This is a genomic window from Pseudomonas sp. 8209 (assembly GCF_028682105.1).
Taxonomy (GTDB): Bacteria; Pseudomonadota; Gammaproteobacteria; order Pseudomonadales; family Pseudomonadaceae; genus Aquipseudomonas; species Aquipseudomonas palmensis.
Genome location: NZ_JANIAH010000009.1, coordinates 227681 through 284160 on the forward strand (window position 1 = coordinate 227681; position 56480 = coordinate 284160).

51 protein-coding genes, 2 tRNA genes and 1 riboswitch are annotated in these 56480 nt (G+C 65.5%); of the genes, 21 read left to right on the forward strand and 32 right to left on the reverse strand.

The genetic code is table 11. The features are described 5' to 3' along the window. Positions 1–382: 382 nt before the first annotated feature. The gene (locus NP552_RS20580; RefSeq protein WP_043860023.1) at positions 383–1075 is read left to right on the forward strand and encodes a DUF1266 domain-containing protein; all 693 of its coding nucleotides are present in this window, start codon (positions 383–385) and stop codon (positions 1073–1075) included. Continuing rightward, on the forward strand, positions 1072–3786 hold the full coding sequence (locus NP552_RS20585; RefSeq protein ID WP_274097096.1) for a molecular chaperone DnaJ: 2715 nt from the start codon (positions 1072–1074) through the stop codon (positions 3784–3786). The genes NP552_RS20580 and NP552_RS20585 overlap by 4 nt, the downstream gene beginning before the upstream one ends. Here the strand turns inward: NP552_RS20585 and NP552_RS20590 are convergent. After that, complete coding sequence (locus NP552_RS20590; RefSeq protein WP_054914674.1) at positions 3783–5474, reverse strand: molecular chaperone HscC; 1692 nt, start codon at positions 5472–5474, stop codon at positions 3783–3785. The two genes, NP552_RS20585 and NP552_RS20590, sit on opposite strands and share 4 nt — an antisense overlap. Positions 5475–5680: 206 nt before the next feature. On the opposite strand from NP552_RS20590, the gene NP552_RS20595 reads away from it, so the two are divergent. From NP552_RS20595 to NP552_RS20605, 3 genes are all read left to right on the forward strand, one after another. Next, positions 5681–6205 carry a sigma-70 family RNA polymerase sigma factor gene (locus NP552_RS20595; RefSeq protein WP_043860021.1) on the forward strand — a complete coding sequence of 175 codons (525 nt, stop codon included), beginning with the start codon at positions 5681–5683 and terminating at the stop codon, positions 6203–6205. A 44-nt stretch (positions 6206–6249) separates the two neighbouring features. Beyond that, positions 6250–7212, forward strand: coding sequence for a FecR family protein (locus NP552_RS20600; RefSeq protein ID WP_082405706.1), 963 nt, complete (start codon positions 6250–6252; stop codon positions 7210–7212). Between the two features lie 108 nt (positions 7213–7320). Next, complete coding sequence (locus NP552_RS20605) at positions 7321–9786, forward strand: TonB-dependent siderophore receptor (protein ID WP_054914676.1); 2466 nt, start codon at positions 7321–7323, stop codon at positions 9784–9786. Between the two features lie 163 nt (positions 9787–9949). Here the strand turns inward: NP552_RS20605 and NP552_RS20610 are convergent. Both NP552_RS20610 and NP552_RS20615 read right to left on the reverse strand, forming a co-directional pair. After that, a tRNA-Asp gene (locus NP552_RS20610) sits at positions 9950–10026 on the reverse strand. A gap of 16 nt (positions 10027–10042) precedes the next feature. Beyond that, a tRNA-Val gene (locus NP552_RS20615) sits at positions 10043–10118 on the reverse strand. Positions 10119–10277: 159 nt separating this feature from the next. Here NP552_RS20615 and rdgC point away from each other — a divergent pair. The 3 genes from rdgC to sugE all read left to right on the forward strand — a co-directional run bounded on the left by rdgC (position 10278) and on the right by sugE (position 12737). Further along, the gene (gene rdgC, locus NP552_RS20620; protein ID WP_043860018.1) at positions 10278–11198 is read left to right on the forward strand and encodes a recombination-associated protein RdgC; all 921 of its coding nucleotides are present in this window, start codon (positions 10278–10280) and stop codon (positions 11196–11198) included. Between the two features lie 141 nt (positions 11199–11339). Next, entirely contained in the window at positions 11340–12302 is a 963-nt protein-coding gene (locus NP552_RS20625) for a bile acid:sodium symporter family protein (protein WP_043860017.1), read from the forward strand. A 117-nt stretch (positions 12303–12419) separates the two neighbouring features. Beyond that, the gene (gene sugE / locus NP552_RS20630; protein WP_043860016.1) at positions 12420–12737 is read left to right on the forward strand and encodes a quaternary ammonium compound efflux SMR transporter SugE; all 318 of its coding nucleotides are present in this window, start codon (positions 12420–12422) and stop codon (positions 12735–12737) included. A gap of 15 nt (positions 12738–12752) precedes the next feature. Here the strand turns inward: sugE and NP552_RS20635 are convergent, their stop codons facing one another. Continuing rightward, on the reverse strand, positions 12753–14627 hold the full coding sequence (locus tag NP552_RS20635; protein WP_043860015.1) for an MFS transporter: 1875 nt from the start codon (positions 14625–14627) through the stop codon (positions 12753–12755). Between the two features lie 168 nt (positions 14628–14795). Continuing rightward, on the reverse strand, positions 14796–15938 hold the full coding sequence (locus NP552_RS20640) for a TDT family transporter (protein ID WP_058541019.1): 1143 nt from the start codon (positions 15936–15938) through the stop codon (positions 14796–14798). 174 nt (positions 15939–16112) lie between these two features. Between NP552_RS20640 and NP552_RS20645 the strand changes: the two genes are divergently transcribed. Further along, positions 16113–17291, forward strand: coding sequence for an MFS transporter (locus tag NP552_RS20645; RefSeq protein ID WP_043860013.1), 1179 nt, complete (start codon positions 16113–16115; stop codon positions 17289–17291). A 58-nt stretch (positions 17292–17349) separates the two neighbouring features. On the opposite strand, the gene NP552_RS20650 is transcribed toward NP552_RS20645, so the two are convergent. After that, the gene (locus tag NP552_RS20650) at positions 17350–18543 is read right to left on the reverse strand and encodes an MFS transporter (RefSeq protein WP_274097097.1); all 1194 of its coding nucleotides are present in this window, start codon (positions 18541–18543) and stop codon (positions 17350–17352) included. Between the two features lie 90 nt (positions 18544–18633). Between NP552_RS20650 and NP552_RS20655 the strand changes: the two genes are divergently transcribed. Together NP552_RS20655 and NP552_RS20660 are read left to right on the forward strand one after the other, a co-directional pair. After that, on the forward strand, positions 18634–19179 hold the full coding sequence (locus tag NP552_RS20655; protein ID WP_054914679.1) for a TetR/AcrR family transcriptional regulator: 546 nt from the start codon (positions 18634–18636) through the stop codon (positions 19177–19179). Positions 19180–19290: 111 nt separating this feature from the next. Further along, positions 19291–22767: a PAS domain-containing hybrid sensor histidine kinase/response regulator gene (locus NP552_RS20660; protein WP_043860010.1), complete on the forward strand. Its 3477-nt coding sequence runs from the start codon at positions 19291–19293 to the stop codon at positions 22765–22767. Here the strand turns inward: NP552_RS20660 and rmuC are convergent. After that, a complete protein-coding gene (rmuC, locus tag NP552_RS20665) occupies positions 22739–24124 on the reverse strand; it encodes a DNA recombination protein RmuC (RefSeq protein ID WP_162484864.1) in 1386 nt (461 codons plus the stop codon). The two genes, NP552_RS20660 and rmuC, sit on opposite strands and share 29 nt — an antisense overlap. 175 nt (positions 24125–24299) lie before the next feature. Then, the gene (locus tag NP552_RS20670) at positions 24300–24725 is read right to left on the reverse strand and encodes a tetratricopeptide repeat protein (protein WP_078479791.1); all 426 of its coding nucleotides are present in this window, start codon (positions 24723–24725) and stop codon (positions 24300–24302) included. Between the two features lie 957 nt (positions 24726–25682). Between NP552_RS20670 and NP552_RS20675 the strand changes: the two genes are divergently transcribed. The 3 genes from NP552_RS20675 (at position 25683) to NP552_RS20685 (ending at position 28144) form a co-directional block, all read left to right on the forward strand. Then, positions 25683–25907: a hypothetical protein gene (locus NP552_RS20675; RefSeq protein ID WP_043862639.1), complete on the forward strand. Its 225-nt coding sequence runs from the start codon at positions 25683–25685 to the stop codon at positions 25905–25907. 335 nt (positions 25908–26242) lie between these two features. Beyond that, positions 26243–26725, forward strand: a complete 483-nt coding sequence (locus NP552_RS20680; RefSeq protein ID WP_054914682.1) for a hypothetical protein — start codon at positions 26243–26245, stop codon at positions 26723–26725. Between the two features lie 144 nt (positions 26726–26869). After that, a complete protein-coding gene (locus tag NP552_RS20685; protein ID WP_043862525.1) occupies positions 26870–28144 on the forward strand; it encodes an OmpP1/FadL family transporter in 1275 nt (424 codons plus the stop codon). A 40-nt stretch (positions 28145–28184) separates the two neighbouring features. On the opposite strand, the gene NP552_RS20690 is transcribed toward NP552_RS20685, so the two are convergent. Then, positions 28185–29120 carry a LysR family transcriptional regulator gene (locus NP552_RS20690; protein ID WP_054914683.1) on the reverse strand — a complete coding sequence of 312 codons (936 nt, stop codon included), beginning with the start codon at positions 29118–29120 and terminating at the stop codon, positions 28185–28187. Between the two features lie 113 nt (positions 29121–29233). Between NP552_RS20690 and NP552_RS20695 the strand changes: the two genes are divergently transcribed. Then, the gene (locus NP552_RS20695; RefSeq protein ID WP_043862527.1) at positions 29234–29500 is read left to right on the forward strand and encodes a DUF2798 domain-containing protein; all 267 of its coding nucleotides are present in this window, start codon (positions 29234–29236) and stop codon (positions 29498–29500) included. A gap of 7 nt (positions 29501–29507) precedes the next feature. Here the strand turns inward: NP552_RS20695 and NP552_RS20700 are convergent, their stop codons facing one another. The 14 genes from NP552_RS20700 to cobO form a co-directional block, all read right to left on the reverse strand. Beyond that, on the reverse strand, positions 29508–30059 hold the full coding sequence (locus tag NP552_RS20700; protein ID WP_274097098.1) for a glutathione peroxidase: 552 nt from the start codon (positions 30057–30059) through the stop codon (positions 29508–29510). Between the two features lie 151 nt (positions 30060–30210). Continuing rightward, entirely contained in the window at positions 30211–31419 is a 1209-nt protein-coding gene (locus NP552_RS20705) for an MFS transporter (RefSeq protein WP_043862529.1), read from the reverse strand. Positions 31420–31482: 63 nt separating this feature from the next. Next, the gene (locus NP552_RS20710) at positions 31483–31887 is read right to left on the reverse strand and encodes a MarR family winged helix-turn-helix transcriptional regulator (RefSeq protein ID WP_043862530.1); all 405 of its coding nucleotides are present in this window, start codon (positions 31885–31887) and stop codon (positions 31483–31485) included. A gap of 40 nt (positions 31888–31927) precedes the next feature. After that, entirely contained in the window at positions 31928–33121 is a 1194-nt protein-coding gene (locus NP552_RS20715) for a glycoside hydrolase family 5 protein (RefSeq protein ID WP_274097099.1), read from the reverse strand. A gap of 122 nt (positions 33122–33243) precedes the next feature. Further along, positions 33244–33972: an adenosylcobinamide-GDP ribazoletransferase gene (locus NP552_RS20720; protein WP_274097100.1), complete on the reverse strand. Its 729-nt coding sequence runs from the start codon at positions 33970–33972 to the stop codon at positions 33244–33246. Continuing rightward, positions 33972–34541, reverse strand: a complete 570-nt coding sequence (cobC, locus tag NP552_RS20725; RefSeq protein WP_274097101.1) for an alpha-ribazole phosphatase family protein — start codon at positions 34539–34541, stop codon at positions 33972–33974. The genes NP552_RS20720 and cobC overlap by 1 nt, the downstream gene beginning before the upstream one ends. Beyond that, positions 34538–35593 (reverse strand): nicotinate-nucleotide--dimethylbenzimidazole phosphoribosyltransferase, encoded by a 1056-nt coding sequence (cobT, locus tag NP552_RS20730; protein WP_274097102.1) that lies wholly within the window; start codon positions 35591–35593, stop codon positions 34538–34540. The genes cobC and cobT overlap by 4 nt, the downstream gene beginning before the upstream one ends. Before the next feature lie 2 nt (positions 35594–35595). Further along, the gene (cobU, locus tag NP552_RS20735) at positions 35596–36111 is read right to left on the reverse strand and encodes a bifunctional adenosylcobinamide kinase/adenosylcobinamide-phosphate guanylyltransferase (RefSeq protein ID WP_054914690.1); all 516 of its coding nucleotides are present in this window, start codon (positions 36109–36111) and stop codon (positions 35596–35598) included. A gap of 1 nt (position 36112) precedes the next feature. Then, positions 36113–37567, reverse strand: a complete 1455-nt coding sequence (locus NP552_RS20740; RefSeq protein WP_274097103.1) for a cobyric acid synthase — start codon at positions 37565–37567, stop codon at positions 36113–36115. Further along, entirely contained in the window at positions 37564–38556 is a 993-nt protein-coding gene (gene cobD / locus NP552_RS20745; protein WP_100635019.1) for a threonine-phosphate decarboxylase CobD, read from the reverse strand. Before cobD ends, NP552_RS20740 begins: the two co-directional genes overlap by 4 nt. After that, the gene (gene cbiB, locus NP552_RS20750; protein ID WP_043862538.1) at positions 38549–39457 is read right to left on the reverse strand and encodes an adenosylcobinamide-phosphate synthase CbiB; all 909 of its coding nucleotides are present in this window, start codon (positions 39455–39457) and stop codon (positions 38549–38551) included. Before cbiB ends, cobD begins: the two co-directional genes overlap by 8 nt. Continuing rightward, positions 39457–40104: a 5,6-dimethylbenzimidazole synthase gene (bluB, locus tag NP552_RS20755; protein WP_043862539.1), complete on the reverse strand. Its 648-nt coding sequence runs from the start codon at positions 40102–40104 to the stop codon at positions 39457–39459. Before bluB ends, cbiB begins: the two co-directional genes overlap by 1 nt. Beyond that, entirely contained in the window at positions 40101–41396 is a 1296-nt protein-coding gene (locus tag NP552_RS20760; RefSeq protein ID WP_274097104.1) for a cobyrinate a,c-diamide synthase, read from the reverse strand. The genes bluB and NP552_RS20760 overlap by 4 nt, the downstream gene beginning before the upstream one ends. Then, complete coding sequence (gene cobO, locus NP552_RS20765; RefSeq protein ID WP_054914693.1) at positions 41393–42004, reverse strand: cob(I)yrinic acid a,c-diamide adenosyltransferase; 612 nt, start codon at positions 42002–42004, stop codon at positions 41393–41395. Before cobO ends, NP552_RS20760 begins: the two co-directional genes overlap by 4 nt. Positions 42005–42139: 135 nt before the next feature. Next, positions 42140–42361, reverse strand: a riboswitch (cobalamin riboswitch). A gap of 150 nt (positions 42362–42511) precedes the next feature. Here cobO and NP552_RS20770 point away from each other — a divergent pair. Together NP552_RS20770 and NP552_RS20775 are read left to right on the forward strand one after the other, a co-directional pair. Then, the gene (locus tag NP552_RS20770; RefSeq protein WP_058541005.1) at positions 42512–43090 is read left to right on the forward strand and encodes a hypothetical protein; all 579 of its coding nucleotides are present in this window, start codon (positions 42512–42514) and stop codon (positions 43088–43090) included. A 78-nt stretch (positions 43091–43168) separates the two neighbouring features. Then, positions 43169–44485 carry a PQQ-dependent sugar dehydrogenase gene (locus NP552_RS20775; protein ID WP_274097105.1) on the forward strand — a complete coding sequence of 439 codons (1317 nt, stop codon included), beginning with the start codon at positions 43169–43171 and terminating at the stop codon, positions 44483–44485. Positions 44486–44550: 65 nt separating this feature from the next. On the opposite strand, the gene NP552_RS20780 is transcribed toward NP552_RS20775, so the two are convergent. The 6 genes from NP552_RS20780 to NP552_RS20805 form a co-directional block, all read right to left on the reverse strand. Then, positions 44551–45084 carry a C40 family peptidase gene (locus NP552_RS20780; RefSeq protein ID WP_274097106.1) on the reverse strand — a complete coding sequence of 178 codons (534 nt, stop codon included), beginning with the start codon at positions 45082–45084 and terminating at the stop codon, positions 44551–44553. 134 nt (positions 45085–45218) lie between these two features. Next, positions 45219–45851, reverse strand: a complete 633-nt coding sequence (locus NP552_RS20785; RefSeq protein WP_043862545.1) for a C40 family peptidase — start codon at positions 45849–45851, stop codon at positions 45219–45221. A 114-nt stretch (positions 45852–45965) separates the two neighbouring features. Next, on the reverse strand, positions 45966–46670 hold the full coding sequence (hda, locus tag NP552_RS20790; protein ID WP_043862546.1) for a DnaA regulatory inactivator Hda: 705 nt from the start codon (positions 46668–46670) through the stop codon (positions 45966–45968). 131 nt (positions 46671–46801) lie between these two features. Then, a complete protein-coding gene (locus tag NP552_RS20795) occupies positions 46802–47284 on the reverse strand; it encodes a hypothetical protein (RefSeq protein WP_043862547.1) in 483 nt (160 codons plus the stop codon). Between the two features lie 15 nt (positions 47285–47299). Beyond that, positions 47300–48373 (reverse strand): AI-2E family transporter, encoded by a 1074-nt coding sequence (locus NP552_RS20800; protein WP_043862548.1) that lies wholly within the window; start codon positions 48371–48373, stop codon positions 47300–47302. A 4-nt stretch (positions 48374–48377) separates the two neighbouring features. Next, a complete protein-coding gene (locus NP552_RS20805) occupies positions 48378–49433 on the reverse strand; it encodes a DUF2066 domain-containing protein (protein ID WP_274097107.1) in 1056 nt (351 codons plus the stop codon). 330 nt (positions 49434–49763) lie between these two features. Here NP552_RS20805 and purM point away from each other — a divergent pair, with 330 nt between their 5' ends. The 4 genes from purM to NP552_RS20825 all read left to right on the forward strand — a co-directional run bounded on the left by purM (position 49764) and on the right by NP552_RS20825 (position 52598). After that, the gene (gene purM, locus NP552_RS20810; protein WP_043862550.1) at positions 49764–50822 is read left to right on the forward strand and encodes a phosphoribosylformylglycinamidine cyclo-ligase; all 1059 of its coding nucleotides are present in this window, start codon (positions 49764–49766) and stop codon (positions 50820–50822) included. Continuing rightward, positions 50822–51475: a phosphoribosylglycinamide formyltransferase gene (purN, locus tag NP552_RS20815; protein ID WP_043862551.1), complete on the forward strand. Its 654-nt coding sequence runs from the start codon at positions 50822–50824 to the stop codon at positions 51473–51475. Before purM ends, purN begins: the two co-directional genes overlap by 1 nt. A gap of 8 nt (positions 51476–51483) precedes the next feature. Beyond that, positions 51484–52194 carry a DUF3108 domain-containing protein gene (locus NP552_RS20820; RefSeq protein WP_043862552.1) on the forward strand — a complete coding sequence of 237 codons (711 nt, stop codon included), beginning with the start codon at positions 51484–51486 and terminating at the stop codon, positions 52192–52194. Between the two features lie 221 nt (positions 52195–52415). Then, a complete protein-coding gene (locus tag NP552_RS20825) occupies positions 52416–52598 on the forward strand; it encodes a hypothetical protein (RefSeq protein ID WP_043862553.1) in 183 nt (60 codons plus the stop codon). A 64-nt stretch (positions 52599–52662) separates the two neighbouring features. Here NP552_RS20825 and NP552_RS20830 read toward each other — a convergent pair whose 3' ends face one another. The 3 genes from NP552_RS20830 to relA all read right to left on the reverse strand — a co-directional run bounded on the left by NP552_RS20830 (position 52663) and on the right by relA (position 56394). Next, a complete protein-coding gene (locus NP552_RS20830) occupies positions 52663–53202 on the reverse strand; it encodes a DUF2058 domain-containing protein (protein WP_043862554.1) in 540 nt (179 codons plus the stop codon). A gap of 26 nt (positions 53203–53228) precedes the next feature. After that, the gene (gene mazG, locus NP552_RS20835) at positions 53229–54059 is read right to left on the reverse strand and encodes a nucleoside triphosphate pyrophosphohydrolase (protein ID WP_043862555.1); all 831 of its coding nucleotides are present in this window, start codon (positions 54057–54059) and stop codon (positions 53229–53231) included. 94 nt (positions 54060–54153) lie between these two features. Next, on the reverse strand, positions 54154–56394 hold the full coding sequence (gene relA / locus NP552_RS20840; protein WP_054914700.1) for a GTP diphosphokinase: 2241 nt from the start codon (positions 56392–56394) through the stop codon (positions 54154–54156). Positions 56395–56480 lie beyond the last annotated feature (86 nt).

Consider the following 56480-nt stretch of genomic DNA (forward strand, 5'->3'; position numbering starts at 1 on the left):
TACAGCGGCTTACTTTTTTCTTGGAAAAAGTAAGCAAAACCGCTCCGTCCAGCATCCGGCCCTACGCTTCGCTACGGGTCCCCTCATTCCACCCACGCTCCGTGGGGCAGCACCGTACGGGCATCCCTGCCCGTCGGCACTTTCCGGGCCATCCATGGCCCTACACCCCACTACACGCAGGCTCCATTCGGCCTCCTGAAGGACGGAAAGATCAAAAGCAAAGCAACAGCAACCGCAAGAGCAAGAGCAAGAAAACCAGCACCGGTAGACACCACTGCCGAAAAAATCTGGATCCAATTGCCCCACCCGCCCCGCCTCTCTACAATCCGCGCCATTACGGTCGACCCCGCCCATTCCCCGTCGACCCCGGAGCCTTCTATTCATGGAAGAGATTGAACAGCACTGGCTGTACGCCCTTTCTGCCCCCATGGCCGCCCTCAACGGCGCCAGCCTCACCTCCCCCCGTTATTTCGAAGCCGAAGGGGACCTGGACCTGAAAAAATGGTGGGGCATCAACAACCGCCGCGAGCTGCTCGACATGCTGCGCATGGCCGACACCGGCCACGCCGAAAAACTCAACGATGCCTACTGGCAATACCCTCGCCGCCAACCCAGCCAATGGCAGGCACTGCTTGACGAGCTGGGCCCGCGCGAGCGCGCCAACTATGAATTTGCCGCACGCACCTATGCCGATTGCGGCTTCGGCGGCACCCGCGCCTGGGACCTGGGCCGCATGGGCTACCTGCTGCGCGCCGGGGTGTTCGAGAACCTGATCACCGAGCCCGAAAGCCTCTGGCTGCACAGCCGCCTGGCACTGCGCGCACGCCACTTCTACAACAGCTGGGACACCTACATCGCCGGCTACATGTTCGGCAAATCGCTATGGAACTGCTCCAGCCATGACGACGACGTCTACCCCTACCGTATCGATCGCCAGGGCGCCGAGCACTGGAACCGCTGCATCATCATGAACATGCTCAAGCGCGGCAAGGCACTGTTCGCCAGCCTGCCCTGGGACCTGCCGCTGGACTACCCGCCCCGGCCCGATTCGCTCGAGGAGGGCACCTGGTCATGAGTTGCTGGATAAAGCTGGGCATCGAGCCCACCAAGGACCAGGACGTCATCCGCGGGGCCTACCGCGCCCGCCTGCCGGAGTTTCACCCCGAAACCGACCCGCAGGGCTTCCAACTGCTGCGCCAGGCCTACGAGCACGCGCTCAAGCTCGCCACCCGCACGGATGACGATGACGAAGACGAAGACGAGGACGCCGGCGAAGAACAGGCCTATGCAGAACGCCCGCCGCGCCCGCCCCGCGTGCACCCGGTCATCGCCACCTTCGCCCGCATGCTCGCCGACCCGGCCCGGCGCTACAACGTCGATGCCTGGCAGGACTACTTGCGTGAGCTCGACCAGTTGCCCCTCGAAGAACTCGAGGACGTCAGCTGGGAGCTGCTGTGGCGCCTGGAAGAAGCCGGCCAGCTGTCCAATGCCTGCGTGCAGGTGCTGGCCAAGCGCCTGGCCTGGGACAAGCAGTTGCTGCGCCTGGGCTTCGAAGAGGCGCAGGAAGTCGAGACGCTGCTGGCTCGCTTCGCCGCCCCCGACCCGTTCGACATGCGCCTGATGAACGACTGGTCTACGGCCGCGCAGTTGGAAACCCTGTGGTACCTGCGCAGCCTGGACCACCTCTACAACAACCGCCCGCTGTTCGAACTGGCCGCCTTCGCCCGGGAACACACCGTGGTCGCCCTGCCCCCGGACGCCGCACTGGTCGAACGCCTGCTGCTGCAGATCGGCCAGGCCGGGGTGGCCAGCCCGAGCCTGTACGCGCTGTGCGTCGAACGCCAGGCGCTACAACCCGACGATGTCGACGCGCTGTACCAGCTGGCCTGCCAGGCCAGCCTGCTGGGCAAGGAAGAAGAAGCGCTGTCGTGCTGGAGCCGCCTGTGGCTGGAATTCCGCCACCCGGTGGCCGCCCGCGAGCTGCTGGACCTGTGCACCGTGCACCAGCCGCAACGCCTGCCGCTGATGATCCAGGCCTTCGACCGCCTGGCGCCGGTGCGCACCTGGCCCGACGACCTGAGCGAAGACGAACAGACCCTGGGCAGCCCGGCGCAGCGCCCGGAAACCCTGACGCGCTGGTTCCAGGCCGCGCGCCTGGAACTGGACGGCATCGCGGGGCAGTTCGTCGACTGGCGGGCCACCGATGAGCGTGAGCTGGAACTGCTCGCCAGCCTGATCGACGAACACCCGGACCCGGCCCTGCAGCGTCTGTACCGTCACGCCTGGGCCCTGCACTGCGGTGACGCCGCGCTGTTGCAACAGGTGCTCGACGAACCGAAAAGCAGCCACCTGATCGATGAACTGATCCTCGACGGCTTGCGCTACCAGGCCCAACAGCAACTGGCCTGGCTGCAACAGGCGCCGATCCCGCTGGCGATCCAGGCGTTCCTGAACAGCAACTCGCCGCACCCACAACTGCCCGACGTGCTCAAGGACGGCGCCACCACCCTGTGCCGCGACTGGCTGCGCCGCCTGCGCGCCTACGACGGGCGCACCCTGGCCCGCCTGCACGAGACCTTCAGCCCGCGCGCCATGATGCCGGTACCGTTCGGCCTGGAGATGCAATGCGAGTTGGGCGCCGCAGGCGTGGTGCTGCCTCCCGCCCCGGCCGGCGCCGAGTTGTGGCACTGGCACCGCCAGGCACTGTTCATGCTGGCCCTGGCCCAGGCGCCACAACGCTGGCTGGCGCTGGTGACGCCGAGCATGCTCGACACCCTGCAGTGCCCACCCGGCCATCCGTTGGCAAAGGTCCATACCCTGCTGCTGAACCTGCTGCAGGAACAAGGCAACCTCGATGGGCTGTTGGGCTGGCTGGACAGCCGCGACCCGCTGCAAAAAGCCATTGCCGACAGCCTGCCCGCGCCGGACCAGGCCCTGAGCAGTGCGCGCCTGCCCAGCACGCTGGCGTTGCTGGCCAGCTACCAGAAGGACGAAGAGGCCTTTGCCGACGACCTGCTGGGCATGATGCTGTTCTGGGCGGTGCTCTACCACGACCCGGCACTGGATGCCGAACAGCACCGCGTGCTGCTGCGCACCATGGCCGACATCTCCAGTGAAGAGCCGTGGTTCGAAGCCTTTCGCAGCGGCCTGATCAAGGGCGAGCCGAACCGGCCGCCGCGCGAGAAACTCGATGCCTACGGCATGGACAGCGCGGTGTTCTACCAGGTCATGGATACGCTCAAGGGCCTGATCCGCTACGGCCGTGTCGGCGTACCGCGCCTCAAGGTGCTCAAGCAGCTGCAAAAGGCCAAGGATGACCCCAGCACCGGTATCGGCCTGCGCTTTGCGCTGACCGCGGTGTTGTCCTGGTGCGAGCGCCTGCTGCTGGCCCAGGCCGATCTTCAGCCAGTATCGCCCTGGGCCTTCTGGCGCTGGAACACGCGCCTGGGCCGTGGCGCATTCGTCGGCCAGCTGATGTTGTGGTTCTTCGTCACCCTGGTGCTTGCCATCACCTCCAGCGATGCGCCCGAGGCCATGGTCAAGATCGGCCTGGGCCTGGCCCTGCTGTTCGGCACCTGCCTGCGCCGGCTGCACGACATCGGCCACGGGATCGTGGTGATGGTGCTGCTGGCTGCACTGTCGGTAGCGCTGCCGTTCCTGCCGCTGGTGCTGGTGGTGATGCCCGGCGACGTGCTGCCCAACCGCTGGGGCGTGTCGCCGGAGCATCATGACCCCGACGCCCTCAGCGGCGGGCTGCAGGCTGTGCTGCGGCGCCTGATCGGCTAGAGGTTGAGTGCGTCCAGCGCCTCGTTCAACTGCTGGCGCTGGCTGGCGATCAGGCTGGACTGCTGGGTGGCCAGCACCTGGCTGAAGTCGCTCAGCCAGGTGCCGATCTGCTCGCGCTCATCGCCCAGGCACTGCATCCAGGCGCGCTCCAGGCGCGCCGTCAGGGTTCGGTTGGGCAATGCATCGCGCGGGTGGATCTTCAGCCCGGCCAGGCGCTGATGGCTGTTCTGGCGCGCCTCTTCATCCAGCCCGGTGGGGCTGCGGTCGATGCTGTGGCTGTGGCGCTTGCCGGTGTCCACCAGGGTCACGTCGACTTCGAGCAGGCCGTTGATGTCGTAGCTGAAGCGGATGTCCAGTGACTGGATCTTGTCCATCGGGGTCAGCTCGACGACGAAGCTGTCGATGAAGATGTTGTCACGCACCCACGGCCGCTCGCCCTGGTAGACCTCGACGTTGATGGTCTTCTGCTGCTCGTGGGAGGTGTAGAAGCGCTGCACCCGCGAGGTCGGTATCACCGTGTTGCGCTCGATGATCGGCGAGAATACCCCGCTGATGTTGGCGCCGCGGGTGGTCTCGATGCCCAGGGTGTAGGGGCATACGTCGGTCAGGATCAGCTCTTCGATGGCCGAGTCGCGCGCCTTGCAGGCCGCCTGGCTGGCAGCGCCCAGGGCGACGATGGTGTCGGGGTCGAGGTGGCGGTACGGCAGGCGGCCGAACAGCTTGGCCACCATCTGCTGCACCACCGGCATGCGCGTGGCACCGCCCACCAGCACCAGGCTGTCGAGGTCGCGCGGGCTCAGCCGCGCGTCGCGCAGGGCCTGCTCGATGGGCGCGCGCACCCGGCCCAGCAGCGGCTCCCAGATCGTCTGCGCGCCCAGCTCGTCCAGGGTCCACTCGCGGGGCTCGCCGGCCCCCTTCCAGTAGACCGTCTGCGGGCCTTCGCCCAGCTTGCACTTGAGCAGTTCGATGCTGTCGTACAGGCTCGCCAGCGCCTGCGGTTCGACGCTGGACAGGGTCATGCCCCAGTCCTTCAGGCAGGCCTGCAGCAGCGCTTCGGTGAAGTCTTCGCCGCCAAGAAAGTTGTCGCCGGTGGAAGCATGCACCTCGATCAGCGGCAGGGCGTATTCGAGCACAGTGACGTCGAAGGTACCGCCCCCCAGGTCGAAGATCAGGGTGCGCTCGAATTTCTGCTCGTGCAGGCCGTAGGCCATGGCGGCGGCGGTCGGTTCGTTGATCAGGCGCTGCACCTTGAGGCCCGCCAGCTCGGCGGCGAACACGGTGCGCTTGCGCTGTTCATCGCTGAAATAGGCCGGCACCGAAATCACCGCCTCGTGCACCGCGCAGCCCAGAAAGGCCTCGGCGTCGTGCTTCAGCGAGCCCAGCACCAGGGCCGAGAGCTCTTCGGGGCTGAATGCCTGCCCGCCCAGCTCCAGGCGCTTTTCGCTGCCCATGAAGCGCTTGAATGCCGCGACGCTGCGATCGGGGTGGGTGGTCAATCGCGAACGGGCGGCGCGCCCCACCAGGATGCTGCCGTCGTCATCGATACTGACCACCGAGGGGGTGAGCACCTCGCCAAGGGCATTCGGGATCAGTTGGGCACGGCCTTGCTGCCATACGGCGATCAGGCTGTTGGTGGTGCCCAGGTCAATGCCCAGCAAGGGCGCGGCGGCGGGGGTTGCATCCTGCATATGAGGTCTCTGGCAGTGGTCGTCATCGGCCAGCGGCCGGAGCTCGCCCGGCCTGCTGAAAGGCGCCCTACTTTAACTGAACCCCCCACCTCGACAAACAACGAATGCACACACGGCGAAAAAGGCCTGACCTGTAAAAAAACATATCTATGATAGTCATTCTCATTTGAGATAAGCTTGCGCATTACGTCGCACGAGCACAATGGATGTCCACCCCAACCTCCGCCGTCAACCCGCTGGTCAGCGCCTTCCAGGAGCATTACGCCGACCTTCTGGCGTTTCTTGCACGGCGCATGGGCAATGTGGAAAAGGCCGCGGACGTGGCCCAGGACACCTACCTGCGACTGGCCAGCCTGTCCGATACGGCGCAGATTCTCGAACCGCGTGCCTTTGTCTTTCGCGTTGCCAGCAACCTTGCCATCGACCGCCTGCGCCAGGAACAGCGACGCTCGGCGCTGCATGACGACGTCAGTGACAACCTGGACGTCTGCGACCCCCTCGCCTCCCCCGAGAAGCAGTTCCTGGCTGCCGAAGCAATCGAACAACTGGACCGCAGCCTGGCCCAGTTGCCCAGCAAGGCGCGCCTGGCACTGCTGCTCAATCGCCTCGAAGGCTTGACCCATGCACAGATCGCCGTGCGCCTGGACGTGTCCGAAAGCACGGTGGGCAAGTACATTGTGCAAGCCATGCGGCACTGCCGCGATTGGCTACGTCAGTCGGAATCTATTTAGAATGCCCGGTACGCCCCCTCTGAAGGTTTCAGCAGCCCCTCATCATGACTAGACCCAACCCTTCCCAACCATCCCCTGTCGAGCTGGAGGATCAGGCCATCGAGCAGTGGGTGATGCTGATGTCGGGGAATGCCAGCGAGTCGGATCATGCCGCGTTTCGCCAGTGGCGCCAGCGCAGCCCGGCGCACGAAGCAGCGGCGCGGCTGGCCGAGCAGATGTGGCACGGGGTAGCGCAGACGGCCACCGCGCAATCCTTCGTGCCGCCAGCGCCCCAACGCCGTGCAAAACCCTTGCGATGGGCTGCGCTGGCCGCCGGGCTGGCGGTGCTGGCCGTGACCCAGTTGGGGCAGCCAATGAAGGTGTACATGGCCGACCAGTCGACCGCCGTCGGCGAACGCAGGCACCTGGTGCTGGAGGATGGCAGCGAGGTCTGGCTCAACAGCGCCAGCGCACTGTCGGTGCGCTATTCGTCCACGCGTCGCGATATCGACCTGATCAAGGGCGAGGCGCTTTTCCAGGTCAGCAAGAACCCGGCGCGTCCATTCGTGGTGCATGCCGCCGCAGGCACGGCCCAGGCACTGGGCACCCGGTTCGACGTGAACCTGCTCGAACAGCAGGTGCGGGTCGGCGTCAGCGAGGGCGTGGTGCAGGTAACGTCCGGTGGCCAGAGCGCGCGCCTGGAACCGGCCCAGCAACTGGACTATGCCCAGGGCCTGCCACCGTCCTCCACGCGCCCGCTGGACCTGACCAGTGATGCGGCATGGCAGCGCGGCAAGCTGATCTTCAATCGACGCCCACTCGACGAGGTGGTCAGCGAAATCGGGCGCTATGTACCCGGCGCACTGGTGGTGACGGGGCAATTGCCGAGCACGGCGGTGAGCGGGGTGTTCAACCTGGACGACGGTGCGCAGATGTTCAGTACCCTGGCGCGCACCCAACCGCTGCGGGTCGTGCAACTGCCGTGGCTGACCCTGGTGATGAACCGCGAGAGCGTCGAAGAAAAATAAATCCGGATTTTGTTGGCAAGGTTGACGGCAATGAATCGTCGTTGGTTTGAACGCGAATACTTCTCATAAATATCGCTTCTTACCAACATTTGATGACGGACGATTTCAATGCAGGCGCTTTCCAACGCTTTTCCGTTCAGTGGCCGCACCCTGACGCTGGCCATCGCTCTGACCCTGGGTGGCGGAGTGCCGCTGACCCTGCCGCTGGCCCACGCAGCCGAAACCACCACGCGCCTGACCCTGAACCTGGCGCCCCAGGCGCTGGACCGGATGCTCACTCAACTGGCCGACCAGGCCAACGTACGTCTGGTGTTCAACTCCAGCGACCTGGCTGGCCGGTCCGGTCCGGCCCTGCAGGGTGCCTTTACCCTGGCCCAGGCCCTGGACCGGTTGCTGCAGGGCAGCGGCCATACCTGGCAGTTGCTGGACGGTCAGACCCTGTTGCTGGAAAAACTGCCTGCCGCCGATGCGTCCGTGGTGCTGGGCGCCACCAACATCGACAGCCGCGCAACCGAATCGGCCTACGGCCCGGTCGACGGGATCGTGGCCAAGCGCAGCGCCACCGGCTCCAAGACCGACACGGCCCTGAGCGAGATCCCGCAGACGATCAACGTCATCACCCAGGACGAAGTGAAGATGCGCGGCGCCCAGTCGGTCACCGAGGCCCTGCGCTACACCGCCGGCATGACCGGTGGCGGCTTCGCCGACCGGGTGAAGGTGTTCGATGAACCCACCTCCCGCGGCTTCTCCCCCACCCCGCTGTACCTGGACGGCCTGCACCTGCCCTACAGCGGCGGCAGCACGGGTGGCTCGCTGCAGATCGACCCCTACACCCTGGAGCGCATCGAAGTGCTCAAGGGCCCGGCGTCGGTGCTGTATGGCCAGAACCAGCCGGGCGGCATCGTCAACATGGTGAGCAAGCGCCCCACCGCCACGCCGCTGCATGAAGTGGTCATCGGTGGCGGCAGCTACGACCGCAAGTACGGGGCCTTCGACCTCGGTGGCCCGATCGACGATCAGGGTCAGTTCCTCTATCGCCTGACCGGCGTGGTCAACGACAGCAACTCGCAGATCGACTACGCCGACCAGAACCGCATGCTGCTGGCGCCCAGCCTGACCTGGCTGGCCAACGAGCGCACCACCGTCACGGTGTTCGGCCAGTACCAGAAAGACCGCGACACCCCGGAAGCCCAGGGCCTGCCGGCCAAGGGCACGGTGTACAGCACCGCCAACGGGCGCATCAGCCGCAGCCTGTTCATCGGCGAGCCGGGCCTGAACAAATATGACCGCGAGCAGTTCGTGGTCGGCTACGAGATCGCCCACGAGCTCAACGACACCTGGACCCTCAAGCAGAACGCACGCTACGCCGACCTCGACGACCGCTACGTCGCGCCACTGCACGGCTATTCATTCGGCCCCAACCCGGTCACCGGCGCCAACGACTTCAGCTACCAGGCAGACCGCTTCGGGGTGGACTGGGCGCAGCACAACCGGGTCTACGGCATCGATAGCACCGCCCAGGCCAAGTTCAAGACCGGCGAGCTGGACCACACCCTGCTGCTGGGGGTGGACTACTACCACTTCAACTCCGAGTTCCTCGGCCGATACGACCGTCGCGGCCCGGGCATCGACCTGTACAAGCCGGTCTACGGCAGCAAGTTCACTTTCACCCAGCCTTACCGCTGGGACAACACCATTACCCAGACCGGCCTGTATGCCCAGGATCAACTGCTGTGGAACAAATGGTTCCTGACCGTGGGCGGCCGCTATGACTTTGCCGAAACCGACAACAAGACGCCGCTCAACGGCGGCCACACCAACCAGAAGGATGAAAAGTTCACCGCGCGTGCGGGGCTGGGCTACTCGTTCGACAACGGTGTGACGCCCTACGTGAGTTACGCCGAGTCGTTTTTGCCGCTGTCCGGTGTCGACGCCAACGGTTCGGGTTTCGACCCCACCAACGGCAAGCAGTATGAAGTGGGCATCAAGTACGAGCCCAGGTCGATCGACGGTTTCATCCAGCTGTCCGCCTACCAGATCGACCAGGACAACATGCTGACCAACGACCGCGACGACCCGAGCCTGAGCGTGCAGAGCGGCTCGGTGCGTTCGCGTGGTGTCGAGCTGGAAGGCAAGGTCAATGTCACCGACAACCTGAGCGTGCTGGCTGCGGTATCACGCAACCAGATCAAGTGGCGCAGCATCAACGACGGCCGCGAAGGCCGTACCCTGGCCATGCAGCCACCGCTGACCGCTTCGGCGTGGGTCAACTACGACTTCGACGTTTCCACCGTACTGGCCGGGTTCGGTGTGGGCCTGGGCGCGCGCTATGTGCGCAGCAGCTACGGTTCGGACTACGTGGGCGACTCTTTCCAGATTCCGTCCTACACCGTGTATGACGCCATGGTGTCCTATGACCTGGAAAAATCGCCGCTGCACGTCAAGGGCGTGAAGCTCAAGGCCAACCTGCAGAACCTCACGGACGAGAAGTACGTGGCGGCCTGCAATGGCGGGCTGGACTGCTATTACGGCGAAGGCCGCACCCTGAGTGCAGATGTGACCTACAACTGGTAAGACGGCGCGAGGCTGTCTGGAAAAGGCGCCCTCAGCGGCGCCTTTTTCGTTGTTGGAGGGGGATGCGTGGCAGGCGCGGCCAAACGCCAGGCACAAAAAAAGCGACCCTAAGGTCGCTTCGTTTGTGGCTTCAGGGAGTTCAGTGGGCCCTGAAGCTAATATATGGCGCAGCGGACGGGACTCGAACCCGCGACCCCCGGCGTGACAGGCCGGTATTCTAACCGACTGAACTACCGCTGCGCGATACACTGAGAAGTGGTGGGTGATGACGGGATCGAACCGCCGACCCTCTGCTTGTAAGGCAGATGCTCTCCCGGCTGAGCTAATCACCCTTCGTCTCGGTGTGGCGCGCATTCTACGGAGCACCTCACACTCTGGCAAGCACTTTTTTAAAATTATTTTTCAGGCCTTCCAATGACTTAGCGGGCTTGGCCTGAACACGCCGCTCGGAGAATAATGCCCTCCTTATGTACCGAGGAGAGATGCACCCCATGTGGTTCAAAAACCTGCTGCCCTACCGCCTTACCCAGGACATCCAGTTCGACGCCGAGGCGTTGGAAACCGCACTGGCCAGCAAGCCGGCGCGCCCCTGTGCCAGCCAGGAGTTGACCACCTACGGTTTCGTCGCGCCCTTCGGCAAAGGCGAAGATGCGCCCCTGGTGCATGTCAGTGGCGACTTCATGCTGATCGCGGCACGCAAGGAAGAACGCATCCTGCCCGGCAGCGTGGTGCGTGATGCGGTCAAGGAGAAGATCGACGAGATCGAAGCCGAGCAGATGCGCAAGGTCTACAAGAAGGAGCGCGACCAGATCAAGGACGAGATCATCCAGGCCTTCCTGCCCCGCGCCTTCATCCGTCGTTCGATGATCTTCGCCGCCATCGCGCCCAAGCAGGGCCTGATCCTGGTCAACTCGGCCAGCGCCAAGCGTGCCGAGGACCTGCTGTCGACCCTGCGTGAAGTGATGGGCTCGTTGCCGGTGCGCCCGGTGACCGTGAAGATCGCCCCAAGCGCGACCCTGACCGACTGGGTCAAGTCGCAGAAGGCTGCGCCCGACTTCTATGTGCTGGACGAGTGCGAGCTGCGCGACACCCACGAAGACGGCGGCATCGTACGCTGCAAGCGCCAGGACCTGACCAGCGACGAGATCCAGCTGCACCTGGGTACCGGCAAGGTGGTGACGCAGCTGTCGCTGGCCTGGCAGGACAAGCTGTCGTTCGTGCTGGACGACAAGATGGTGATCAAGCGCCTGAAGTTCGAAGAGCTGCTGCAGGACCAGGCCGAGGAAGACGGCGGCGAAGAGGCCCTTGGCCAGCTCGATGCCAGCTTCACCCTGATGATGCTGACCTTCGGCGACTTCCTGCCGGCGCTGTTCGAAGCGCTGGGTGGAGAGGAGATCCCGCAGGGGGTCTGATCGTCTGCTCTCTACATAGCTATATAGAGGCCTTGCGGGCCTCATCGCGGGTCAAGCCCGCTCCTACAGGGTCGCTGCAATCCTTGTGGGAGCGGGCTTGACCCGCGATGGGGCCGCCGATAATAAAAAAGGAGCACCCCCATGCGCGCCCTCGCCGCCCTCAGCCGATTCGTCGGCAATACATTCGCCTGGTGGGTGCTGCTGTTTGCCCTCCTGGCCTTCTTCCAACCCGCCTGGTTCATCGGCCTCAAGGTCGCCATCGTGCCGCTGCTGGGCCTGGTGATGTTCGGCATGGGCCTGACCCTCAAGGTCGAAGACTTCGCCGCCGTGTTCCGCCAGCCCTGGCGCGTGGCCCTGGGCGTGGTCGCCCACTTCGTGATCATGCCGGGCGTGGCCTGGCTGCTGTGCCAGCTGTTCCACCTGCCCGCCGAAATCGCCGTGGGCGTGATCCTGGTCGGCTGCTGCCCAAGCGGTACCTCCTCCAATGTGATGGCGTGGCTGGCCAAGGGCGACCTGGCCCTGGCCGTGGCAATAGCCGCCGTCACCACCCTGCTCGCCCCGCTGCTGACCCCCGCGCTCATCTGGCTGCTGGCCTCGGCCTGGCTGCCGGTCTCGTTCATGGAGATGTTCTGGTCGATCCTGCAACTGGTGATGCTGCCGATCGTGCTCGGCGTGCTCGCCCAGCGCCTGCTCGGCCCGCGCGTACACCTGGCGGTGCAGGTGCTGCCGCTGGTGTCGGTGGTGAGCATCGTGCTGATCGTGTGCGCGGTGGTGGCGGCCAGCCAGGCCAAGATCGCCGAATCGGGCCTGCTGATCATGGCGGTGGTGATCCTGCACAACACCTTCGGGTTCGCCCTGGGCTACGTCACCGGCAAGCTGTTCAAGCTGCCGCTGGCCCAGCGCAAATCCCTGGCGCTGGAAGTCGGCATGCAGAACTCCGGGCTGGGCGCGGCACTGGCCAGTGCGCACTTCTCGCCCCTGGCGGCGGTGCCCAGCGCGCTGTTCAGCGTGTGGCACAACATCTCCGGTGCGCTACTCTCGACCTGGTTCCGGCGCATGGAAGAACCCGTCGCCGAAACGGCAGCGGTCGACGCCACGCGTTGACCGCCACTTGCCCCCCGGCAAGGAAATGTGCACTATAGTGCGCACTGTGAGGACGACCTCACGACGCACCGCGTGACCGATCCGGGGACGGCCCCATCAACAGATGGAGTACTGCGCATGTCCTGGATCATCCTGTTTTTCGCCGGCCTGTTCGAAGTTGGCTGGGCCATCGGCCTCAAATACACCGACGGCTTCACCCGCCCCCTGCCCACTGTGCTCACGGTTGCCGCCATGGCGGTCAGCCTCGGCCTGCTCGGCCTTGCCATGAAGGAACTGCCGCTGGGCACCGCCTATGCGATCTGGACCGGTGTGGGCGCAGTGGGTACGGTGATCGCCGGGATCATCCTGTTTGGCGAATCCATGGCGTTGATGCGCCTGGCCAGCGTGGCACTGATCATCATCGGCCTGGTGGGGCTCAAGGTCAGCGCCAGCTGACCCTGGCCCCCGCGCCTAGCGCCAGGTGCCGCGTAGTTCGCTGACCCGCTCGCGCAACAGCGCCGGTTGCGCCGTTTCCACCGGTACGGCGCTACCGGCCACCAGGGTCACCCGCGACCACAGGCGCCGGAAAAACCCCTTGGCCGGGTCACGGCTGAAGAAACTCCCCCACAGGCCTTGCAGCGCCAACGGAATCACCGGCACCGGGGTGCGCTCCAGAATCAGGCTCAATCCGCCTTTGAATGCATCGATCTCGCCATCGGAGGTCAGCTTGCCTTCCGGGAAGATGCACACCAGCTCACCGTCAGCCAGGTAGGCGGCAATTTTCTCGAACGCACGCTCGTAGGTCGGCAGGTCTTCGTTGCGCCCGGCAATCGGGATCGCCCCCGCAGTACGGAAGATGAAATTGAGCACCGGCAGGCGGTAGATCTTGTAGTACATGACAAAGCGGATCGGCCGGCGCACGGCCCCGGCAATCAGCAGCGCATCGACGAACGACACGTGGTTGCACACCAGCAGCGCCGCGCCTTCATCCGGGATCTTGTCCAGGTCGCGGTGTTCGACGCGGTACATGGAATGGCTGAGCAGCCAGATCATGAAGCGCATGCTGAACTCGGGCACGATGCGGAAGATGTAGGTGTTGACTGCGATGTTGAGCAGCGACACCACCAGAAACAGCTGCGGGATACTCAGCTTGGCCAGCCCCAGCAACAGCATGGTGACCACGGCCGAGACCACCATGAACAGTGCATTGAGGATGTTGTTGGCCGCGATCACCCGGGCACGCTCGTCTTCGGGGGTGCGCGACTGGATCAGCGCGTACAGCGGCACGATGTAGAAACCGCCGAAAACACCCAGGCCCATGATCGACAGCAGGATCCACCAGGCCTTGCTCATGCCCAGCAGGGCGAGCCAGTCATACGGCGCGCCGGCGGCCGGGATATCCCCCGAATGCCACCACCACAGCAGGCCGAACACCGTCAGGCCGAACGATCCGAACGGCACCAGGCCGATCTCCACCTTGCGCCCGCTGAGGCGCTCGCACAGCAGCGACCCCACCGCGATGCCCACCGAGAACAGCGTGAGAATCAGCGTGACCACGGTTTCGTCGCCGTGCATCCACTCCTGGGCATAGGCCGGGATCTGCGTGAGGTAGATGGCACCGACAAACCAGAACCACGAGTTGCCCACGATCGAGCGCGATACCGCCGGGGTCTGTTTCAGGCCCATGCGCAGGGTCGCGACGGTCTGGCTGAAGATGTTCCATTGCAGCTTGAGTTGCGGCGACGAGGCCGCGGCACGGGGGATTGCGCGGCTGGCGAGGTAGCCCAGCACCGCCACCAGCACCACCGCGCTGGCCACGATGGGCGCGTAGTGGGTGCTGGACATCATCACCCCGGCGCCGATGGTGCCGGCCAGGATCGCCAGGAAGGTACCCATCTCCACCAGGCCGTTGCCGCCCACCAGCTCCTCTTCGCGCAGGGCCTGGGGCAGGATCGAGTACTTGACCGGGCCGAACAGTGCCGAATGGGTCCCCATGGCGAACAGCGCCACCAGCATCATCCACAGGTGGTTATAGAGAAAGCCCGCGGCGCCCACGCCCATGATGACGATCTCGGCCAGCTTGATGGTGCGGATCAGCGCATCCTTGGCGAACTTTTCGCCGAACTGGCCGGCCAGGGCCGAGAACAGGAAGAACGGCAGGATGAACAGCAGCGCGCAGAGGTTGACCAGCATCGTGCCGTCGCCGCCCAGGCTGAGCTTGTAGAGAATGGCCAGGATCAGCGATTGCTTGAACAGGTTGTCGTTGAACGCCCCCAGCGACTGGGTGACGAAAAACGGCAGAAAGCGCCGTTTTTGCAGCAGGGCAAACTGTGAGGGGTGACTCATCGTCCAGGGTCCTGAGTGGGGCTTTGTTATTGGAGGAAGCCAGCCCGCAAAAAGCCACAGATGCACGGGTAAATGCAAGCCACCGCATGAACCGCTTCGCCGACAAGGCCTTCTAGCGCCAGCAAAACCCTGCCGGAGCCGGCCTTGCCGGCGAAACTGCCACCATCGTCACTTGCCCGTGCACCCCGCAATGCACGGCGACACGAACAGCTCGCCACGCCAGGCCCCCGCCAGGGTACGGCTGGCCACCACCAGCCACAGCCCTGCCAGCGCCACCACCAGCACGTGGCCCATCACCGTGAAGAACCCCAACTGCAGCCACGCCGCCAGCTTCAACGTGGCCAGGGCATACACCCCCAGCGGAAAGGTGAAGCCCCACCAGCCCAGGTTGAACGGCATGCCATCGCGCAGATGGCGCAGCGTGATCAACACGGCAGTGAGCAACCACCACAGCCCCGCACCCCACAGCACGATACCGGCCACCAGCCCCAGCCCGCGGGCAATCTCTCCCAGGCTGCCCAGGCCATTGGCAGCGAAGATCGCCGGTGCATCACTGCCCAGCAACATCATGCCCAGGGCACCGGTGCCGATCGGCCCGAGTGCCAGCCAGCTCGAAGCGGCCATGCTCGCCTGGGGCAGCTTGTGCAGCGCCATGCGCAGGGTGAGGATGGTCAGGATGCTGAACGCCACCGGCAACGACACCGCCCACAGCACATAGCTGGTGATCAGTACCTGGAACTGGCGATGGACGTCCGTCAGGTGCGGGGCCAGCAGGCCGCCGCTGGCCGCCGCCACTTCGGCCGCTACCACCGGCAGCAGCCATACCGCGGTCATCTGGTCGATGCTGTGCTCCTGGCGGGTGAACATCAGGTAAGGGATCGCCACCCCGCACAGCAGCGCCAGGGCCACGTCCAGCCACCACAACGCCTCGACCCACGGCAGCACCCCCGTGCCCCAGCGCTCGACCCCGAATACCAGCGCCCCATTGAGAATGGTCGCCAGGCCCATGGGGATGGTGCCAAAGAACATCGAGACCGTGGAATGCGCGAAAATCCGCCGCGCCTCATCGAAGAACATCACCCAGCGCGCGGTGTAGAGCACGCTGAACAGCACGAACAGGCCAATGGTCAGCAGCCACAGCGCCTCGGCCATACCCGACAACCCCGGCACCGCCTGCCGCAGCGCCAGCGCCAGCACGCCGGTGCCCATGGTCGCGGCGAACCAGTTGGGGGTGAACTGTCGGATCACCTCGCGCGGGTGAGCCAGGCGGCTCAGCGGGCGCAAGGGGTGGGCTATCTTGGTGCAGGTCATGGTATCGGTCTCCTGTCCTCCGGTGAGGTGAAATCGATGTTACAACCCTATGGAATATCGATATAACGGGTAATTTCTCTAACTGTTATCTGTTTTACCTATATATAAGCCGTTCGCGAGCCTTTCAAGGCTGACGTATGCTGGCGGCTGACCTCACCGGACAAGGACGTGAACATGCTCGAAAGCCTGCGGGGCTATGGCGCCGAGGTTCGCCTGCTGCTGTGCACCACCTTCGTGCTGACCCTGGCGCGGGCCATCACCCTGCCGTACCTGGTGGTGTACCTGTCGGAGCACTTCGCCCTGGGCATCAGCGCCATCGGCCTGATGATCGGCGGTGCACTGATCGTCGGCTCGCTGCTGAGCCTGTACGGCGGCTACCTGATCGACACCCTGCGCAGCTACACGGTGATCGTGTTCTCCACCCTGGCCTTCGCCCTGGCGTTCTTCGTGGCCGTGGCCAGCCGGCAACTGGGGATGCTGTTTGCCTGCCTGGTGGTGATCAACCTCACCCTGGCAGTGGTGGACATCGCCGCTAAGGCCGGCTTCTGCGCGCTGTTGCCAGTGCAGGCACGCGGCGAGGTGTTCTCGATCAAATACACCCTGAGCAACGTCGCCTATGCCGTCGGGCCTTTTGTGGGGGTGGCGCTGGTGCTGCTGGATGACCGGCTGCCGTTCGTGCTGTCGGCATTGCTGGGGCTGGGCATGTGCCTGAGCTATCAACGCCGGGGCGAGCGTGCGGCCCGCGCCGGGCTCGGCGGGCCGACGCTGGGCCTGCTGGCGGTCGGCAGGCACCTGCTCGGCGATCGGCGCCTGGTGTACTTCACCCTGGGCGGCGCGCTCAGTGCGGTGGTGTTCGGCCAGTTCACGGCCTACCTGTCGCAGTACCTGGTGACCACCACATCGGCCATCCAGGCCAACCAGACCGTCAGCTACCTGGTGGCGACCAACGCCATCACGGTGATCGCCCTGCAATACGCCATCGGCCGGCGCATCGGCAGTCGCCAGCTGATGCCCTGGCTGCTGGCCGGGATGCTGCTGTTCGTGATCGGGTTGCTGGGGTTCTCGCTGGCGCAGACATTGTGGGTGTGGTGCCTGGCGATGCTGGTGTTCACATTGGGCGAGATCATCGTGATCCCGGCCGAATACATGTTCATCGACAGCATTGCCCCGGAGCACCTGCGCGGGGTGTATTACGGCGCACAGAACCTGTCCAACCTGGGGGCGGCGCTGGGGCCGGTGCTGTGCGGGTTTGCGCTGGCACACCTGATGCCGACGGCCATGTTCTACCTGATGATGCTGTCGGTGGGGCTGGCGGGGCTGTTCTATTGCCTGGGGGCACGGCGCCAGGCCTGAAGGCCGGCGCCGACAAAGATCCACGCTGCTCTTGCCGGAAAACGCACCACCACCGAGATCAGATAGATCGCGCTCCGCGCATCGCCGGCAGGTTCAACACCCCCGCCACCGCGCACAACCCGACCAGCACCAGCGCATACACCTCGCTGGTGGCCACCAGCCCGAACTGGCGCACCATCAACCCGGCCGCCAGCGCGGGCACACAGAACGCCAGGTAGCTCAGCACGTAGAACGTGGCCATCAACCCCGCCCGTTCATGGGCCTCGGCCAGTGGCAGGGTGCTGCGCAACGCACCCAGAAACCCCGCACCAAAGCCGCTGCCCGCCACCAGCGTGGCGGCGAAGAACAGCACCAGGCTGGCGTTGTACAGCGCCAGCAGAATCAGCCCCACCCCGCCGGCCAGCAGCCCGGTGCCCAGCGCCAGCACCTGCTGTGCCGGGCGCAGGCGCAGCCGATAGATCGCCAGCGCACCACTGAGGGTCAGGGTCGCCACCAGCGCGCCACCGATCAGGCTGGAGCCCAGGCCGCTCACCTCCCGCACCAGCGACGGCCCCAGTGAGAGGAAGAACCCGCCAAGCGCCCACACCGCAATGTTCACCGGCAGCATGCGCCACACCGCGCCACGCGCCTGGGGCGGCACCAGCAGGCTCGGACGCAGGGCGCCCAGCGCGCCCGGCTGGCGGCTGACGCTCTCCGGCAAACGCCACACCAGCAGCGCCAGCACCACGAACAGCGCCAGCAACACCCCATACACAAGGCGCAGCGGCCACGGCGCGAACTCCACCAGCACGCTGGTGCCCAGCGCCCCGCAGGCCATGCCCAGCAGCGGCGCCAGGCTGTTGACCAACGGCCCCTGTTCGCGGTCGGTATCGAGCAACGCGGCGCCCAGCACACTGGTGGCCATGCCGGTGGCAAAGCCTTGCAGCAACCGCGCCGCAAGCAGCCAGGGCACCGACTCGGCCTGGATGAACAGCAGCATCGCCACGCTCTCGAGCAGCAACGCCACGAAGATCACCGGCCGGCGCCCCAGGTAATCGGACAGCGACCCCACCGTCAGCAACGCCGCCAGCAGGCTCAAGGCATACACCGCAAACACCAGGGTCAGGGTTGCCGGCGAAAACTGCCACGCATGCTGATACAGCTGGTACAACGGCGTCGGCGCACTCGAAGCCGCCAGAAACCCGAGCAGCGCGACGGCCAGGTACACCAGCCGCAAACGCGCCGACGCCGGACGGCTGAACAATCCGATCATGTGCCTTCTCCACTAAAGCTAACCGTTAGCTTTTGTGCAGTCTGCGCGCCCTGAATCCTTAACGCAAACCCTTTGTGTTAAGGTCGCGCCATGGCGATCAAAGAAGGTATTCGCACGGGCGGTCGCAGCGCCCGTGTCCAGCAATCGGTGCACAGCGCCGTGCGGGCCCTGCTCCAGGAGCAGGACCGCGCGAGCCTGACCGTGCCCATGGTGGCCGCACGTGCCGGCGTCACCCCCTCGACCATCTACCGGCGCTGGGGTGAACTGGCGGCGCTGCTGGCCGACGTGGCGGTGGAGCGCCTGCACCCCGACAGTGAACCCCTCGACACCGGCACCTTGCGCGGCGACCTGCTGGCCTGGGCCGAGCAGTATCTGGACGAGATGAGCTCCGAGCCCGGCCGACACATGATGCGCGACGTGCTCAGCAGCGCCTGCCCCGGCTACTGCACCACCCTGCTGCGCGGCCAGTTGCAGACCTTGCTGGACCGCGCGCAGCAGCGTGGCGAAGCCGGCCCCGGGGTGGAACGGCTGCTCGACCTGCTGGTGGCTCCCACGGTGTTTCGCATTCTGTTCGCCGAAGCGCCCCCGCGCCTGCAGCAGTTGCATGAACTGGTCGAACTGGCCCTGCGCGACTGAGCACTGCGACGCTCTGCCACTGCGACCTTCGTCGGCGCTGACGAAGTGAGAACGGCGTGCCAGACTGATTGATCGTGGTTGGCCGTTACCGTTTTTTCGTTCGGAGTTTTCATGTCGCTGTCCAGCGGGCTGATCGCCCTGGTCGCCCTGGCCTATATGGCCATCATGTTCGCCATCGCCTTCTACGGCGACCGGCGCAGCACCCCGCTGCCGCCACGCCTGCGCGCGTGGGTGTACAGCCTGTCGCTGGCGGTGTACTGCACCAGCTGGACCTTCTTCGGCGCGGTCGGCCAGGCCGCCGAACAACTCTGGGCCTTTCTGCCCATCTACCTGGGGCCGGTACTGCTGATGCTGTTTGCACCCTGGGTGCTGCAGAAGATGGTGCTGATCAGCAAGCAGGAGAACATCACCTCCATCGCCGACTTCATTGCGGCGCGCTACGGCAAGTCCCAGACCCTGGCGGTGGTGGTAGCGCTGATCTGCCTGGTGGGCGTGCTGCCGTACATCGCCTTGCAGCTCAAGGGCATCGTGCTGGGGGTCAACCTGCTGATCGGTGCCGGGGCCGATGCCACCGGCAGCCGCGTGCAGGACACCGCGCTGGTGGTGTCGCTGGTGCTGGCGCTGTTCAGCATCGTGTTCGGTACCCGCAGCCTGGATGTGACCGAGCACCACCGCGGCATGGTGCTGGCCATCGCCTTCGAATCGCTGGTCAAGCTGCTGGCGTTTCTCGCCGTGGGCGCGTTCATCACCTTCAGTCTGTATGACGGCTTCGACGACCTGTTCAGCCAGGCCCGCCTGGCGCCCGCCCTTGACGGCTACTGGCAGGAAACCATCAACTGGCCGTCGATGATCGTGCAGACCGGCGTGGCGATGATGGCGATCATCTGCCTGCCGCGCCAGTTCCATGTCACCGTGGTGGAGAACATCGAACCGCAGGACATGCGCCTGGCACGCTGGGTGTTTCCGGCCTACCTGATCCTCGCCGCGCTGTTCGTGGTGCCGATTGCCCTGGCCGGGCAGATGCTGCTGCCCAACTCGGTGCTGCCGGACTCGTTCGTGATCAGCCTGCCGCTGGCCGAAGCACACCCGGCGCTGGCCTTGCTGGCCTTCATCGGCGGCGCCTCGGCCGCCACCGGCATGGTCATCGTCGAGGCCGTGGCGCTGTCGACCATGGTCTCCAACGACATGCTGCTGCCCTGGCTGCTGCGGCGCAACAACGCCGAGCGCCCGTTCGAGGTGTTCCGCCACTGGATGCTCACGGTACGCCGGGTGACCATCGTGGTGATCCTGCTGCTGGCCTACGTCAGCTACCGCCTGCTGGGCTCCACCGCCAGCCTGGCCACCATCGGCCAGGTCGCCTTTGCCGCCGTCACCCAACTGGCCCCGGCCATGCTCGGTGCGCTGTACTGGAAGCAGGCCAACCGCCGCGGCGTGTTCGCCGGCCTGGCCACCGGCACCTTCCTGTGGTTCTACACCCTGGTACTGCCGATTGCCGCCCACAGCGTGGGCTGGTCGCTGGAGCTGTTCCCGGGCCTGGCCTGGCTGCACGGCAACCCGCTCAACCTGCCGATCACTCCGCTGACCCAGGGCGTGGTGCTGTCGCTGGCAGGCAACTTCACGGTGTTCGCCTGGGTTTCGATCCTGTCGCGCACGCGGGTATCGGAGCACTGGCAGGCCGGGCGCTTCATTGGCCAGGAAACCAGCGCGCGGCCCAGCAGCCGTTCGCTGCTGGCGGTACAGATCGACGACCTGCTGCACCTGGCCGCGCGCTTCGTCGGCGAAGAGCGTGCGCGCCAGAGCTTCATCCGCTTCGCCTATCGCCAGGGCAAGGGCTTCAACCCCAACCAGAACGCCGACGGCGAATGGATCGAGCACACCGAGCGCCTGCTGTCCGGCGTGCTCGGCACCTCCTCGACCCGCGCCGTGGTCAAGGCGGCAATCGAAGGCCGCGACATGCAGCTGGAGGACGTGGTACGCATCGCCGACGAAGCTTCCGAGGTGCTGCAGTTCAACCGCGCCCTGCTGCAAGGGGCCATCGAGAACATCAGCCAGGGCATCAGCGTGGTCGACCAGTCGCTGCGCCTGGTGGCCTGGAACCGTCGCTACCTGGAACTGTTCAACTACCCCGACGGGCTGATCAGTGTCGGCCGGCCGATTGCCGACATCATCCGCTACAACGCCGAACGCGGCCTGTGCGGCCCGGGCGAGGCCCAGGTGCATGTGGCGCGGCGCCTGCACTGGATGCGTCAGGGGCGCGCGCACACCTCCGAGCGGCTGTTCCCCAACGGCCGGGTGATCGAGCTGATCGGCAACCCCATGCCCGGCGGCGGGTTCGTGATGAGCTTTACCGACATCACCCCCTTCCGCGAGGCCGAGCAGGCCCTCAAGGACGCCAACGAAGGCCTGGAGCAGCGCGTGGCCGAGCGAACCCACGAGCTGTCGCAACTGAACCTGGCGCTGACCGAGGCCAAGAGCCATGCCGAAGCCGCCAACAAGTCCAAGACCCGCTTCCTGGCGGCCGTGAGCCACGACCTGATGCAGCCGCTGAACGCCGCACGGCTGTTCTCCGCCGCGTTGTCGCACCAGGAAGAGGGCCTGTCGGGCGACGCCCAGCAACTGGTGCAGCACATGGACAGCGCCCTGCGTTCGGCCGAAGAGCTGATCAGCGACCTGCTGGACATCTCGCGCCTGGAGAACGGCAAGATCAACCCGGACGCCAAGCCGTTCGCCCTCAGCGAACTGTTCGACGCCCTGGGTGCCGAGTTCAAGGTACTGGCCCAGCAGCAGGGCCTGGATTTTCGCGTGCGTGGCAGCAAGCTGCGGGTGCACAGCGACGTCAAGCTGCTGCGGCGTATCCTGCAGAACTTCCTCACCAACGCCTTCCGCTATGGCAAGAGCCCGATCCTGCTGGGCGTGCGCCGCGCCGGGGACCGCCTGTGGCTGGAAGTGTGGGACCGCGGCCCGGGCATTGCCGACGACAAGCTTCAGGTGATCTTCGAGGAATTCAAGCGCCTGGACAGCCACCAGACCCGCGCCGAAAAAGGCCTGGGCCTGGGCCTGGCGATCGCCGACGGCCTGTGCAAGGTGCTCGGCCACCCGCTGGAGGTACGCTCATCGCCCGGCAAGGGCAGCGTGTTCCGCGTCAGCGTACCGCTGGCCAGCGCCGCGAGCCCGGCCCAGGCCAAGCCAGCCGAACAGGCCGGCCAGCCGCTGGCGGGGTTGCAGGTGCTGTGCGTGGACAACGAAGACAGCATCCTGATCGGCATGAACAGCCTGCTCAGCCGCTGGGGCTGCCTGGTGTCGACGGCGCGCAACCGCGAGGAATGCGCCGCCCTGCTCGACAAGGGCCTGCGCCCGCATCTGGCGCTGGTGGACTACCACCTGGACAACGGCGAAATCGGTACCGAACTGATGGCCTGGCTACGCACGCGCCTGGGCGAGCCGGTGCCGGGGGTGGTGATCAGTGCCGACGGCCACGGCGAGACCGTGGCGCGGGTACATGCCGCCGGCCTCGACTACCTGAGCAAGCCGGTCAAGCCGGCGGCCCTGCGCGCCCTGCTCAATCGTCATCTGAGCCTGGTGCAGTAAGGCCTTCGGCAAGGTTGTCGGTGCCGCCCATGGCGCGTTCCAGCAGGTCGGCCGGCAGGCTCTTGCTGGCCCGCGCGCCGAGCAGCTTGAGCTGCTCGCTGCGACTGATCAGGTTGCCGCGCCCCTCGCAGAGCTTGTTGCGCGCCGCGGCATAGGCCTTGTCGACCTGTTGCAGGCGGTTGCCCAGCTCGTCCAGGTCCTGGATGAACAACACGAACTTGTCGTACAGCCAGCCGGCGCGCTCGGCGATCTCGCGGGCGTTCTGGCTCTGGCGCTCCTGTTTCCACAGGCTGTCGATGACCCGCAGGGTGGCGAGCAACGTGGTCGGGCTGACGATCACGATCTGGCGGTCGAAGGCCTCCTGGAACAGGTTGGGCTCGGCCTGCAGCGCCGCCGAAAACGCCGCCTCGATGGGCACGAACAACAGCACGAAATCCAGGCTGTGCAGGCCCTCGAGGCGGTTGTAGTCCTTGCCCGAGAGGCCTTTGACATGGTTGCGCAGCGACAGCACATGCTGCTTGAGCGCAGCCTGGGCCACGTCGGTTTCACTGGCGTTTACATATTGCTGGTAAGCCGTGAGGCTGACCTTGGAGTCGACCACCACCTGCTTGTCGCCGGGCAGCATGATCAGCACGTCGGGCTGGAAACGCTCGCCATCGGCGCTCTTGAGGCTGACCTGGGTCTGGTATTCGCGGCCCTTTTCGAGCCCCGCATGTTCCAGCACCCGCTCCAGAATCAACTCGCCCCAGTTGCCCTGGGTCTTCTGCCCCTTGAGTGCCTGGGTCAGGTTGGTGGCCTCGTCGCTCAAGCGCTGGTTCAACTGCTGCAGGCGCTCGAGTTCCTTGCCCAGCGAAAAGCGCTCGCGGGCTTCCTGCTGGTAGCTTTCCTCGACGCGCTTCTCGAACGACTGGATACGCTCCTTGAGCGGGTCGAGCAGTTGCCCCAGGTGCTGCTGGCTGGTCTGGGCGAAACGCTGCTCGCGCTCGTCGAAAATCTTCGTCGCCATTTCGGCAAACTGTGCACGCAGCTCGTCGCGCGAGCCCTGCAGATCGTTCAGGCGCTGCTGGTGGCTGTCCTGCTGCTCGCGCAGTTCGGCGGCAAGGCCGGCGCAGCGCGCTTCGAGGCGGCGCAGCTCGGCTTCACGGGCGTTGCGTTCAAGGTTCCAGGCATGGGCGGCATCGCGTGCGTTGTCGCGCTCGATCTGCAGCAACTCCAGCTCGCGGCCCTGAGCGGCCAGGCTGGCCTGCTTGGCGGCATTGGCCTGGCCCAGGTCGCTGATTTCGTCACGGCTGGCGTCGAGTTGCGCGCTCAGGCCCTCTTGGGCCAGCAGCGCACTGCTCAGGCGCTCCTCGGCCAGTGCGGCGGCGGCCTGCCTGTCAGCCAGCTGACGTTGCAGACGCACCAGCACCACCACAGCGGGCAAAGCCGCCACCACCATTCCCAGCACGATGCTGGTCAGATCCATTGCAGCCATAGACAGCATGCTCACCCCCAGGGAAATCCCCCAGAGCTTAACAGCCCCGGGCGGTCGATCAGTGGCTCGTGAGTTGCCCGAGCAGCCGCACGGCTTCTTTGGAGCCCTGCGCGGCAGCTTGTTCCAGCCAGTAACGTGCCTGCTCCGGCTCGTTGACCTGGGGCTGGGTGCACAGACGGCCGTATTCGAGCTGTGCCCTGCGGTCACCGGCCCGGGCAGCCTGGCGCAGCAGCTCGTGGCCGATGCGCCGGTCACGGGCGTTGCCGCAATCGCGGCACAGCATCTGCCCCAGCCGGCTCTGCGCCACCACCACACCCTGGCGTGCCGGTTGCTTGAGCAGGCGCCCGGCGAAGTGCTTGACGTTGGGGTTGTCGCCCAGGCGCGGGCTGTCGAGCAGCCACAGGGCCACCTTCAACGAAAAACGTCGGGGCTCGGCAACGGGGGGTTGGGCAGTGGGGCTTGGGGTTTTGCTGCGAAACTTCATAAAAAACGGCGAAGGCAACTCGAGAGGCGCGCCACTCTACCGGATTTTCTCGTGCATGGCCCGAGGGAATTCGAGGCTTTTTTTCCTTCAGGCGATGTTTTTTTTTGACACGTCAGTAGACATTTCGCGCGAGCCGAAATGCGCCGCGAAAATTGTCAGACACTTCCTGCATTGCTGGCACCCGCGTCCTAGAGCAGACCCGCATGACAATCCACAGAAGCTGTGGATAACTCGGTGGACAACCCCCTCCTACACCCCGCAAACCCCGGTAGAATGGGGCCCGCGCTCAAACTGACGATTTTTTCACCAGCTAAAAAAAGTGTTTTTTTTCATTGACTTGTACTTTCGAACTGGTCATCGCCAGGGCCCTGCCGCGGTGTAGCGCCACATTGACAAGAGGTGTTACAGGTGTGGACAGGTGCCCCAAAGCGAGGCACGGGATTGCACGAAAATGCTCCGCACGCGCGGTGGTGCCTCCTGGGGCCCTCTTCACAGAACAGCCTGAAATCGAGATAATGGCCGGCTTGGCGCACGAAAAGCACAAAGGGTTGCCACAACCTGGAAACTGCTGTAGTGTTACCAGCGTTAGTACCAAGCTGAAACTCAATTCTGGCCAAAGCAGTCCTTGCAGCGTCCTGATCCGACAACGGAACAGCACCTGTTGAAACCAGGACCGGCCCACTTGATGACTCCCAGGTAACCATTACCTACTCTTGGCGAGTCACCCTGCAGATTGAACAGGATCTTCACACAGCGGCGCAGAACCTTAGCCCTGACGTGTTGCCTGTCTTCCTAGTACCTACCAGTCAGCCCTGGCGCCACCTAATCAATGCGCTTACCTCTGGCTGCCCTGTTCCAGTCAGGTTCTTCGCTCTAGCCCTAAAGCTTTGCGTTACTGGAACGTTTTATATGAACACGGCTCTTATGCTGTGTCTTTTGCAGGAACATCTAATAACTATGAATACATCCATCCATACTCAGGCTGCCATTCGCACCCTTAGCCAGGCATTTGCCCCGTTGAACTGCATGATCCATGCGGCGCGCAAGGGCAGCTTCAGCTTTACCCTGGTCAATGAACACGGCATTGCTCGTCACAGCGAGCGTCTGTATCCGGAGCAGTACGAGAGTGCTGAGCCGCTGCAAGCGGTGATTGACCGGACTCGCCAGGCACTGGTTGCCTGATGGTCGTCTGAGACGCAAGAAGCCCTGCCGATTGGCGGGGCTTTTTTATGCCTGAAATTCAGTGACCGCCGCGCTCGACCTGCACTCTGCAAGGCCCGGATTCATTGGCCAAACCCCAACCACCGAAAGCGCTTTAACCCCCACGGCCTAATACCCAAGCGTCATATGGGTTATGCCAAGCCACCACAATCGATTTAAAAACAGTCCTTTACAGCATAGATATGACACTACACTTCAACTCAAGCGGCCTTGCCCGCTTCCGGCGGGCCTGACCCCGACCCACCTGCTGCCAAGCACCAGCGTCCCGCCGGCCATTTACGAAGTTCGAGGGCATTATGGCTATCGCCGCGAGCGAGTTGAGTGAATTCGTCATCCGCCCCACCCTGTTGTACCTGGGCCGCTACTGCCCCAGCGCCGAAGCCCTGCTGCTGGGCATTGCAGCCAGCCAGTCGGGCATGGGTTCGGCCCTGCACGACCGTCGTGGCCACGGCCTGTACCGCATCGGCGAACTGCGCCACCAATCGATCTGGGACCAGTTCCTGGCCCACGACCCCGAACTGGCCAGCCTGGTCCGCGGCCTCGCCAGCCAGCACGCGTTCCTCAGCGGCCCGCACCTGGAACTGACCGTCAACCTGCGCTACGCCACCGCCATCGCCTGGATGCTGGTCGAAGAAAAGGCGCTGCCGCTACCAGAATCCGACGACCTGCTAGGTCTCGCAAGAATCTGGCGTCAAACATTCCAGCCCCACGCCCGTTTACGCGACTTCACCCAGGCCTGGCAGGCATGCGTCGGCAAACCGGCACTCCAGGCCTGCTGAGAACCATTTTCAAACAACCGGATAAAATCAGCGAATCTGGTCGGATTGTCCTACAAAAACGCGGTATCTCCTGATTTAGAGCCTATAGCGCACGTCCAAAATTATTGATACTTTGCGCTCCGGTGATCCCATGGAGTTCTAATAATGAAAAAAGTAATACTCAAATCCTCACTCGGCCTCGCTGTCGCTTTCGCATCAACTCAACTCTTCGCCAGCGGTTTTGCCCTCAACGAGCAAAGCATCAGCGGCATGGGCACAGGTTTCGCGGGTCGTTCTTCTTCTGCCGATGACGCCAGCACCGTGTTTGGCAACCCTGCCGGCATGTCCCGCCTCAAACGCGAACAAGTGACCGTCGGCGGCGCGGCCATCATTGCCAAGTCCGACATCAAGGGCAGCGGCACCTTCGGCGGCAGCAACGACGGCGACATGGTCCCCGTGGTTGGCGTACCGATGGGCTACTACGTCAAGCCGATCGATGACCACTGGGCATTCGGCTTCGGGGTCTACGTGCCTTTCGGCCTGATCACCGACTACGAGCACGGCTTTGCCGGCCGCTACTTCGGCAGCAAGAGCGAAGTTCAGGTCGTGACCCTGCAACCGACCATCAGCTACGCCTTCAACGACAAGGTCTCGATCGGTTTCGGCCCGACCATCAACCGTATCGACGGCACCCTGGAGTCCGCCGCGCTGAACCGCGCCACCCCAGGCAGCAACGACGGCAAGGTCAAGATCACCGGTGACGACACCGCCGTCGGCTACAACATCGGCGTGATGGTGCAGGCCACCGACAGAACCCGCGTCGGCCTGACCTACCACTCGATGGTCGACTACAAGCTCAAGGGCGACACCAAGATCAGCGGCCCGGGCTTCGGCCCGTTCAGCGGCAGCAAGTTCGACGCCTCGCTGAAGATCAAGACCCCCGAGTCGGTCGACTTCTCGGTCACCCACGAACTGGATGACAACTGGACCCTGTACGCGGGCAGCACCTGGACCCGCTGGAGCCGCCTGGAGTCCATCGTGGTCAACAACGAGGGCACCGGGCCACTGGCACCGGCACTGGGCCAGATCGCCGAAGAACAGAACTGGCACGACACCTGGGCCCACGCCATCGGCGCTGCCTACAAGCTGAACAAGGAATGGACCCTGCGCGCCGGCTTCTCCGTCGACCAGTCGCCAGCCAACAACCAGAACCGTTCGCCACGCATCCCAACCGGCGACCGCAAGGTGTTCAGCCTGGGCGCCGGCTGGAACCCGAGCGACGACATGACCATCGACGTGGCCTACTCGTACCTGATGGAAGAAGACGTCAAGATTCACCAGAGCACCGCCATCACCGACCCTTCGTTCAAGGGCTCGTACAACGCTAAGTACGAAAACAGTGCACACGGCCTGGGTGCTTCGCTGACCTACCGCTTCTGATCGCTGTTGCATGAAAAAACCGCCTTCCAAAGGCGGTTTTTTATGCCCGTGCGCGCACGCGCCAGGCCTGCGCCAGGCAGTCCTCCACATACGCCATGAAGGCCCGCACCTTGGGCGTCAGCGCCGAGCGGTCGGCCACGCACAGGTAGATGTCCATGGGCGAGGTCTGTGCATAGGCCTGGTGGGGTTGGGCATATTCGAACAGCGGCACCAGTTGCCCGTTCTCCAGGTAAGGCCGCGCCACGAACTCGGCCAGGCGCACGATCCCACCCCCCATCACCGCCATCTGCGCCAGCACGTCGATGTCATCGCTGATCGACACATCCCCGAACTCGGCATCGAAACGCAGGCCGTCACGCACAAAGCCCCACCGCAGAAAGCGGCCGTCCACCGGGTAACGGAACACCAGGCAGCGATGCCCCTTCAAGGCTTCCGGGGTGCCGGGCCGGCCGGCACGCTCCAGGTAGGCAGGCGCTGCGCAACAGATGAACGGGATCTGGGCAACGTGCCGCGCCAGCAGGCCGTCTTCCAGCTGGGGGGTGATGCGCACACTCACGTCAATCGACTCGCGCGCGTGGTCCACACGCCGGTCGCTCGTAAGCAATTCAATTGAAAGCTGCGGATAGCGCAGGTTGAATGCCGGCATCAGGGGCGCCAGCACATAGCGCGCGAAGGCCGAAGAAGAGGAGATGCACAACCGGCCCTGGGGTTCGCCGTCATCGGCCGTGACGGCCAGCTGCGCCAGTTCCAGATCACGCTCCACATGCCTGACCTTGTCGTAATAGGCGCGACCATTGGGCGTCAACGCCATGCTGCGGGTGGTGCGGGCCAGCAGGCGCACTTGCAGATGGGCTTCCAGGCGCGCGATGTTCTGGCTCACTGCGGCGGCGCTCAAGCCCAGGGTGCGGGCCCCACCGGCGATGCTGCCAGCCTCGACCACCTTGATGAAACTGCGTATCGAGCCCAACAGGTTCACGGCCAAACTCCAGGATTCGTAAGGTTCTCTTTATAAAGACCTAAGCTGGCGTCGTCTACCTCGTACCCTGGCAGCCTGCTAGTCTGGCGCCTCCCCTACCCTCAGGAGCCTGCATGACCAGCCAGACCCGCCCTCGCCCACGCCTGAAACTCGGCGTACGCGCCACCCCCTACGTATTCGCGTTCTACATGTCGTCGATCATGGCGCTGCTGATGTGCTTCGTGATCACCGCCGCCAACAGCGGCGTCGGCGAGCATTACCTGGCCAATGTGCTCAAGGCCTACCAACTGGCCATGCCGGTGGCCTTCGCCTGCGTGCTGGTGGTACGGCCGATCGTGCTCAAGCTGGTGGCCTGGACCGTCCACCCGGGCAAGGCCTGAGCCCACCTCAGGGCTGCGAGGCGATGGCCTTCTCAATGGCAGCCCTGAACGCCGGGTCGTCCGGCTTGGTCAGGCTGGAGAAGCTGGCCACCACCTTGCCCTGGCGATCGACCACATACTTGTAGAAATTCCACCTGGGCGCATTGCTCTGCCTGGCCAGCTCGCGAAACAGCGGCGTGGCGTCGTCGCCGCGCACCTTCTGTGGCTCGGTCATGGTGAAGGTCACGCCGTAGTTGGCATAGCACACCTTGGCGGTCTTCTCGCTGTCGGCGTCTTCCTGCTTGAAGTCGTTGGACGGCACCCCGAGCATTTCCAGGCCCTGCTCGTGATAAGCCTTGTAGGTGCTCTCGAGCCCTTCGAATTGCGGCGCGAAGCCGCAATAGCTGGCGGTGTTGATCACCACCAGCGGCTTGCCGGCGAAGCGCTCGCACAGGTTCACCTGTTCCTTGGCGCGCAGCTTGGGCAACTCGCCCTGCAGCAAGGCCGGGCAGTCGGCGGCCAGCACGGCCCCCGAACCGGCCAGGATCAATAGCGGTACCAACAGCCAGCGTGCGTACATGGTGCGTCTCCCTTGCCTGAGTGCAGGGGTTCAGCTTACGCCTAGCACACGCCCATGCCCAACTGCATCAGCGCCAGACCGCCCTGGTGCCAGCCCCACCACACCAGCGCCAGCACCAGGCCAGCCAGCACCAACGCTACCAGGCGCGCGGTCATGCCGCCTCCGGCCGCGCCTGCAGCCGCGCCACCGGGCGCTCGCGCACCGGCCAGTTGAGCGCGGCAGCCAGCAGGCTGAGCAGGATCGAGATCTGCCACACCAGGTCATAGTTGCCGGTACGGTCGTACACCACACCGCCCAGCCAGCCGCCCAGGAATGCGCCCAACTGATGGAACAGAAAGACGATGCCGCCCAGCATGGACAGGTTGCGCACCCCGAACAGGGTGGCGACGGTGCCGTTGGTCAGCGGCACCGTCGACAGCCACAGCAGGCCCATGGCGATACCGAACAGGTAGGCGCTGAACTGGGTCACCGGCGCCCACAGGAACAGCACGATCACCACCGCCCGCAGCAGGTACAGGGTGGTCAACAGGCGCGGCTTGGACATGCGCCCGCCCAGCCAGCCGGCGGTGTAGGTGCCGACGATATTGAACAGCCCGACCAGTGCCAGCACCGTGGTGCCGATGGTGGCCGGCAGGTGCTGGTCGACCAGGTAGGCCGGCAGGTGCACGCCGATGAACACCACCTGGAAACCGCACACGAAAAAGCCCAGCGCCAGCAACCAGAAGCCCGAGTGCGAACAGGCTTCGCGCAGCGCCTGCATCAGGGTCTGTTCGTGCCCCTGGCTGGGCAGCGGGTTATCGCGCAGCATGCCCACCAGCGGCACGATGAAGGCCACCAGCAGGCCCAGCACCAGCAATGCCGCCGACCAGCCCAGCCAGCCGATCAGGCCCAGGGTGCCCGGCAGCATCGCGAACTGGCCGAAGGAGCCTGCGGCGCTGGCGATGCCCATGGCCATGCTGCGCTTGTCTGCCGGCACGGCACGTCCTACCACACCCAGGATCACCGAGAACGAGGTGCCCGACAGGCCGATGCCGATCAGCAGCCCGGCACTGAGCGACAGTGACCACGCCGAGTCCGCCATGCCCATCATCACCAGCCCCACGGCGTAGAGAATGCCGCCGATGATCACCACCTTGGCCGCGCCCAGGCGATCGGCCAGGGCACCGGCAAACGGCTGGGCCAGGCCCCAGATCAGGTTCTGCAAGGCGATGGCGAAGGCGAACACTTCTCGCCCCCAGCCGAATTCGGCGCTCATCGGCGCCAGGAACAGGCCGAAGCCATGCCGCACCCCCAGCGACAATGCCAGGATCAGCGCCGCCCCCAACAGCACCCAACCGCTCGTGCGCCATACCGATGTCATTCTTGTTCTCCCAGACCGCCGCAAGGTTACACGGGTATATACCCGCTTATTGGTGTAATACGCTCAAGCCAACTGTTCCAACAGGCGCACCAGTTCATCGCGCTGCCCTTCGCCCAGGTTGCTCACCAGGGCATCCTGGGCCTGCTCCCAGGCAGGCGTGGCGGCCACCAGGCGCGCCAGGCCCTTCTCCGTCAGCAGTACGATGCGGTTGCGCAAGTCGACACCTTCGGCCAACGCCACCAGGCCGTCGGCTTCCAGCACCCGCACGTTGCGACCCAGCGTGCTGCGATCCAGGCCCATGGACTCGGCCAGCACCGAGATGCTGGGCTGATCGAGGCGCTGCAGATGCCGCAGCAGGGAAAACTGGGCGACATTGATGCCGAAGCCCACAAGGGCTTCGTCATAGTGCCGGCTGACCCCACGGGCGGCCCGGCGCAGATGAGTACAGATGCAATGGCTCTTCAACATAGATGCGTGTATATACCCGTAGTTATCAGGATGCAAGCGTTCAGTGGGGTGCGCCATTGAGGGCAAGGCGTTTTCGAATCGGTTCCAACAGGCTGGAGGGCGTGCGCTTGAGCGGGTCCGGCAGGCCCTTTTCGATCGCCTGCCAATAAGCCCACGGCACTTTGGCGCTGCCCAGCTCATAGTCCATCCCGTCCCAGCTGTCTTCGCGAAAGCTGTAGAAGGCCCAGTGCACCTGCTGGCGATCGAGGGTGCCCAGTACATCCTCCAGATAGGTGGTACAGCCTGCCCAGCGGCGCATGCAGCCGAACTCGCCGGCCACCAGGCGATTGGCCGGCACCGCGTGCCTGCCGGCCCAGTCCAGCGGGCGCTGCAGACACTGCTGCACCCGGGCCTTGTTCCATTGCGCAACGCTGCCGCCAAAGGGCGCGGGCCCAGGGTAGGCATAGGGCGTGGCGCGCTCCAGGTTGGGCGCGCTGGTGGCCGCGTAGGGTTCGTACATGTGAAAGCTGTAGAGCAGGCGCTGGTCGTCGAGCGCGCCAGGCCAGTACTCGAAGGCATCGGCCGCGGCGTACCAGCCGGCATCGAGCATGATCGGGGTGAGTGGATCGACTTCGCGTATCGCCGCCACCAACTGGCGATACAGCGCCGGCAGGTCGCGGGTGCTGCCCTGCTGCTGTCGGTACCAGGCGCGCATCTGCTCGGCGCTGGCGTGCTCGGCCAGGCCGCCGAGTTTCTCGGGCGCCGGTTCGTTGATCAGGTTGTAGGCCGCCACCGCCGGATGGTCCTTGAGCGCCCGCGCCAGGTCACGCCAGAAGTCGGCGGCCTGGGCCCAGTAGGCCTTGTCCTGCCAGAGCCGGTCATCGAACTGGCCGGCGTTGTTCTGTGCCCAGCGCATGCCGGGCAGTGAGAGGGGCGTGATAACGACCTTGAGGCCTGCGGCGTGCGCGCGGTCCAGGGTGGCCTTGAGCGTGGCAAGGTCGGCGGCCGGCAGCCCTTGGTAGGTATCGGCATTACCGAGCAGAAAATCACGCTGCGCCGCTTGCCACTTGTCATAGGACAACCGCACCCAGCTCGCCCCGTAGCCGTGCAGCGCCTCGAAGTAGGCCTGGTCGGGCGGCAGGCGGTTGAAGCTGTTGCCGCCATGGCGCGGCGTGTTCCAGAAGTCGATCAGGTCGGCGGCGTGGGCCGGCAGGGACGAACAGGCGATAAGGCAGGCCAGCAGTTGGTTGCGCATCGGGGCACCCCGCAAAGACAGAGGGACGTAAGGCTAGCGCTTGCGAAGGCTGACCACGTGCTGCATTCAGTTGCAAAACACTACGGATTCATGACCGCAGCGAAGAGCTCCTGACAGCCCCTTCAGAGTGCCAGGCTTACCACCACCGCCAGCTCCAGCAGCTCCAGCAACGCCCCTGCTGTATCCCCGGTGGTGCCCCCCAGGCGCTTGAGCATCACCTGGCGCAGCAGCGCGAACACCAGCAGCGCCACGCCCACGGCCAGGATACCGTTCCATCCCGCCAGCACCAGGCACCCCAAACCGGTCGCCAGCAACACGGCTTTGGCTTCGCCACGCGGCAGATGCTCGGCCAGCGCCTGTCCCAGGCCGCCTGCGCGAACATACGGCGTGCACAGGAACAACCCCAGCATCGCCGCCCGCCCCAGTACCGGTGCCAGTAGCAGGCCCACCGCCTGCCCGCTGTCGACCAGCGCGAGCAACGCGCAGAACTTGAGCAGCAGCACCAGTACCAGCGCCACCACCGCAATCGGCCCGCTGCGCGGGTCCTTCATGATCGTCAGGGTGCGTTCGCGGTCGCCGAACCCGCCCAGCCAGGCATCGGCGCTGTCGGCCAGGCCATCCAGGTGCAACGCACCGCTCAACCACACCCAGATGCACAGCAGCAGGGCCGCCTGCAGCATCGGCGGGCTGTCCGCCAGCAGCGCGCTGGCCGCCCACAGCACCCCGCCGAACAACAGCCCCACCAGCGGGTAGCACAGCAGGGAGCGCCCCATCTGCTCGGGCGCGGGCATGCCCGCCAGGCGCACCGGCAGGCTGCTGAGAAACTGCAGGGCAATCCAGAACGCCTGCATCAGGCGATTTCCGCGAAACGACCGTCGGCCGCGCAATGCAGACGGTGCACCGCGCCGTGCCCGACCACCACCTGCAGCAGCTGCTCGCGCGGCAGGCCGCGGGCACGGGCCAGCAGCAGGCGCATCACGCCGCCGTGGGTCACCAGCAGCACGCGCTCGCCGGCGTGGGCCTGATACGCCCGCGCCATGGCCGCCAGCACCCGCTCGGCAAACGCCGTGACCGGCTCGCCACCCGGCGGCGTGAAGGCATAAGGGTCGGCCCAGAACAGCCCCAGGCCCTGTTCGTCGGTAAGCATGAGGTCGGCGGTGCTGCGCCCCTCCCAGTCGCCGAAGTGCAGCTCCTGCAGGCCGGCCTCCAGTTGCATGGGCACGCCCGCCTGACCGGCAAGTTCTTCGGCGAATCGCGCGCAGCGTTGCAGCGGCGAGCTGATGATCCGCGTCCACGGCCCGCCCTCGACCACAGCCGCACGCATCTGCGCCCAGCCAAGTTCGGTCAGCGCGTCGTCCAGGCTGCCGCGCAGCCCACCGCCCAGTTCGGTTTCACCATGACGCAGCAGGTCGACGATCATGTATCGCGGTCCGCCACCGCCGCCTCGGCGAAGGTCGCCATCTGCCCGTGCAGGTCGCAGGCCATGCGCAGCAGCGGTACCGCCAGCGCCGCCCCGCTGCCCTCGCCCAGGCGCAGGCCCAGCTCCAGCAGCGGTTGCGCCTGCAACGCTTCGAGCACCCGCTGGTGCCCGGGCTCGGCGCCGCGATGACCGAACAGCAGCCAGGCCCGGCAACCGGGGTTGATGCGCGTTGCAACCAGCGCCGCCACGGTGCAGATAAAACCGTCCACCAGCACCACGATGCCTTGCTGCGCGCACGCCAGGTACGCCCCCACCAGCGCGGCAATCTCGAAGCCGCCAAAGCACAACAGCTGCTCCAATGGGTCGTCGGCCAGCGCCGCGTGGGTGAGCAGCGCGCGTTCGATCACGCGGGTCTTGTGTTCGACACCGGCAGCATTCAGGCCAGTGCCGGGGCCGGTCAGCTCGCCAGGGGTGCATTTGAGCAATGCACTGGCCACCGCACTGGCAGAGGCCGTGTTGCCGATGCCCATTTCGCCGCCGATGAACAGTTGCGCCCCGGCATCACGCGCACGCAAGGCGCTCTCGCGCCCGGCCTGCAGCGCCAGGCGCCCCTGCTCGGTGGTCATTGCCGACACCTGGGCGAAGTTGGCGGTGCCCGCCCCGATGCGCAGATGGCGTACACCGGCAAGTTCCAGGGTCAGGTCGACCGTCCCCAGGTCGACCACCTCCAGCTGCGCACCCAACTGGCGGGCCAGCACGCTGATGGCTGCGCCGCCGCCGACGAAGTTCTGCAGCATCTGCCGGGTGACCACCTGCGGATAGGCCGAAACCCCCTCGGCCACCACGCCGTGATCGCCCGCGAAAATCGCGATCCATACCTGCCGCACGCCAGGCTTGAGCTTGCCCTGCAAGCCGGCCAGCTCCACCGCAACCTGCTCCAGCCGGCCCAGTGAGCCGGCTGGCTTGGTCAGCTCGCGCTGGCGCTCCAGCGCCTGTTCGCGCACAGCCAGGTTGATCGGCTGACACGCGTTCTGCCACCAGTTTTGACTCATGTTCAGGCTCCCTTGAGCGTAAGTGGCAGGCCGGCAACGGTCAGCACCACGTGCTGGCAACGTTCGGCAATGGCCTGATGCAGCCAGCCGGCTTCATCGACGTAACGACGGGTCAGCTCGCCCATGGGCACCACGCCCAGGCCGGTCTCGTTGCTGACCAGGATGATTTCACCCGGCAACTGCGCCAGGCAGTCCAGCAGTGCATCGCGCTCGGCGGCCAGGCGCTCGGGGTCTTCGAGCATCAGCAGGTTGGTCAGCCACAGGGTCAGGCAGTCCACCAGCAGGCAACGCTCGGGCGCGGCGGTTTCGCGCAGCACCCGCGCCAGCGCCAGCGGCTCCTCGATCAGCGCCCACTCGGCAGGGCGACGCGCACGGTGCAGTTGCACGCGGGCATTCATTTCACCGTCCAGCGGCTCGCTGGTGGCGATATAGGTCACCGCCAGCGCGCTGTCGACGGCGTATTGTTCGGCCAGGCGGCTCTTGCCCGATCGGGCGCCGCCAAGAATCAGCTTGAGCATGTCAGTCCAGCCCGCAGAGTTGACGAAGCCGGGCGCCGTCCAGGTGCGTGTCCACCAGGTCGGCCAGGCGTTCGATATCCAGTTCACGCAGAGCATGGTAGTCCACCTGCTGCACATCGTTCAGGCCAGCCCAGCGCAGCAGCGCCGTGCACGAATGCGGCGACTCGAACAGGCCGTGCAGGTAGGTGGCCAGGATCTGCCCGTCGGCGCTGACCGCGCCATCGCTGCGACCGTCGGCCAACTGTACGGCAGGCTGCCCCAGCGCCGGCCCGCGGGTGACCCCGGCATGGATCTCGTAGCCACTGACGGGCGCCTGCTCCAGGTTCAGCGTGCCGCTGACATTGCGCAGCTGCTTCTCGGCCTCCAGCTGCGTGCTGTAGTCCAGCCAGCCCAGGCCCGCACTGCTGCCTGCGGCGCCTTCCAGGCCCAGTGGGTCATGCACGTGGGTCCCGAGCATCTGCAGGCCACCACAGATGCCCAGAAGTTTGCCGCCGTAGCGCAGGTGGCGGGCTATCGCCTCCTCCCAGCCGCGCTCGCGCAGGTGCGCCAGGTCGCTGCGTACGCTCTTGGAGCCCGGCAGGATGATCAGGTCGGCCGGCGGTATCGCGTCGCCCGGCCCGATGAACTGCAGATCCACCTGCGGATGCAGGCGCAGCGGATCGAAGTCGGTATGGTTGCTGATGCGCGGCAGCACCGGCACGATCACCTTGAGCACCTGCGCGGCTTTCTGGCCCTGGCGCCGGTCCAGGCCATCCTCGGCTTCCAGATGCAGGTCCAGCACATACGGCAGCACGCCCAGCACCGGCTTGCCGGTACGCGCCTCGAGCCAGTCCAGGCCGGGCTGCAGCAGGGCGATGTCGCCACGAAAGCGGTTGATCACGAAGCCCTTGACCCGCGCCTGCTCGCTGGGCGACAGCAGCTCCAGGGTGCCGACCAGGTGTGCGAACACCCCGCCGCGGTTGATATCGGCGATCAGGATCACCGGGCAGTCGACCGCCTCGGCAAACCCCATGTTGGCGATGTCCCCGGCCCGCAGGTTGATTTCGGCCGGCGAGCCCGCGCCCTCCACCATCACCACCGGGTAGGCGTCGCTCAGGCGCTGGTGCGAGGCCAGTACCGCCTGCATGGCGATGGCCTTGTAGTCGTGATAGGCCACCGCGTTCATGCTGGTGACCGCGCGGCCATGCACGATCACCTGGGCTCCGGTCTCGCTGTTGGGCTTGAGCAGTACCGGGTTCATGTCGGTGTGCGGCGCCAGCCCGGCGGCCTGGGCCTGCACCGCCTGGGCGCGGCCGATTTCGCCGCCGTCGGCCGTCACCGCACTGTTGAGTGCCATGTTCTGCGGCTTGAACGGCACGACACCCACGCCCTGGCGCGCCAGCCAGCGGCACAGCGCGGTCACCAGGGTGCTCTTGCCGGCATCGGAGGTGGTGCCTTGCACCATCAGGGTGGTCATGGGTGTTCCTTGCGGTAGTCGTCCAGCGCCTGGACCAGGCGCTGCCAATCGGTGTCGGTGGCCGGCAGGCCGAAACGCAGGCTGCCCAGGTGTTCGAACAGGCGCAGCAGGATGCCGCGCCGCGCCATGAACTGGTGCAACTGCGCGGCGTGGGCAAGCTCCAGGTACTGGAACAGGTCGCAGCCGCCAGCCGGCGTGAAGCCGGCAGCATCGAGTACCTGCGCCAGGCGTGTGCTGGCCTCGGCGCAGCGGGTGATCTGGCGCTGCTGGGCGCCATGGTCGAGCAGGCAGGCCTGGCCCAGCACCCGCGTGGGCCCGGCGATCGACCAGGGCCCCAGTTGTTCGGCCAGCAGCTGCAGCAGTTGGCGTTCGGCCAGCACGAAGCCCAGGCGTACACCGGCCAGGCCGAAGAACTTGCCGAACGAGCGCAGTACGATCAGCCCGTTGCGCCAGGTTTCGGCGGCGATGCTGTGTTGCGGGGTGTTGTCCATGAACGCTTCATCCACCACCAGCCAGCCACCGCGCTGGGCCAGGCGGGCGTGCCAGCCCAGCAGGCGCTCGGCGCTCAACAGGCGCCCGGTGGGGTTGTTGGGGTTGACCACCACCAGCACATCGAGGCTGTCGAGAAAGAACTCCACCTCGGCCTCGCCGACTTCACGCACGCGGTGCCCGGCGCGCCGCCAGCCCTCGGCATGTTCGGCGTAGCACGGCGACAGCACACCGACCTTGCCACTGCGACGCAAGCGCGGCAGGGCCTGGATGGCGGCCTGGGACCCGGCCACCGGCAGCAGTTGCGGCACGCCGTAGTACTCGCGGGCCGCCTGCTCCAGGCCATCGTCGGTTTCGGGCAGGCGTGCCCAGGCGCGCAACGGGATCTCGGGGATCGCGAAGGGCCACGGCGCGATGCCGCTGGACAGGTCGACCCAGTCCTGCACTGCGATGCCGTACTCCAGCACCGCCCGTTGCAAACGACCACCGTGTTCAAGCATAGAATTGCGCCCCCACGCACAACAGCAGCAACCACAACCACACGCCCTTGCACACCAGTTGCCAACCACGCTCGATGGCGTCAGCATCGGCCGGCGGGCCTTCGCCCAGTTGCGGGCGCTGGTGCAGCTCGCCGTGGTACACCGCCGCGCCGCCCAGCTCGACACCCAGCGCACCGGCGCCAGCTGCCATCACCGGGCCGGCGTTGGGGCTGTCCCACAACGGCGCCTGACGGCGCCAGCAGCTCAGTGCCAGGCGCGTCCTGCCCAGCACCGCGTAGGTCAGGGCCACCAGCCGCGCCGGAATATAGTTGAGCAGATCGTCGATGCGCGCTGCGGCCCAGCCAAAGCGCTCGAAGCGCTCGTTGCGATAGCCCCACATGGCATCCAGGGTATTGCTCAGGCGATACAGCACCACACCTGGCGCCCCCGCCACCACGAACCAGAACAGGGCGGCGAACACTGCATCGCTACCGTTCTCCAGCACCGATTCGGTGGCGGCACGCGCCACGGCGGTGTCATCCAGTTCGCCGGTTTCACGGCTGACCAGGTAGCCCACGCGGCGGCGCGCTTCGTCCAGGTCGCCGCCACGCAGCGCCTCGGCCACGGGCCGTACATGCTCACCAAGGCTGCGCAGGCCCAGCGCGCAGTACAGCGCCAGTATCTCCACCAGCCAGCCGATGTAGGGCAGCCACGACAGCACAGTCACCAGCAAAGTCAGGGGCACCACCGCCAGAAACCACGCGGTGACGCCATGGCTGCGCCAGCCACGACCGCCGGCATTGAAGCGTTGTTCCAGGCGTCCGGCATAACGGCCGAACGCGACCAGCGGGTGCGCACGCCGGGGCTCGCCCAGCAAGGCATCCAGCGCCACCCCGGCCACACTCAGCAAGGCCACACTCATCAACGCTCTCCCCAATGGTTTTCGTAGAGCATCTCGCTCAATGGCCGCTCGCGGGCCCAGCCTTCGAGCACCAGCATGGGCGCCTCGTAGAACGCCTCGACCGGGCCCAGGCACAGTACCGCCAGCGGTTTGGCACCGGCCGGCATGCCCAGCAGGTCGGCCAGTGCCTGCGGTTCGAACAGCGACACCCAGCCCATGCCCAGGCCCTCGGCACGGGCCGCCAGCCACAGGTTCTGGATGGCGCACGACAGCGAGGCCAGGTCCATTTCCGGCAAGGTGCGACGGCCGAAGATGTGCGCCTCGCGCCCGTCCATCAGCGCCGCCACCAGCACCTCGGCGCAATCGTTGATGCCCTCGACCTTGAGCCGCATGAAATCGTCAGAACGCTGCCCCAGTGCCTCGGCGGTGCGCACCCGCTCCTGCTCCACCAGCGCCTGGATCTGCTGGCGCAGCTCGCGACGGGTGATGCGGATGAAACGCCAGGGCTGCATCAGGCCCACGCTCGGGGCCTGGTGCGCCGCCTGCAGCAGGCGTGCCAGCAGCTCGGGGGCCACCTCGCCGCCGCTGAAATGGCGCATGTCGCGGCGCTCGCCGATGGCGCGGTAGACCGCCGCGCGCTCGGCGTCGTTGAAGGCCTGGTCGCTCATGGTGCCAGCAGCGCCGCCAGCGCAGACGGGTTGGACGGGAAGTAGAAATGCACATACGAGGCCGTCAGCCGGCCGCAACGGTACACCGCCTCGGCGCCGCGCCCGCCGTTGGGGCTTTGCCCGCGGGCGATGGGTTCGAGCGCGGTGCTGGTCAGCGAATGGTGATAGGTATGCCCGCGCAGGGTGCCCTCGGGCAGCTCTACCGCTTGCAGGGCCAGGGCCGCCAGGCGCTTCTGCATCACCGCCTCGCCCGGCAGCAGGCCGGCCAGTTCGGCCCGTTCGCCGGCCACATCGGTCAGTGCATCGAGCAGGTAGAGCATGCCGCCGCATTCGGCCAGCAAGGGCTTGCCGGCCTGGTGATGGGCCCGGATCGCCGCCAGCATCGGCGTGTTGGCGGCCAGCGCATGGTGGTGCAGCTCAGGGTAGCCGCCGGGCAGGTACAGGCTGTCGCAGTCTGGCAGCAGGCGGTCGTGGATCGGCGAGAAGAAGCTCAGCTGTGCGCCCATCTCGCGCAACAGGTCCAGGCTGGCGCCATAGGTGAATGCGAAGGCTTCGTCGCGCGCCACGCCGATCCGCACGCCGGCCAGCAGTGGCTCGATGCTGCGCGACTGCGGCGCATCGAAGGCCACCGCCGGCGGCAGGGCCGACTCGCAGCTGTCGCCCAGGGCGTTGGCGGCGGCGTCCAGGCGCAGGTCCAGGTCGGTCAGTTCACTGGCCTGCACCAGGCCCAGGTGGCGGCTGGGCAGTTCGATGCCGGTTTCCCGCGACAGCCCGCCGTACCAGCGCAGGCCTTCGGTCAGGCTGCCTTCGAGCAGTTGCGCGTGACGCAGCGAGCCCACCCGGTTGGCCAGCACGCCGGCAAACGGCAGGTCGGGCTGGTAGCGCGCCAGGCCCAGGGCCAGCGCGCCGAAGGTCTGGGCCATGGCCGTGCCGTCGATCACCGCCAGCACCGGCACGCCGAAATGCCGCGCCAGGTCGGCGCTGGACGGCGTACCGTCGAACAGCCCCATCACCCCTTCGATCAGGATCAGGTCGGCGTCGGCGGCGGCTTCCCACAGCAGGCGCCGGCTTTCCTCGGCGCCGACCATCCACAGGTCCAGCTGGTACACCGGTGCGCCACTGGCGCGCTCCAGAATCATCGGGTCGAGAAAGTCCGGGCCACACTTGAACACCCGGACCTTGCGCCCCTGGTTGCGGTGCAGGCGCGCCAGTGCGGCCGTCACCGTGGTCTTGCCCTGGCCAGATGCAGGTGCCGCGATCAGCACCGCCGGGCAATGACGGGTTTGCCTCATAGTTCCACGCCCTTCTGGGCACGGATGCCGGCCTGGAAGGCGTGCTTGACCATGCCCATCTCGGTCACGGTGTCGGCCAGCTCGATCATCTCGGGCTTGGCGCCGCGGCCGGTGACGATCACATGCTGCATCGGTGGGCGTGCCTGCAGGTCGCCGAGCACCTGATCGAGGTCGAGGTAGCCGTGCTTGAGGGCGATGTTGAGCTCATCGAGCACTACAAAACCGATGGCCGGGTCCTGCAGCAACTGGCGCGAAACCGCCCAGGCAGCCTCGGCGGCGGCGATGTCGCGCTGGCGGTCCTGGGTTTCCCAGGTAAAGCCCTCGCCCATCACGTGGTAGCGCACCTGTTCGGGGAAGCGGCGGAAGAACAGCTCCTCGCCGGTGCTGTTGCGGCCCTTGATGAACTGCACCACGCCACATTGCATGCCGTGGCCCAGGGCCCGCGCCAGCATGCCGAAGGCCGAGCTGCTCTTGCCCTTGCCGTTGCCGCTGAGTACCAGCAGCAGGCCGCATTCATTGGGCGAGTTGGCAATTCGTTCGTCGATTACCGCTTTTTTGCGCAGCATGCGCGCCAGATGGCGTTCGTCGCGATCGGTGGTGTCGGTCATCGGAGGCTCCGTGGGCAACTGGCGCGCACAGGGACCGGGGGGATCGAGTCGGCGCGACAGCAGGTTGGCGATGGCACACGGAAAACGCGCAGGCCCTGCCACTGGCCGGGAGAACCGCGCATCACCCTCCGTGATGCCGTTGATCTGTGACAGGCCGGTCTCCGGGCTCATGGGCGGGTCTGATCGACCCGGATCGCGCGCCTTCCCGGGCTGTTGCACCCAGTGGCCCTGCGCGATCCCGACTCATTTACCGTTGCGGGGGCAGCGCCGGAATCGCACGTTGCACGTGCCCACCGGCTTCCCTGTTTCACCCTGCCGGCACCTTGGCCGCAGAGCACCTGAAACAAGTCGCGAAGGTTAGAGGGTTGGGCCATGAGCGTCAATCAAAGGCGCTGCGAAGCGGTCTGGATCAATGGCATTTATGTCATCTTGTGTCACACTCACTGCAGTGATATCACATAGCCATTATCCGCACCTCTCCGATCCACAATAACAATGGAGCACGGCATGCAAGGTCTGATCATCAACAACCCGCGTCTGGAGTTCCTGCGCCCCGCCCTGGAACGTTGGGCCGAGTGCCTGGAGCGCTACAACCAGACCCTGGGCGACAGCGACGCCCCCTACTGGCAAGGCGTGCAAAGCAACCTTGGCGTGCTGAGCGCGGCGGCCTGGCAGGCGGAGCTGGTGACCTTGCAGGGTGCGCAGACCAAGAAGCAGCGCGACGAAGGCGAGCGTGCGGCGCACTGCGACCTGGTGATCGCCAGCAAGGAAGAGACCGCCTACCTGCAAGCCACCCAGCGCTGGCCACGGGTCGGCAAGCTCGACCTCACCGATGCCCTGCAGGAGAGCGTCGCCCAGGCTCGCCTGGTGGGCTATGCCAGCCAGCTCAAGGTCGCCGCGCTGTTCGTCAGCCCGTACAAGGCCGGGCAACACGCCAGCCCCGAAGAGCTTCAGGACCTGGTCGACGACCTGCAAAAGCACAATGCATGCGCCATCGCCTGGGTGTTCCCCTATGGCTACCGCAAGCTGCACGACGACGTGGGCCGCTACCACCCCGGCATCGCGCTGCTGCTCAAGCAGGCCTGAGCCCCTGTCGAGGGAACCTCGCCGACGTGCCCGCCTCTACCTTACTGGACACGGCCAACTTCGCGAGGGACACCGATCATGGGCAACATGCGCATTGCTGTACTGCTGGCACTCACCACCGGGCTGGTGGCCTGCGGCGAGAACGCCCGCCTGGACGTCACCGATGGCACCGGCCCGTCGCCGCGCCTGCCCGAACCGAACAAGACCCTCATCCCCACGGTAAACATCGCGCCGGCCATCGGCTGGCCGAAGGGCGGCAAACCCAAGGCTGCGGCAGGCACCCAGGTGGTGGCCTTCGCCGACAAGCTCGACCACCCGCGCTGGCTGTACGTGCTGCCCAACGGCGACGTGCTGGTGGCCGAGACCAACGCGCCGCCCAAACCCGATGACGGCAAGGGCATCAAGGGCTGGGTGATGGGCAAGGTGATGGGCCGCGCCGGCGCCGGAGTGCCCAGCCCCAACCGCATCACCCTGCTGCGTGACAGCGACAAGGACGGCGTGGCCGACACCCGCACCACCTTCATCGAGGGGCTGAACTCGCCGTTCGGCATGGCCCTGGTGGGCAACGACTTCTATGTGGCCGACACCGATCGGCTGTTGCGCTTCACCTACGAGCCAGGCGCCACCCGCCTGCAGGGCAGCGGCACCAAGGTGGTCGACCTGCCGGGCGGCACGCTCAACCACCACTGGACCAAGAACGTGATCGCCAGCCCCGACGGCAAGAAGCTGTACGTGACCGTGGGCTCCAACAGCAACGTGGCCGAAAACGGCATGGAGCAGGAGAAAGGCCGCGCCGCGATCTGGGAGGTCGACCCGGCCACCGGCAGCCAGCGCCTGTTCGCCACCGGCCTGCGCAACCCCAACGGCCTGGCCTGGGAACCCCATAGCCAGCAGCTGTGGACGGCGGTGAACGAACGTGACGAGATCGGCAGCGACCTGGTGCCGGACTACATCACGTCGGTGAAGGACGGCGCCTTCTATGGCTGGCCCTACAGCTATTACGGGCAGCATGTGGATGAGCGCGTACAGCCGCAGGATGCAAAGCTGGTGGCCAGCGCGATAGCGCCGGACTATGCGGTGGGGCCGCACACCGCCTCGCTGGGGCTGGCGTTTACCGTGCCGAACGCCTTGCCGGCGCCATTCGACCAGGGCGCGTTCATCGGCCAGCACGGCTCATGGAACCGCAAGCCGCACAGTGGCTACAAGGTGATCTTCGTGCCGTTCAGCACGGCGGGCAAACCGTCGGGCAAACCCATCGATCTGCTGACCGGGTTTCTCGACGAGGACGGCAAGGCCATGGGGCGCCCGGTCGGCGTGGTGAACGATCAGCGTGGCGGGGTGCTGGTGGCCGACGACGTGGGCAATGTGATCTGGCGGGTGAGCAAGGCGCAGTAGCACTGCGCTGACGTGTTCGCCGGCAAGGTCGGCTCCTGCTGGAGCCGGCTTTGCAGGCCACGCTGTCAGGGATTGCGCGCCAGGTGCGCCGGTTGCAGCACGCGCTTTGCGTTGAGGTAGGTCTTCTGCCAGTAGCTGTTGGACAGGTAGTCCAGGCGCACCGTACCGCCCGTTGACGGTGCATGCACGAAACGCCCCTCGCCCACGTAGATACCGGCATGGCTCACCTGGGTGCCGCCATTGGTGGCGAAGAACACCAGGTCGCCCGACTGCAACGCACCCTTGTCGATGTCCGGGGCACGAATGCCGATCATCTCGCGGGTTGAGCGCGGCAGGGCGATACCCGCCGCGTCCCGGTACACGTAGCCAATCAGCCCGCTGCAATCGAACCCCGAGTCCGGGGTATTGCCGCCCCAGCGGTAAGGCGTGCCCACCAGGCCCAGGGCCCGGAACAGCACATCCTCGGCCACTGGCGAGAAATACACCTGGGGCGCCATCACCTTCGGCTCGACCACCTGAGGTTTCTGCGGGGCATGGTTGGAGCAGGCACCCAGCAGGGCCGCCAGGGAAAGTACAGCAACGCGCGCGAGTATCGACATAGTCAGAACATCCTGTCTGAAGCCGCCCGACCCCAAGTCGGAAATAGGTGAGAAATTAGATTAGACGTTTTCTGTAAACACGCACGGCGGCGAGCTTTTCAGCTACGCCGCCGTGCGGGACATCACGCGCAGACTCAGTTACGCGATAGGGTAGTCGGTGCCATGGCCAGCGCGCGCTTGGCTTCGATGAAGGTCTTGCTCCAGTAGCGGTCACCGAGATTGTCGATGCGCACGCCACCGCTGCGGCGGCTGCTGGAGTGGATGAACTGATCGTCGCCCAGATAGATGCCGGCGTGGCTGACGCGGCCGCGACCATTGGTGCTGAAGAACAGCAGGTCGCCTGGCTTGAGCTTGTTGCGCGCAACCAGCGGGGCTTTCACGTTGATCATTTCGCGGGTGGAGCGCGGCAGGTTCATGCCGGCCTCTTCGCGGAACAGGTAGCCGATGAAGCCGCTGCAGTCGAAGCCGGACTTCTCCGAGGTGCCGCCGAAACGGTAGCGGGTACCGATCAGGGACATGCCACGTTCGAGAATGTTGTCGGCCAGGGCTGGCAGTTCGTAGGGCTTGGTGCTGGAGGAGAACGCTTCCAGGTCCTGCTCGGTGGCCAGCTCTTCTTCGAACACCGACGCGGCGGTGGAAGGCTTGGCGGCAGCCTGGGCAGCAACTGGAGCGGGAGCCTGCTGGTGGGTGACGGGACCGGTGGTCGCGCAGCCGAACAGCAAGGTCACAAGTGCGAGGGGCACGAGGGGTGCGAAGCGATTTAGCATGGGCACGACCGTGGCTTGAATTTGATGAAGCCGAGACTATGCCTTCTATCGGATCGATTTGCAAATTCAATCGAAAAAAATGTGACTTTTATGTGCCGAGGCTCTGGGCCGGCCCTACCAGCCCAATGTCTCTTTCAAAAACGGGATGGTCAGCTTGCGCTGCGCCTGCAGTGAAGCCTGGTCGAGGCGTTCGAGCAGGTCGAACAGTGCGCTCATGCTGCGCGTGCCTCGGGTCAGGATGAAATGCCCGACTTCGTCGGTGAGGTGCAGGCCCCGGCGCGAGGCGCGCAATTGCAGGGCACGCAGCTTGTCTTCATCCGACAGGGCACGCATCTGGAAGATCAGCGCCAGGGTCAGGCGCGACTTCAGGTCGGCCAGCTTGATCGGCAATTCCCGGGGGGAGCTGGACGCTGCCAGCAGCAAGCGGCGGCCGCTGTCGCGCAGGCGATTGAACAGGTGGAACATGGCCTCTTCCCAGTCCGGCTTGCCGGCAATCACATGCAGGTCGTCCAGGCACACCAGTTCGTACTGTTCCAGGTTGTCGAGCAGTTCCACGCCGCGATCGAGCAGTTGCGCCAGAGGCAGGTACACCGCAGGCTCGCCCAGTTGCTCGAAGCGCAGGCACGCGGCCTGCAGCAGGTGGGTACGCCCTACGCCCTGCTTGCCCCACAGGTAGATCAGGCTTTCGGTCCAGCCGGCGTCGGCTTCGCAGAGTCGCTCGACGTAGCCCAATGCGGCGGCGTTGGCACCCGGATAGTAGTTGATGAAGGTGGCGTCATCACGCAGACGCACACCCAGGGGCAACTGGATCGGTTTCATGCTGGCTGGGCAGTCCCGAGGAACCGCAAGGGGCCTTTGGTGAAAAGTCCGCAAAGTCTATACCCGTGACGCCAACCGCACAATGCGTTAGCAAAATCAAAGGCTTGCGCGGCATATGGGGCAGGCATGGGTCAATCCTCCAGCAGTTCCTCTGCACTCAGGCGAAACAGCTCCACGGTGTTGATGCTCGCCCCTTCGAGCGAGCCTTCCTTATCCAGTACCTGGTTGGCCGCGTTCATCTCCGAACTGCGCCCGGCAACGCGCTGGAAGGTGCTGCGCGGTAGTGCGGCGCTCCAGCCATTCTCGAAGGTGTTGTAGGCCAGGGTCAGCGCCGCGGTGAAGTAGTGCTGATTGGCGACCGGGATCCGCACCGCATTGTCGTCCTGGTCATAGGCCGTGAAATGACTGGGCAGCGCCTTGAGCCCCAGACGCTTGAGCACCACCCAGGAAAACGCCGAGGGTACGAACATCGTGAGCTTCTCGGCCGCGTGCCGCGAGTAGCCCTGCTGCTGCAGGGCCGCTGCCACCTCATCCTCGTCGAGGTCATCGGCCAGCAGCGGCAATGCATCCATCACGCCTGCCAATGCACAGGCGTGGTCGGTTTCATGTTCCATCACTCAGGGTGTCCTTCAAAGGTCCGGGTCGATTTCACCAGCATACATGTCCGACTCTTTATAGAGGTCGTGCATGTGCCGCAGCAACACCATGATCACCGCCGCCACCGGCAGCGCCAGCAACACCCCGGTGAACCCGAACAGCTCGCCGCCGGCCAGGATCGCGAAGATCACCGCCACCGGGTGCAGACCGATGCGGTCGCCCACCAGCAACGGCGTGAGCACCATGCCTTCAAGGGCCTGGCCCACCATGAACACCGCGACGATGCCCAGCATCGGGTACAGGTCGCCGCCGAACTGGAACATGCCGGCGATCAATGCCGCGCCGATGCCGATGATGAAACCCATGTACGGCACGATGGCCGCAAGCCCGGCCATGATACCGATCAGCAGGCCCAGTTCGAGGCCCACCAGCATCAACCCGGCGGCGTAGATCACCCCCAGCGCCAGCATCACCAGCAACTGCCCGCGCACGAACGCACCGAGCACCTCGTGGCATTCCAGGGCCAGCGACACCACCTGCTCTTCGCGCTGGCGCGGCAACAGGCGGCGCAGCTTGGCCATCATCAGGTCCCAGTCGCGCAGCAGGTAGAAGCCCACCACGGGGATCAGCACCATGTTGGCCAACCAGCCGATCAGCGCCAGCCCGGACGCGGTAGCCTGGCTGAGCACGATGCCGACGATGTCGGTGGTCTGGCCCATGTGCTCGCTGATCGCCGACTTGATCTTGTCGAACTTCCAGAAGCCATCGGCCAGCCCCAGGCGCGTCTGCACCCACGGCAGCGCCACGTGCTGCAACCAGTCGAGCATCTGTGGTGCCAGCTCGTACAGGCGCACCAACTGCTTGGCCAGCATCGGGATCAGCACCAGCAGCATCGCCATGAACACCAGGGTGAACAGGGCGAACACCACTACTACGCCCCAGGTGCGTGACAGCCCGGCGCGCTCCAGCCGGTCCACCAGCGGGTCGGCCAGGTACGCCAGGCCGATACCTATGAGGAAGGGCGAGAGGATCCCGTGCAAGAAGTACAGCAGCGTGCCGATTACCAGCACCCCCAACACCCATACCCAACGGCGTGTATCCATCATTCAGTCACGCTCCCTGCCAACGAAACCGCAAACCGGTGAACGGTGCGGGCGCAGCCACCTGGGCCTCGCCTGGGGCTGCGGGTGCGACCGGCGCTGGGGCGGCGGCCTCTGCCGGCACCTCCTGCAGCCTGGCCAGGCCCAGTTGCGCACGCACCTGTTCGGGGGTGCCGCTGACGGTGTAGGTCAGGGTATCGCCGTCCACATAGGTCAGGCGCCCGCCCAGCGGCTCAAGGGTCTGCAAAAGCTGCGCATAGCGCTCCAGGGTCATGCCCTGCACCTGTATCTGGTTTTCGCCACCGGTGCCCGGCCGCGCGACAAAGCGCGGCGCCAGGCGCGTGCTGACGGCCAGCATCACCGCATCGGCCAGGGCGGCCTGATCGGCGCCTTCGACCTTGCCCTGCTCGCGCTGGTCGCCCAGCCACAGGCGCCAGGTACCCTGCCATTTGCCCTCGCCCTCGGTGGCATGCACCGCCAGCAACGCATCGGCCGCGTAGCGTTCGGAGGCCTCGCGCAGGGGCGCGGGGTCGGTGCCTTCGAGGTTCTTGGCAGTGGCCACCAGTTGCTCGTTCAGGTCGCCCATGGGCAGGCGCAGCGGCAAGCCACGGTGTTGCGCGGCGCGGCGCAGCGGTTCGGCGCTGCTCTGGCCATCGCCCACCAGGCTCGAACCGCCCACGCTGTCGTTCAACCACCAGCCGAGGATGGCCGGCCGGTTGCTGCCCCACAGGGCCAGCCCGGCCTGGCGCAAAGCCCGGTCGGTGCTGCCGGGGTCGAAATCCACCAGCACGGTTTCTGGCGGGCCGGCCTCGAAACCGAACTGGCTGATGATTTGCTGCGGGTCCTTGCGTAGCCCTGCCAGGCCCGCACTCTGCGGCGCCTTGGGGTCGCCCGTGAGGCGCACCACCAGGGTGCTCAGGGCGTTCTGGGTGGCCTGGGCGCGGGCTTCGGTGCCCTCGCCGCTGACCGGCTCGCGCACCTGATAAAGGCCAGTGAGGGTTTCGGCCTGAACGCTCAGGCCAAACAGGGCAAGGCAGCCAACGGCCAGGTATGAACACAAACGCATGGAGGATTCCTGTCCAGGTAAATAGAAAGCGCGGTCAGTGAAAAGTGAAGCTCTGACCACCCCCGCGGGTAAAACATTCAGCCCTGCGGTCAAATTTCATTACCTATACCTTATACAGCCCATGGCGCGGCAACCAGCGGCCGTACCGAATCAATGTTTTTATGTCGAATGAGGCCCTGCCCGTCGGCCTGAGGATGGCCGCTACCGGGTAACCCTGATAAAATCGCGCGCCTTCGCAGACCGGCGACGCTCAGGCAGCAGGAAAACCCTCGCAATGCCTGGCAGGTGCCGGTCGATTCCCCCGAATCCCTCCCCCTAAAGGCCTGGATCATGAGCAAGCAACCCTCCCTGAGCTACAAGGACGCCGGTGTAGACATCGACGCCGGTGAAGCATTGGTCGAACGCATCAAAGGCGTCGCCAAGCGCACGGCGCGCCCGGAAGTCATGGGCGGCCTGGGGGGCTTCGGCGCCCTCTGCGAAATTCCGGCCGGCTACAAGCAGCCGGTGCTGGTTTCGGGCACCGACGGCGTGGGCACCAAGCTGCGCCTGGCACTGAACCTGAACAAGCACGACACCATCGGCCAGGACCTGGTCGCCATGTGCGTCAACGACCTGGTGGTGTGCGGCGCCGAGCCGCTGTTCTTCCTCGACTACTACGCCACCGGCAAGCTCAACGTCGACACCGCGGCTGACGTGGTCACCGGCATCGGCGCCGGCTGCGAACTGGCAGGCTGCTCGCTGGTAGGCGGCGAAACCGCTGAAATGCCGGGCATGTACGAAGGCGAAGACTACGACCTGGCCGGCTTCTGCGTCGGCGTGGTGGAAAAGGCCGAGATCATCGACGGCTCCAAGGTGGCTGCCGGTGACGCCCTGATCGCCCTGCCATCGTCGGGCCCGCACTCCAACGGTTACTCGCTGATCCGCAAGATCATCGAAGTGGCCGGCGCCGACATCCAGAACGTCCAGCTCGACGGCAAGCCGCTGACCGAACTGCTGATGGCCCCGACCCGCATCTACGTCAAGCCGCTGCTCAAGCTGATCAAGGACACCGGCGCGGTCAAGGCCATGGCCCACATCACCGGTGGCGGCCTGCTCGACAACATCCCGCGCGTGCTGCCAAAAGGCGCCCAGGCCGTGGTCGACGTGGCCAGCTGGCAGCGCCCGGCGGTATTCGACTGGCTGCAGCAGCAGGGCAACGTCGACGAGACCGAAATGCACCGCGTACTCAACTGCGGCGTGGGCATGGTGATCTGCGTGGGTCAGGATCAGGTCGACAACGCCCTGAACGTGCTGCGCGAAGCCGGCGAGCAGCCTTGGGTGATCGGCCAGATCGCCACCGCTGCCGAAGGCGCCGCCCAGGTCGAGCTGAAGAACCTCAAGGCGCACTGATGCCGAGCACGTCTTGTGATGTAGTGGTGCTGCTGTCCGGCACCGGCAGCAACCTGCAGGCCCTGATCGACAGTGCCCGCACCGGCGACAGCCCGGTGCGGATCCGCGCGGTGATCTCCAACCGCGCCGATGCCTACGGCCTGCAGCGCGCCCGCGATGCGGGCATCGACACCGCCGTGCTCGACCACAAGGCCTTCGACGGCCGCGAGGCCTTCGACGCGGCGCTGGTCGAGCTGATCGACGGCTTTGCCCCGCAGTTGGTGGTGCTGGCCGGCTTCATGCGTATCCTCAGTGCCGGTTTCGTGCGCCATTACCACGGCCGCCTGCTCAACATCCACCCTTCCCTGCTGCCCAAGTACAAGGGCCTGCATACCCACCAGCGTGCGCTGGAAGCCGGGGATGCCGAGCATGGCTGCAGTGTGCACTTCGTCACCGAGGAACTCGATGGCGGGCCACTGGTCGTACAGGCTGTGATACCGGTAGTCTCGGATGACACGCCGGCGCAACTGGCCCAGAGGGTTCACAGCCAGGAACACCTGATTTATCCGCTGGCGGTGCGCTGGTTCGCCGAAGGCCGTTTGCGCCTTGGCGAGCACGGTGCTCTACTGGATGGCCAGCCCTTGGCGGCCAGCGGCCACTTGATTCGACCCTAGGAGATTTTATGCGTCGTGCCCTGCTCTTCGCACTTGCCGTGCTTGCACTGCCGCTTCAGGCAGCCGATCTGAAGCCTTTTTCGGCCAGCTACACCGCCGACTGGAAGCAACTGCCCATGAGCGGCACCGCCGAGCGCAGCCTGGCCAAGAACGCCAACGGGACCTGGAGCCTCAACTTCAAGGCCTCGATGATGATTGCCAGCCTGACCGAACAAAGTACCCTGCGCCTGGACAAGGACACCCTGCTGCCGCAGACCTACCACTTCGAACGTGGCGGCCTGGGCAAGGCCAAGAAGGTCGACCTGGACTTCGACTGGTCGAGCAAGAAGATCACCGGCTCCGACCGTGGCGACGCGGTCAACCTGCCGCTCAACCGCGGCGTGCTGGACAAGTCGTCCTACCAGCTGGCCCTGCAGCATGACGTGGCAGCCGGCAAGAAGAGCATGACCTACCAGGTGGTGGATGGCGACGAGATCGACACTTACGACTTCCGCGTGCTGGGTACCGAAAAGGTCAGCACCAAGACCGGCCAGGTCGATGCGATCAAGGTCGAGCGCGTGCGCGACCCGAGCCAGAGCAAGCGCGTCACCGAGCTGTGGTTCGCCAAGGACTGGGACTACCTGCTGGTGCAACTGCGCCAGGTCGAGACCGACGGCAAGGAGTACGTGATCGTGCTGCAGGACGGCACGGTCGACGGCAAGTCGGTCAAGGGCAGCTGACAGGCCGCTAGCGTGCATTACCCGAAACCCCGCCTTGTGCGGGGTTTTGTTTTTGTGGCGTGGCCCTCCCTGCAGACACCAGCCTTGCTGGCGAAGGAGTCGCCTCGACCGTGCGGCATGAAAGATGTTTCATGCGCCAAACATTTACTTAGGCTGCTAACAAATTCTATAAAAGAGACCTGCGACACGGTGCCGCAGTTAACTGGATTTGGAGTTAGCAGATGACTGTCAAAGTAACTGAGCGCGATGAATCGAAACTGTCCCACGAAGGCCTGGCCGCAGGCGTGCGTATCTGGGATGTGCATCAGCAGGACCAGCTGGTCGGCATGTTCCACAACGAACAGGAAGCCCACAGCTACCGGATCGAACTGGAGTACCTCGAAGCCAAGCGCCAACCCCAGTAATTCCCCGTCTTCAGAAACAGCAAACCCCGCCGAGGCGGGGTTTGTCGTGTCTAGCCCAGCAGGCTTACCACATCAGGTCATCCGGGATGACGTAGGCGGCGTACGGGTCGTCCGCATCCGGCGCTTCGACCTGGGTGTTGAGCAGCACGATGCGCTGCGGGTCGCGCTCCTGGATCTTCAGCGCGGCCTCGCGCGGGATCACCTCGTAGCCACCGCCATGCTGCACGATCGCCAGCGAGCCGCTGCTCAGCTTGCTGCGCATCAACGCGTTGACCGACAGGCGCTTGACCTTCTTGTCGTCGACGAAGTTGTAGTAGTCCTCGGTGGTCAGCTTGGGCAGGCGCGACACCTCGATCAACTGCTTGACCTGGGCGGCACGGGCCTTCTGCTCGGCCTTTTCCTGCTGCTGGCGGTTGAGCTCCTGGTCACGCTTGGCCTTCTCGGCCATGGCTTCCTTGGCCAGGCGCTGCTGGGTGTCGTCGACTTCGACCTGGCCTTTGTGCTCCAGGCGTTTCTGTTTCTTCTGTTCTTTGCTGACCTGCTTGACCTGCTTCTGGTTGACCAGGCCGGCTTTGAGCAGTTGGTCACGAAGGGAAAGGCTCATCGGTGTTCACTCACTTATGCAACAGCTCAGCCGCAGCTGGGCAGGTTCTTTTCCTGACGTTTGGCTTCGCCCCAGAGCGCGTCCAAGTCTTCGAGGGTGCAATCTTCAATCGGACGCCCCATGTCGCGCAATGCCTGTTCGATAAAACGGAAACGTCGTTCGAACTTGCGATTGGCGCCACGCAGGGCGTTTTCCGGGTCCAGCTTGAGGTGGCGGGCCAGGTTGACGGTGGCGAACAGCAAATCGCCCACCTCGTCGGCCAGCGCCGCCGGGTCGTTGTCGGCCATGGCCTGGAGTACTTCGTCGAGCTCCTCGCGCACCTTGTCCAGCACCGGCAACGGGTCGTCCCAGTCGAATCCGACCTGGGCCGCACGCTTTTGCAGTTTGGCCGCACGCGACAGGGCCGGCAAGGCCGCCGGCACGTCGTCGAGCAGCGACAGTTGTTCGGGCTCGCCCTTTTCGGCGCGCTCCTGGGCCTTGATCTCTTCCCAGCGCTGCTTGACCTGTTCTTCATCGAGCCGTGGCAGATCCAGCGGCGCATGGAGCTCGCCGGTGGGGAACACGTGCGGGTGGCGACGGATCAGCTTGCGGGTGATGCTGTCGATCACCCCGGCGAATTCGAAACGGCCCTCTTCGCGGGCCAGCTGGGCGTAATACACCACCTGGAACAGCAGGTCGCCCAGTTCGCCCTGCAAGTGTTCGAAGTCGCTGCGCTCGATGGCGTCGGCCACCTCGTAGGCTTCTTCGAGGGTGTGCGGGATGATCGTGGCGTAGGTCTGCCTGAGGTCCCACGGGCAGCCGTACTGCGGGTCGCGCAGGCGGGCCATGAGGTGGAGCAGGTCGTCTAGGGTGTACATCGTGTGCTCTCTGTTCGGCAGGTCTGGCCACATCGCGGGTCAAGCCCGCTCCCACAAGGATCCTGCAGGAGCGGGCCTGCCCGCAATGGCGCCCTCAAGGCGTACGGTTGCGCCGCGTCTCGATGATGTTGGGCAACTGCGAAATGCGCCCCAGCAAGCGCCCCAGGGCGTCCAGGCCCGGGATCTCGATGGTCAGCGACATCAGCGCAGTGTTGTCCTCCTTGTTCGAACGGGTATTCACCGCCAGCACGTTGATGCGCTCGTTGAGCAGCACCTGCGACACGTCACGCAGCAGGCCCGGGCGGTCATACGCACGCACGATGATGTCCACCGGGTAGGTCTGCACCGGCACCGGGCCCCAGCTGACCTGGATGATGCGCTCCGGCTCGCGACCGGCCAGTTGCAGCACCGAGGCGCAGTCCTGGCGGTGAATGGTCACCCCACGGCCCACGGTGATGTAGCCGACGATGGCATCGCCCGGCAGCGGCTGGCAGCACCCGGCCATCTGCGTCAGCAGGTTGCCAACGCCCTGGATCTGGATATCCCCGCGCTTGCCCGGCTTGTAGCCGGTGGCCTTGCGCGGCACCAACTCGATGTGGTCGATGCGGTCCGGCTCCACCAGTTGCTGCGCGGCGTTGACCAGGTGCGCCAGGCGCAGGTCGCCGGCGCCCAGCGAGGCGAACATGTCTTCGGCAGTCTTGAGGTTGGCCTTTTCGGCCAGGCGCTCGAAGTCCACCTGCGGCAGGCCCAGACGGTTGAGTTCGCGCTCGAGCAGTGTCTTGCCAGCGGCGACGTTCTGGTCGCGGGCCTGCAGCTTGAACCAGTGCACGATCTTGGCCCGCGCCCGCGAGGTGGTGACGTAGCCCAGGTTCGAGTTCAGCCAGTCGCGGCTCGGGTTGCCGTGCTTGCTGGTGATGATCTCCACCTGCTCGCCGGTCTGCAGGCTGTAGTTGAGCGGTACGATGCGCCCGTTGATCTTGGCGCCCCGGCAGTTGTGGCCGATCTCGGTGTGCACGCGGTAGGCGAAGTCCAGCGGCGTGGCGCCCTTGGGCAGGTCGATGGCGTGGCCGTCGGGGGTGAACACGTACACCCGGTCCGGCTCGATATCCACGCGCAGCTGTTCGGCCAGGCCGCCGATGTCCCCCAGTTCCTCGTGCCATTCCAGCACCTGGCGCAGCCACGAGATCTTCTCCTCGTAGTGGTTGGAGCTGGGCTTGACGTCGGTGCCCTTGTAGCGCCAGTGCGCGCAAACGCCCAGTTCGGCCTCCTCGTGCATGGCATGGGTACGGATCTGCACCTCCAGCACCTTGCCCTCGGGGCCGATCACCGCGGTGTGCAGCGAGCGGTAGCCGTTCTCCTTGGGGTTGGCGATGTAGTCGTCGAACTCCTTGGGGATGTGCCGCCACAGGGTATGCACGATGCCCAGCGCGGTGTAGCAGTCGCGCATCTCGGGCACCAGCACGCGCACGGCGCGCACGTCGTAGATCTGGCTGAACTCCAGGCCCTTGCGCTGCATCTTGCGCCAGATCGAATAGATATGTTTGGCCCGGCCGCTGATATCGGCCTTGACGCCCGTGGCCAGCAGCTCGTTCTGCAGCTGGTTCATCACGTCGCTGATGAAGCGCTCGCGGTCGAGCCGGCGCTCGTGCAGCAGCTTGGCGATCTGTTTGTACTGGTCGGGTTCCAGGTAGCGGAACGAGAGGTCTTCGAGCTCCCACTTGATGTGGCCGATGCCCAGGCGGTGGGCCAGCGGCGCGTAGATGTCGAATACCTCGCGGGCCACGCGGTTGCGCTTCTCGTCGTCGGCGCCCTTCACCGCACGAATGGCGCAGGTTCGTTCGGCCAGCTTGATCAGCGCCACGCGCACGTCGTCGACCATCGCCACGAGCATCTTGCGCAGGTTCTCGACCTGCGCCTGCGAGCCCAGCACCAGCGAATGGCGCGGGCTGAGGCTGGCACTGATGGCCGCCATGCGCAGCACGCCGTCGATCAGCTTGGACACCACCGGGCCGAAACGCTGGCCCACCTCGGCCAGGGTCACCTTGCCTTCACGCACCGCACGGTAGATGACCGCCGCCACGAGGGAGTCCTGGTCGAGCTTGAGGTCGGCGAGAATCTCGGCGATCTCCAGGCCCGCCTGGAAGCTCGAGGTACCGTCGGCCCAGGAATGCTTGGCCGGGTTACCTTTTTTCTCTATGTCCTGAGCGAACTCGCAGGCCGCCTTGAGGGCTTCCCGGTCCAGCGCCAGGTCGACGCTGACCACATGATCCAGCCATGCTTCGAGATTGATACTGCCGTCGGTGTTGACCGGCTGGTGCACTCTCACCTGTACCATCTTTGTTTACCTTTCCCTACAGCGCATGCTCATGCGCTTGAAAACACGGGTGTCGCCCCTGCCAGATCGAAGGGGCTACACCGGGC

Bases quoted from the DNA above. Each gene is read 5' to 3' on its own strand.
- NP552_RS20600 (WP_082405706.1), top strand. From the start codon at position 6,250: ATGACTAGACCCAACCCTTCCCAACCATCCCCTGTCGAGCTGGAGGAT.
- NP552_RS20655 (WP_054914679.1), top strand. From the start codon at position 18,634: ATGGCGATCAAAGAAGGTATTCGCACGGGCGGTCGCAGCGCCCGTGTC.
- NP552_RS20820 (WP_043862552.1), top strand. From the start codon at position 51,484: ATGCGTCGTGCCCTGCTCTTCGCACTTGCCGTGCTTGCACTGCCGCTT.
- NP552_RS20780 (WP_274097106.1), bottom strand. From the start codon at position 45,084: ATGTCGATACTCGCGCGCGTTGCTGTACTTTCCCTGGCGGCCCTGCTG.
- cobD (WP_100635019.1), bottom strand. From the start codon at position 38,556: ATGCTTGAACACGGTGGTCGTTTGCAACGGGCGGTGCTGGAGTACGGC.
- cobC (WP_274097101.1), bottom strand. From the start codon at position 34,541: ATGATCGTCGACCTGCTGCGTCATGGTGAAACCGAACTGGGCGGTGGG.
- NP552_RS20675 (WP_043862639.1), top strand. From the start codon at position 25,683: ATGAATACATCCATCCATACTCAGGCTGCCATTCGCACCCTTAGCCAG.
- purM (WP_043862550.1), top strand. From the start codon at position 49,764: ATGAGCAAGCAACCCTCCCTGAGCTACAAGGACGCCGGTGTAGACATC.
- NP552_RS20605 (WP_054914676.1), top strand. From the start codon at position 7,321: ATGCAGGCGCTTTCCAACGCTTTTCCGTTCAGTGGCCGCACCCTGACG.
- cbiB (WP_043862538.1), bottom strand. From the start codon at position 39,457: ATGAGTGTGGCCTTGCTGAGTGTGGCCGGGGTGGCGCTGGATGCCTTG.
- cobU (WP_054914690.1), bottom strand. From the start codon at position 36,111: ATGCTCAAGCTGATTCTTGGCGGCGCCCGATCGGGCAAGAGCCGCCTG.
- NP552_RS20650 (WP_274097097.1), bottom strand. From the start codon at position 18,543: ATGATCGGATTGTTCAGCCGTCCGGCGTCGGCGCGTTTGCGGCTGGTG.
- NP552_RS20785 (WP_043862545.1), bottom strand. From the start codon at position 45,851: ATGCTAAATCGCTTCGCACCCCTCGTGCCCCTCGCACTTGTGACCTTG.
- sugE (WP_043860016.1), top strand. From the start codon at position 12,420: ATGTCCTGGATCATCCTGTTTTTCGCCGGCCTGTTCGAAGTTGGCTGG.
- NP552_RS20760 (WP_274097104.1), bottom strand. From the start codon at position 41,396: ATGAGGCAAACCCGTCATTGCCCGGCGGTGCTGATCGCGGCACCTGCA.
- NP552_RS20830 (WP_043862554.1), bottom strand. From the start codon at position 53,202: ATGAGCCTTTCCCTTCGTGACCAACTGCTCAAAGCCGGCCTGGTCAAC.
- NP552_RS20695 (WP_043862527.1), top strand. From the start codon at position 29,234: ATGACCAGCCAGACCCGCCCTCGCCCACGCCTGAAACTCGGCGTACGC.
- NP552_RS20660 (WP_043860010.1), top strand. From the start codon at position 19,291: ATGTCGCTGTCCAGCGGGCTGATCGCCCTGGTCGCCCTGGCCTATATG.
- cobO (WP_054914693.1), bottom strand. From the start codon at position 42,004: ATGACCGACACCACCGATCGCGACGAACGCCATCTGGCGCGCATGCTG.
- NP552_RS20585 (WP_274097096.1), top strand. From the start codon at position 1,072: ATGAGTTGCTGGATAAAGCTGGGCATCGAGCCCACCAAGGACCAGGAC.
- NP552_RS20805 (WP_274097107.1), bottom strand. From the start codon at position 49,433: ATGCGTTTGTGTTCATACCTGGCCGTTGGCTGCCTTGCCCTGTTTGGC.
- NP552_RS20595 (WP_043860021.1), top strand. From the start codon at position 5,681: ATGTCCACCCCAACCTCCGCCGTCAACCCGCTGGTCAGCGCCTTCCAG.
- bluB (WP_043862539.1), bottom strand. From the start codon at position 40,104: ATGAGCGACCAGGCCTTCAACGACGCCGAGCGCGCGGCGGTCTACCGC.
- NP552_RS20770 (WP_058541005.1), top strand. From the start codon at position 42,512: ATGCAAGGTCTGATCATCAACAACCCGCGTCTGGAGTTCCTGCGCCCC.
- NP552_RS20710 (WP_043862530.1), bottom strand. From the start codon at position 31,887: ATGTTGAAGAGCCATTGCATCTGTACTCATCTGCGCCGGGCCGCCCGT.
- NP552_RS20645 (WP_043860013.1), top strand. From the start codon at position 16,113: ATGCTCGAAAGCCTGCGGGGCTATGGCGCCGAGGTTCGCCTGCTGCTG.
- NP552_RS20740 (WP_274097103.1), bottom strand. From the start codon at position 37,567: ATGACCACCCTGATGGTGCAAGGCACCACCTCCGATGCCGGCAAGAGC.
- NP552_RS20720 (WP_274097100.1), bottom strand. From the start codon at position 33,972: ATGCAGGCGTTCTGGATTGCCCTGCAGTTTCTCAGCAGCCTGCCGGTG.
- mazG (WP_043862555.1), bottom strand. From the start codon at position 54,059: ATGTACACCCTAGACGACCTGCTCCACCTCATGGCCCGCCTGCGCGAC.
- NP552_RS20590 (WP_054914674.1), bottom strand. From the start codon at position 5,474: ATGCAGGATGCAACCCCCGCCGCCGCGCCCTTGCTGGGCATTGACCTG.
- rdgC (WP_043860018.1), top strand. From the start codon at position 10,278: ATGTGGTTCAAAAACCTGCTGCCCTACCGCCTTACCCAGGACATCCAG.
- NP552_RS20670 (WP_078479791.1), bottom strand. From the start codon at position 24,725: ATGAAGTTTCGCAGCAAAACCCCAAGCCCCACTGCCCAACCCCCCGTT.
- NP552_RS20795 (WP_043862547.1), bottom strand. From the start codon at position 47,284: ATGGAACATGAAACCGACCACGCCTGTGCATTGGCAGGCGTGATGGAT.
- NP552_RS20640 (WP_058541019.1), bottom strand. From the start codon at position 15,938: ATGACCTGCACCAAGATAGCCCACCCCTTGCGCCCGCTGAGCCGCCTG.
- relA (WP_054914700.1), bottom strand. From the start codon at position 56,394: ATGGTACAGGTGAGAGTGCACCAGCCGGTCAACACCGACGGCAGTATC.
- cobT (WP_274097102.1), bottom strand. From the start codon at position 35,593: ATGAGTCAAAACTGGTGGCAGAACGCGTGTCAGCCGATCAACCTGGCT.
- NP552_RS20680 (WP_054914682.1), top strand. From the start codon at position 26,243: ATGGCTATCGCCGCGAGCGAGTTGAGTGAATTCGTCATCCGCCCCACC.
- NP552_RS20775 (WP_274097105.1), top strand. From the start codon at position 43,169: ATGGGCAACATGCGCATTGCTGTACTGCTGGCACTCACCACCGGGCTG.
- NP552_RS20700 (WP_274097098.1), bottom strand. From the start codon at position 30,059: ATGTACGCACGCTGGCTGTTGGTACCGCTATTGATCCTGGCCGGTTCG.
- purN (WP_043862551.1), top strand. From the start codon at position 50,822: ATGCCGAGCACGTCTTGTGATGTAGTGGTGCTGCTGTCCGGCACCGGC.
- NP552_RS20800 (WP_043862548.1), bottom strand. From the start codon at position 48,373: ATGATGGATACACGCCGTTGGGTATGGGTGTTGGGGGTGCTGGTAATC.
- NP552_RS20625 (WP_043860017.1), top strand. From the start codon at position 11,340: ATGCGCGCCCTCGCCGCCCTCAGCCGATTCGTCGGCAATACATTCGCC.
- NP552_RS20715 (WP_274097099.1), bottom strand. From the start codon at position 33,121: ATGCGCAACCAACTGCTGGCCTGCCTTATCGCCTGTTCGTCCCTGCCG.
- NP552_RS20580 (WP_043860023.1), top strand. From the start codon at position 383: ATGGAAGAGATTGAACAGCACTGGCTGTACGCCCTTTCTGCCCCCATG.
- NP552_RS20635 (WP_043860015.1), bottom strand. From the start codon at position 14,627: ATGAGTCACCCCTCACAGTTTGCCCTGCTGCAAAAACGGCGCTTTCTG.
- hda (WP_043862546.1), bottom strand. From the start codon at position 46,670: ATGAAACCGATCCAGTTGCCCCTGGGTGTGCGTCTGCGTGATGACGCC.
- NP552_RS20685 (WP_043862525.1), top strand. From the start codon at position 26,870: ATGAAAAAAGTAATACTCAAATCCTCACTCGGCCTCGCTGTCGCTTTC.
- NP552_RS20825 (WP_043862553.1), top strand. From the start codon at position 52,416: ATGACTGTCAAAGTAACTGAGCGCGATGAATCGAAACTGTCCCACGAA.
- NP552_RS20705 (WP_043862529.1), bottom strand. From the start codon at position 31,419: ATGACATCGGTATGGCGCACGAGCGGTTGGGTGCTGTTGGGGGCGGCG.